The sequence below is a fragment of the Corynebacterium sp. AOP40-4SA-5 genome, from assembly GCF_052377355.1.
Lineage (GTDB): Bacteria > Actinomycetota > Actinomycetes > Mycobacteriales > Mycobacteriaceae > Corynebacterium.
Window position 1 is genome coordinate 1 of the sequence record NZ_JBQSWS010000022.1, and the last position, 55,782, is coordinate 55,782.

At 68.2% G+C, this 55,782-nt stretch carries 46 protein-coding genes and 4 pseudogenes; 8 read left to right on the top strand and 42 right to left on the bottom strand.

The genetic code is table 11. From position 1 onward, the window contains the following. Window positions 1–5: 5 nt before the first annotated feature. From ACT3S3_RS12205 to dxr, 7 genes are all read right to left on the bottom strand, one after another. Complete coding sequence (locus ACT3S3_RS12205) at window positions 6–314, bottom strand: hypothetical protein (protein ID WP_444626836.1); 309 nt, start codon at window positions 312–314, stop codon at window positions 6–8. Between the two features lie 189 nt (window positions 315–503). After that, a complete protein-coding gene (locus ACT3S3_RS12210; protein WP_301443293.1) occupies window positions 504–1,103 on the bottom strand; it encodes a carboxymuconolactone decarboxylase family protein in 600 nt (199 codons plus the stop codon). Window positions 1,104–1,187: 84 nt separating this feature from the next. Next, window positions 1,188–2,072 carry a type I methionyl aminopeptidase gene (map, locus tag ACT3S3_RS12215; protein ID WP_301443292.1) on the bottom strand — a complete coding sequence of 295 codons (885 nt, stop codon included), beginning with the start codon at window positions 2,070–2,072 and terminating at the stop codon, window positions 1,188–1,190. A gap of 11 nt (window positions 2,073–2,083) precedes the next feature. Then, window positions 2,084–3,988, bottom strand: a complete 1,905-nt coding sequence (locus tag ACT3S3_RS12220; protein WP_301443291.1) for a penicillin-binding transpeptidase domain-containing protein — start codon at window positions 3,986–3,988, stop codon at window positions 2,084–2,086. 89 nt (window positions 3,989–4,077) lie between these two features. Further along, a complete protein-coding gene (gene ispG, locus ACT3S3_RS12225; RefSeq protein WP_301443290.1) occupies window positions 4,078–5,250 on the bottom strand; it encodes a flavodoxin-dependent (E)-4-hydroxy-3-methylbut-2-enyl-diphosphate synthase in 1,173 nt (390 codons plus the stop codon). Between the two features lie 68 nt (window positions 5,251–5,318). Then, window positions 5,319–6,536 (bottom strand): M50 family metallopeptidase, encoded by a 1,218-nt coding sequence (locus tag ACT3S3_RS12230; protein WP_301443289.1) that lies wholly within the window; start codon window positions 6,534–6,536, stop codon window positions 5,319–5,321. Further along, window positions 6,533–7,717: a 1-deoxy-D-xylulose-5-phosphate reductoisomerase gene (gene dxr, locus ACT3S3_RS12235; RefSeq protein ID WP_301443288.1), complete on the bottom strand. Its 1,185-nt coding sequence runs from the start codon at window positions 7,715–7,717 to the stop codon at window positions 6,533–6,535. Before dxr ends, ACT3S3_RS12230 begins: the two co-directional genes overlap by 4 nt. 255 nt (window positions 7,718–7,972) lie before the next feature. Here dxr and ACT3S3_RS12240 point away from each other — a divergent pair, with 255 nt between their 5' ends. Then, the gene (locus ACT3S3_RS12240) at window positions 7,973–8,437 is read left to right on the top strand and encodes a DUF2631 domain-containing protein (protein WP_441579121.1); all 465 of its coding nucleotides are present in this window, start codon (window positions 7,973–7,975) and stop codon (window positions 8,435–8,437) included. Between the two features lie 115 nt (window positions 8,438–8,552). Here ACT3S3_RS12240 and rlmN read toward each other — a convergent pair whose 3' ends face one another. Continuing rightward, window positions 8,553–9,665: a 23S rRNA (adenine(2503)-C(2))-methyltransferase RlmN gene (gene rlmN / locus ACT3S3_RS12245; RefSeq protein WP_301443540.1), complete on the bottom strand. Its 1,113-nt coding sequence runs from the start codon at window positions 9,663–9,665 to the stop codon at window positions 8,553–8,555. Window positions 9,666–9,733: 68 nt separating this feature from the next. On the opposite strand from rlmN, the gene ACT3S3_RS12250 reads away from it, so the two are divergent. Beyond that, entirely contained in the window at window positions 9,734–10,183 is a 450-nt protein-coding gene (locus tag ACT3S3_RS12250; RefSeq protein ID WP_301443539.1) for a LapA family protein, read from the top strand. 27 nt (window positions 10,184–10,210) lie between these two features. On the opposite strand, the gene ACT3S3_RS12255 is transcribed toward ACT3S3_RS12250, so the two are convergent. The 5 genes from ACT3S3_RS12255 to rpsB form a co-directional block, all read right to left on the bottom strand. After that, window positions 10,211–11,065, bottom strand: coding sequence for a phosphatidate cytidylyltransferase (locus tag ACT3S3_RS12255; RefSeq protein ID WP_301443543.1), 855 nt, complete (start codon window positions 11,063–11,065; stop codon window positions 10,211–10,213). 119 nt (window positions 11,066–11,184) lie between these two features. Beyond that, window positions 11,185–11,742, bottom strand: a complete 558-nt coding sequence (gene frr / locus ACT3S3_RS12260) for a ribosome recycling factor (RefSeq protein ID WP_301443538.1) — start codon at window positions 11,740–11,742, stop codon at window positions 11,185–11,187. 181 nt (window positions 11,743–11,923) lie between these two features. Continuing rightward, a complete protein-coding gene (gene pyrH, locus ACT3S3_RS12265; protein WP_301443542.1) occupies window positions 11,924–12,619 on the bottom strand; it encodes a UMP kinase in 696 nt (231 codons plus the stop codon). 256 nt (window positions 12,620–12,875) lie between these two features. Next, a complete protein-coding gene (tsf, locus tag ACT3S3_RS12270; protein WP_444626838.1) occupies window positions 12,876–13,694 on the bottom strand; it encodes a translation elongation factor Ts in 819 nt (272 codons plus the stop codon). 69 nt (window positions 13,695–13,763) lie between these two features. Then, complete coding sequence (rpsB, locus tag ACT3S3_RS12275) at window positions 13,764–14,618, bottom strand: 30S ribosomal protein S2 (RefSeq protein ID WP_444614763.1); 855 nt, start codon at window positions 14,616–14,618, stop codon at window positions 13,764–13,766. Window positions 14,619–15,166: 548 nt separating this feature from the next. On the opposite strand from rpsB, the gene ACT3S3_RS12280 reads away from it, so the two are divergent. Beyond that, the gene (locus tag ACT3S3_RS12280) at window positions 15,167–15,784 is read left to right on the top strand and encodes a M23 family metallopeptidase (RefSeq protein ID WP_301443769.1); all 618 of its coding nucleotides are present in this window, start codon (window positions 15,167–15,169) and stop codon (window positions 15,782–15,784) included. A gap of 16 nt (window positions 15,785–15,800) precedes the next feature. Here ACT3S3_RS12280 and ACT3S3_RS12285 read toward each other — a convergent pair whose 3' ends face one another. The 7 genes from ACT3S3_RS12285 to lepB form a co-directional block, all read right to left on the bottom strand. Then, complete coding sequence (locus tag ACT3S3_RS12285) at window positions 15,801–16,787, bottom strand: tyrosine recombinase XerC (protein WP_301443768.1); 987 nt, start codon at window positions 16,785–16,787, stop codon at window positions 15,801–15,803. Window positions 16,788–16,798: 11 nt separating this feature from the next. Then, window positions 16,799–18,124 (bottom strand): DNA-processing protein DprA, encoded by a 1,326-nt coding sequence (dprA, locus tag ACT3S3_RS12290; RefSeq protein ID WP_301443767.1) that lies wholly within the window; start codon window positions 18,122–18,124, stop codon window positions 16,799–16,801. A gap of 65 nt (window positions 18,125–18,189) precedes the next feature. Then, window positions 18,190–19,842, bottom strand: a complete 1,653-nt coding sequence (locus ACT3S3_RS12295) for a YifB family Mg chelatase-like AAA ATPase (RefSeq protein ID WP_444626840.1) — start codon at window positions 19,840–19,842, stop codon at window positions 18,190–18,192. Continuing rightward, complete coding sequence (locus ACT3S3_RS12300; RefSeq protein WP_301444091.1) at window positions 19,836–20,270, bottom strand: YraN family protein; 435 nt, start codon at window positions 20,268–20,270, stop codon at window positions 19,836–19,838. Before ACT3S3_RS12300 ends, ACT3S3_RS12295 begins: the two co-directional genes overlap by 7 nt. Before the next feature lie 124 nt (window positions 20,271–20,394). Continuing rightward, entirely contained in the window at window positions 20,395–20,700 is a 306-nt protein-coding gene (locus ACT3S3_RS12305; protein ID WP_038548047.1) for a DUF2469 domain-containing protein, read from the bottom strand. After that, window positions 20,697–21,359: a ribonuclease HII gene (locus ACT3S3_RS12310; RefSeq protein WP_301444093.1), complete on the bottom strand. Its 663-nt coding sequence runs from the start codon at window positions 21,357–21,359 to the stop codon at window positions 20,697–20,699. The genes ACT3S3_RS12305 and ACT3S3_RS12310 overlap by 4 nt, the downstream gene beginning before the upstream one ends. Window positions 21,360–21,379: 20 nt before the next feature. After that, window positions 21,380–22,270 (bottom strand): signal peptidase I, encoded by an 891-nt coding sequence (lepB, locus tag ACT3S3_RS12315; protein ID WP_301444092.1) that lies wholly within the window; start codon window positions 22,268–22,270, stop codon window positions 21,380–21,382. Between the two features lie 392 nt (window positions 22,271–22,662). On the opposite strand from lepB, the gene ACT3S3_RS12320 reads away from it, so the two are divergent. After that, window positions 22,663–23,301, top strand: a complete 639-nt coding sequence (locus tag ACT3S3_RS12320) for a DUF4352 domain-containing protein (protein WP_301443647.1) — start codon at window positions 22,663–22,665, stop codon at window positions 23,299–23,301. A 21-nt stretch (window positions 23,302–23,322) separates the two neighbouring features. Here the strand turns inward: ACT3S3_RS12320 and ACT3S3_RS12325 are convergent, their stop codons facing one another. Both ACT3S3_RS12325 and ACT3S3_RS12330 read right to left on the bottom strand, forming a co-directional pair. Then, on the bottom strand, window positions 23,323–24,312 hold the full coding sequence (locus tag ACT3S3_RS12325; protein WP_444626841.1) for a LacI family DNA-binding transcriptional regulator: 990 nt from the start codon (window positions 24,310–24,312) through the stop codon (window positions 23,323–23,325). A 6-nt stretch (window positions 24,313–24,318) separates the two neighbouring features. Beyond that, window positions 24,319–25,815, bottom strand: coding sequence for an anion permease (locus ACT3S3_RS12330; RefSeq protein WP_301443649.1), 1,497 nt, complete (start codon window positions 25,813–25,815; stop codon window positions 24,319–24,321). Window positions 25,816–26,132: 317 nt separating this feature from the next. On the opposite strand from ACT3S3_RS12330, the pseudogene ACT3S3_RS12335 reads away from it, so the two are divergent. Further along, window positions 26,133–27,222, top strand: a pseudogene (locus tag ACT3S3_RS12335) (type I restriction enzyme HsdR N-terminal domain-containing protein). Window positions 27,223–27,240: 18 nt separating this feature from the next. Beyond that, entirely contained in the window at window positions 27,241–27,549 is a 309-nt protein-coding gene (locus ACT3S3_RS12340; protein ID WP_301443651.1) for a hypothetical protein, read from the top strand. A gap of 79 nt (window positions 27,550–27,628) precedes the next feature. Here the strand turns inward: ACT3S3_RS12340 and ACT3S3_RS12345 are convergent, their stop codons facing one another. Further along, entirely contained in the window at window positions 27,629–27,817 is a 189-nt protein-coding gene (locus tag ACT3S3_RS12345; protein WP_444626843.1) for a hypothetical protein, read from the bottom strand. A 130-nt stretch (window positions 27,818–27,947) separates the two neighbouring features. Here ACT3S3_RS12345 and ACT3S3_RS12350 point away from each other — a divergent pair, with 130 nt between their 5' ends. Continuing rightward, the gene (locus ACT3S3_RS12350) at window positions 27,948–28,127 is read left to right on the top strand and encodes a hypothetical protein (RefSeq protein WP_444626844.1); all 180 of its coding nucleotides are present in this window, start codon (window positions 27,948–27,950) and stop codon (window positions 28,125–28,127) included. Window positions 28,128–28,457: 330 nt separating this feature from the next. Here the strand turns inward: ACT3S3_RS12350 and rplS are convergent, their stop codons facing one another. From rplS to ACT3S3_RS12440, 18 genes and pseudogenes are all read right to left on the bottom strand, one after another. Then, complete coding sequence (gene rplS, locus ACT3S3_RS12355) at window positions 28,458–28,799, bottom strand: 50S ribosomal protein L19 (RefSeq protein WP_301443798.1); 342 nt, start codon at window positions 28,797–28,799, stop codon at window positions 28,458–28,460. Between the two features lie 156 nt (window positions 28,800–28,955). After that, complete coding sequence (locus ACT3S3_RS12360; protein WP_444626846.1) at window positions 28,956–31,409, bottom strand: Tex family protein; 2,454 nt, start codon at window positions 31,407–31,409, stop codon at window positions 28,956–28,958. Then, window positions 31,406–31,771, bottom strand: a complete 366-nt coding sequence (locus tag ACT3S3_RS12365) for a hypothetical protein (RefSeq protein ID WP_301443800.1) — start codon at window positions 31,769–31,771, stop codon at window positions 31,406–31,408. The genes ACT3S3_RS12360 and ACT3S3_RS12365 overlap by 4 nt, the downstream gene beginning before the upstream one ends. Before the next feature lie 24 nt (window positions 31,772–31,795). Continuing rightward, window positions 31,796–32,515 carry a hypothetical protein gene (locus ACT3S3_RS12370; protein ID WP_301443801.1) on the bottom strand — a complete coding sequence of 240 codons (720 nt, stop codon included), beginning with the start codon at window positions 32,513–32,515 and terminating at the stop codon, window positions 31,796–31,798. 135 nt (window positions 32,516–32,650) lie between these two features. Beyond that, window positions 32,651–33,517: a tRNA (guanosine(37)-N1)-methyltransferase TrmD gene (gene trmD, locus ACT3S3_RS12375; RefSeq protein ID WP_441579530.1), complete on the bottom strand. Its 867-nt coding sequence runs from the start codon at window positions 33,515–33,517 to the stop codon at window positions 32,651–32,653. Window positions 33,518–33,528: 11 nt separating this feature from the next. Continuing rightward, window positions 33,529–34,122 carry a ribosome maturation factor RimM gene (locus ACT3S3_RS12380; protein ID WP_301444166.1) on the bottom strand — a complete coding sequence of 198 codons (594 nt, stop codon included), beginning with the start codon at window positions 34,120–34,122 and terminating at the stop codon, window positions 33,529–33,531. Window positions 34,123–34,186: 64 nt separating this feature from the next. Next, window positions 34,187–35,530: an NADP-specific glutamate dehydrogenase gene (gene gdhA / locus ACT3S3_RS12385; protein ID WP_444626848.1), complete on the bottom strand. Its 1,344-nt coding sequence runs from the start codon at window positions 35,528–35,530 to the stop codon at window positions 34,187–34,189. A 376-nt stretch (window positions 35,531–35,906) separates the two neighbouring features. Continuing rightward, window positions 35,907–36,401 carry a 30S ribosomal protein S16 gene (gene rpsP, locus ACT3S3_RS12390; RefSeq protein ID WP_441579528.1) on the bottom strand — a complete coding sequence of 165 codons (495 nt, stop codon included), beginning with the start codon at window positions 36,399–36,401 and terminating at the stop codon, window positions 35,907–35,909. A 264-nt stretch (window positions 36,402–36,665) separates the two neighbouring features. Further along, complete coding sequence (ffh, locus tag ACT3S3_RS12395; RefSeq protein WP_301441837.1) at window positions 36,666–38,276, bottom strand: signal recognition particle protein; 1,611 nt, start codon at window positions 38,274–38,276, stop codon at window positions 36,666–36,668. Between the two features lie 159 nt (window positions 38,277–38,435). Then, window positions 38,436–39,845, bottom strand: coding sequence for an ammonium transporter (locus ACT3S3_RS12400; RefSeq protein WP_301441838.1), 1,410 nt, complete (start codon window positions 39,843–39,845; stop codon window positions 38,436–38,438). 178 nt (window positions 39,846–40,023) lie between these two features. Further along, complete coding sequence (gene ftsY, locus ACT3S3_RS12405) at window positions 40,024–41,568, bottom strand: signal recognition particle-docking protein FtsY (protein WP_444626849.1); 1,545 nt, start codon at window positions 41,566–41,568, stop codon at window positions 40,024–40,026. 197 nt (window positions 41,569–41,765) lie between these two features. Continuing rightward, window positions 41,766–45,404 carry a hypothetical protein gene (locus ACT3S3_RS12410; RefSeq protein ID WP_444626851.1) on the bottom strand — a complete coding sequence of 1,213 codons (3,639 nt, stop codon included), beginning with the start codon at window positions 45,402–45,404 and terminating at the stop codon, window positions 41,766–41,768. Window positions 45,405–45,415: 11 nt separating this feature from the next. Next, a complete protein-coding gene (smc, locus tag ACT3S3_RS12415; protein WP_301441841.1) occupies window positions 45,416–48,958 on the bottom strand; it encodes a chromosome segregation protein SMC in 3,543 nt (1,180 codons plus the stop codon). Between the two features lie 16 nt (window positions 48,959–48,974). After that, on the bottom strand, window positions 48,975–49,268 hold the full coding sequence (locus ACT3S3_RS12420) for an acylphosphatase (RefSeq protein WP_301441842.1): 294 nt from the start codon (window positions 49,266–49,268) through the stop codon (window positions 48,975–48,977). 36 nt (window positions 49,269–49,304) lie between these two features. Further along, entirely contained in the window at window positions 49,305–50,783 is a 1,479-nt protein-coding gene (locus tag ACT3S3_RS12425) for an alanine/glycine:cation symporter family protein (RefSeq protein ID WP_301441843.1), read from the bottom strand. A gap of 110 nt (window positions 50,784–50,893) precedes the next feature. Beyond that, the gene (locus tag ACT3S3_RS12430) at window positions 50,894–51,997 is read right to left on the bottom strand and encodes an SGNH/GDSL hydrolase family protein (protein WP_301441844.1); all 1,104 of its coding nucleotides are present in this window, start codon (window positions 51,995–51,997) and stop codon (window positions 50,894–50,896) included. A 166-nt stretch (window positions 51,998–52,163) separates the two neighbouring features. Then, window positions 52,164–52,874, bottom strand: coding sequence for an SGNH/GDSL hydrolase family protein (locus tag ACT3S3_RS12435; RefSeq protein WP_301441845.1), 711 nt, complete (start codon window positions 52,872–52,874; stop codon window positions 52,164–52,166). 505 nt (window positions 52,875–53,379) lie between these two features. Next, window positions 53,380–53,469: pseudogene (locus ACT3S3_RS12440) on the bottom strand (GyrI-like domain-containing protein); the annotation flags it as partial. A 242-nt stretch (window positions 53,470–53,711) separates the two neighbouring features. Here ACT3S3_RS12440 and ACT3S3_RS12445 point away from each other — a divergent pair. Next, window positions 53,712–54,893: pseudogene (locus tag ACT3S3_RS12445) on the top strand (winged helix DNA-binding domain-containing protein). Between the two features lie 96 nt (window positions 54,894–54,989). Here ACT3S3_RS12445 and ACT3S3_RS12450 read toward each other — a convergent pair. Next, window positions 54,990–55,782 (bottom strand): annotated as a pseudogene (locus ACT3S3_RS12450) (IS3 family transposase); the annotation flags it as partial.

The following is a 55,782-nucleotide window of genomic DNA, read 5'->3' on the forward strand; positions in this document are numbered from 1 at the left end:
CTCAGCTATGCACTCCGTATCGCGAAGAGCCGGTTATCCATTGGATCCAACGGCCTGGTCTCGAACCAGAGGCCGGTGTGTCCCGCAGGCTGAATCATCCGGCCGTCGTCCGTCACCTCGGGTTCCGCGATCATGCCATCAAGCGCAGCTTCCCCCTCCCCCGCGCCGTCCCCGGAATGCTCGGCCGCGGCGACGTCCACCCCATCCCCGGCCTCACCGTCAGCAGGCGAGCACGCCGTCACCATCATCACCATCACCAGGACGACGACCACGCACGGCAGCCACAACAGCCGATGCGAACCGTCGTCTCCCACGCTCTCCCGATGGACCATAGGCCCCACCCCGCCTCTTCGACTCAATTATCGCCGTCCCACCAGGGACGACATCCAGACAGCCGCTGTTCCCCACGACCCCCACCCGAACCCCCGACGGGCCGGACCACCACAGGGTAACCCACATTCACGAGCGTGTCCAGGGGTAAAACTATCCTTCTGTAGACCGGCTCAGGACGTCCGTTTCCGGTCCACCGGCGTCCCCAGCACGGACAGTGCCGTCGCCAGGCCGGCGTAGTTCGTCACCAGCATCACCAACGCCACCAGCTCCCGGTCGGAGAGGTACGTCGCCAACGCCGACCACGTCGGCTCGTCCACCTCCCCGTGCGCCACGATCTGGTCCACGGCGTCCAGGATCACGCCCCAACGCCTCGTCTGACCATGCGACTCCCCTTCCATCGCCTGAATCTGCTCATTCTTCAGCCCCGCCGACGCCGCCAGCTTCCTGTGGTGCGCCGCCTCATACTCGGATCTCTGCAGATGTGCGACGCGCAGGATCACCAGCTCGGTCTCCCTGCGCGACAGATAACCGAACGGCATCATCATCGCCGAGTACACCAGCCACGGCTTGAACAGCCGACGGGCCCTACCGATCGTGGAGAACACCCCCATGGTCTCCGTCCCCTGCACCTTCGCGCCGATTCGCGCGATCAGGTGGTTGAGCACCCCCAGCTCGCGGACGCCGGGGACCTTCTCACCGGGGCGGGTGATCCGCGCCGAACCCTCGGGTGATGCCTGTGTGGACAGTGACTCCGGGCCAGATACGTTCATACCCCAACACGCTACCCGGCCCGAAGCCGCCACGGGGCCGGCCCGGCAAAAATCCGCCCACAAGACCGCGACGGCACCACCGGTCTACTTGACCGTCTGGTCCTTCTCGTCCTCACGCAGGGTCAGCACGTCCACACCGGTCTCGGTGACGACCATCGTGTGCTCGAACTGCGCGGACCACTTGCCGTCCCGGTTCTGCACCGTCCAGCCGTCGTCCCAGATGTCGTAGGGCAGCTCGCCCAGGTTCAGCATCGGCTCGATCGTCAGCGTCATGCCCGGCTCCAGCACCGTGTTGTACGCCGGCTCGTCGTGGTGCAGCACCACCAGACCGTTGTGGAACGTGGGCCCCACCCCGTGGCCGGTGAAGTCACGGACCACCGAGTAGCCGAAACGCTTGGCGTAGGCCTCGATGACCCGGCCGATCACGTTGATCTCCCGGCCCGGCTTCACGGCCTTGATGCCGCGCCACATGGCGGCGTACGTGCGCTCCACCAGCAGGCGGTGCTCCTCGGAGACATCGCCGGCCAGGTAGGTGGCGTTCGTGTCACCGTGCACACCGTTCTTGTAGGCGGTGACGTCGATGTTCACGATGTCCCCGTCCTGCACCACCGTGGAGTCCGGGATGCCGTGGCACACGATCTCGTTCAGGCTCACGCAGGCGGCCTTGGTGAAACCACGGTAGCCCAGGCAGGACGGGTAGGCGCCGTGGTCGCACATGTACTCGTGGGCGACCCGGTCGATCTCGTCGGTGGTCACGCCCGGAGCCACCACGGCACCGGCCGCGGCCAGGGCGCCGGCGGCGATCCAGGAGGACTCGCGCATCGCCTCGACGACCTCGGGTGTCTGCACCCAGGGCTCACCGACGTTCTCCTGCACCTCGTCCCGCCACGCGTACTCCGGACGTTCGATGGAGTCCGGAACCTTCCGGATCGGGGTGGGGTTACCGGGTGTCAGAAGCGCTCTACTCATGACGCCCCAGCCTACTCCCCGTCCAGGTTGTCGAAGAACTGCTGGGTCACCGCCACGGAGTGCTCCGACCCGCCGCCCAGCACGATCATCGTGGCGAACGCCAGGTCGCCGCGGTATCCCATGAACCAGGCGTGCGAGCCCTCGTTGATCTCCGCCTCACCGGTCTTGCCGTACACCTCGCCGGCACCGGAGATCGCCGAACCCGAACCGCTGGTCACCACCGCGCGCATCATGTCGCGCAGGTTGCCCAGCATGCCGGGGTCCAGGGGCTCGCCCTCCACCGCGTCATTGCCGTCGGTGTCCAGGGTGTGCACCCCGTCGGTGTTGATGAGGTTCGGCACCGGGGTACGTCCGTTCGCCGCGGTGGCTGCCACCAGCGCCATGCCGAAGGGGCTGGCCAGGTCCAGGCCCTGCCCGTAGCCGGCCTCCGTGCGGTCCAGCATCACCTCGCCCTCGGGCACCTGGCCGGTCATCGTGGTCAGCCCCGGGATGTCGTAGTCACGGCCCAGGCCGAACTTCGCTGCCTCCTCCTTCAACTCCCCCGGCTCCAGGTCCGTGGAGATCCGGGCGAACGTGGTGTTGCAGGACTGGGCGAAGGCGTTGCGCATCGAGGTGTTGCCCAACGAGAAGGAGTTGTAGTTCGTCACGATACGACCGCCGATGTCCTGCGTCGCCGGGCACGCCACCGAGGAGTCGGCGTTCAGCCCCTCCTTCTCCACCCCGGCCGAGGCGGTGATCACCTTGAACGTCGATCCCGGCGGGTACTGGCCGGACAGCGCCACGTCGCCCTGCTTGTCCGCCTCCTCGGTCTGCGCCACCGCCAGCACCTCACCGGTGGACGGGCGCATCACCACCATCATCGCCTCGTCGTTGGGACGGGTGTCCACCGCCTGCTGCGCGGCCTCCTGCACCGCGCGCGACAGGCTGACCTTCACCGCCGGCGCGGGGGCGGGTTCGGCGCGTTCCAGGGTGCGCACCACCGAGGCGTTCTGGTTGACCGCCACGACCTCCCAGCCGGCCTCGCCCTCGAGCTCGGGTTCCACCAGGTCGGTGACCCGGGACATGATGTCGGGGGCGAAACCCGGGTCAGGACGCACCATCGCCGGTTCCTCGTTGAGCCGGACCCCGTCGATCGCCTCCAGCTCCTCGCGTAGCTGGTCGCCGAACTGGCCGGGGATCATCGTCACCGAGTAGGTGCCCGAGGCGTCCGATGCGGCGGACGACACGGCCGCCTCGTCGATCGTCGGGATGGCTTCCTCACCGGCGTGCGCAGCGGTGAGCACACGTCCGATGCGTCCCACCGCGCCCTGCACCCCACCGGACGTACGTGCCTCGTCGAGGTCCAGCACCACCCGCCAGGTGGTGCCCGGGGTGGCGAGCACCGCACCGTCGGAGCCGACGATGTCGGCGACCTGCGCGTCCATCCGACGCAGCTCCAGGTGCTGGTCGGCGCCCAGGTCCGGGTGCAGCACCGAGGAACGCCACCGCACCGTCCACTCCCCGCCGGTACGCGTGGCGGTGAGGGTGGCGTCGTAGCTGAACTCGCGTTCGCCGGGCAGGTCCCAGGTCATGGTGTAGTCCGCGGTGGCGACGTTGTCGTCGGTGCGCACGCCCTCCACGTCGACCTGCAGGCCGTCGGCCTGCAGGGAGTCCCAGGACTGCTCCAGGGCGTCGGACGCCACGGCGTCGTCGTCGGTGAGCCGGGCGGCGGCCTCGACGTCGCGTGACGAGACCGCGTCGAGGAAGTCACCGACCACGTCGTCGGCGACGTCCGGACGCGGGGTGCAGGCGGAGACCGTGACCAGTACGACGCTGAGCACCAGGCTCAGTACGCCGGCTACGGACGACACACCGGCGCGTGTGGTGGTGGTGCGTCTCGGGGGCCGAGCGCCGGGCGCCCCCAGAATCTGGGTCATGCCGGTCACGCTAGCAGCGCAGCGCGCTGGTTCCCCGGACAAACACGAACCGCTTTCACCCGGCCCCCTGCCAGGTGTGGCCCCGCGGTCTAGGTGGTGACCTTGACCTGGGGGGAGCCGGTGACGCCGGCGGCGGCGAGCTCCTCGGGGTCCATCTCGTCGGCGATCTTCATCGCCTCCTCGATGAGCACCTCGACGATCTCGTCCTCCGGCACGGTGCGGATGACCTCACCCTTGACGAAGATCTGGCCCTTGCCGTTGCCCGAGGCCACGCCCAGGTCGGCGTCGCGTGCCTCACCCGGACCGTTGACCACGCAGCCCATCACGGCCACGCGCAGCGGAATCTCCATGCCGTCCAGCCCGGCGGTGACCCGCTCGGCGAGGCTGTACACGTCCACCTGCGCACGCCCGCAGGACGGGCAGGACACGATCTCCAGCTTGCGCGGACGCAGGTTCAGCGACTGCAGGATCTGGTCGCCGACCTTGATCTCCTCCACCGGGTCCGCCGACAGGGAGGTACGGATCGTGTCGCCGATCCCCTCCGCCAGCAGGGCGCCGAAGGCCACCGCGGACTTGATGGTGCCCTGGAAGGCCGGACCGGCCTCGGTGACACCGAGGTGCAGCGGGTAGTCGCTCTGCGCGGCGAGCTGACGGTAGGCCTCGACCATGATCACCGGGTCGTTGTGCTTCACCGAGATCTTCAGGTCGCCGAAACCGTGCTCCTCGAACAGGCTCGCCTCCCACAGCGCGGACTCCACGAGGGCCTCCGGGGTGGCCTTGCCGTACTTCTCCATGATCCGCTTGTCCAGCGAACCGGCGTTCACGCCGATACGGATCGGGATACCCGCCTCACCGGCGGCCTTGGCGACCTCCTTGACCCGGCCGTCGAACTCCTTGATGTTGCCCGGGTTCACGCGCACCGCGGCACAGCCGGCGTCGATGGCGGCGAAGATGTACTTGGGCTGGAAGTGGATGTCGGCGATCACCGGGATCGGCGACTTCTTCGCGATCGCCGGCAGCGCCTCGGCGTCGACGGTCTTCGGGCACGCGACCCGGACCATGTCGCAGCCGGTGGCGGTGAGCTGGGCGATCTGCTGGAGGGTGGCGTTGACGTCGTGCGTCTTCGTCGTCGTCATCGACTGGACGCTGACAGGGTAGTCACTTCCGACGCCGACGTTGCCGACCATGAGCTGGCGGGTCTTGCGACGGGGAGCCAGCACCGGCGGCGGAGCGTCGGGCAAACCGAGGGAAATTCCGGTCATCGTGTTGTCTAGTCCTTACTTTCCGTGTGGATCTACGGGCACAGTCTACGCCCGGGCGTCCTGACGGGCTAAAACAGTTGGAGTGGGTTGACGACGTCGGCGACGATCACGGTCAGACCGAACACCAGCAGGATCGCCGTGGCCACGTAGGTCACCGGCATCACCTTGACGTAGTCGACCGGGCCGCCGGGCTCGAGGCCGCGCATCCTGCGCAACCGGTCACGCAGCTTCTCGTAGATGACGATGACCGCATGGCCACCGTCCAGGGGCGGCAACGGCACGAGGTTGAACACCGCGAGGAAGAAGTTGAGGTTCGCCAGCAACAGCAGGAAGCTCATCCACTGGCTCTGCTCCACCATCTGCCCACCGATGTGGGAGGCGCCGACCACGCTGACCGGGCTGTCCATCTGACGCTCGGCGCCGAAGATGGACTGCACGACCGGCCAGTAGCGCTGCGGCAGGTCGACCAGCGCCTTCACGGTCTCCTTGCCCAGGTAGTAGGTGTAGTCGGCGGTACCGCCGACCGCGGTGACCGGGTTGTAGTCCACCATCTCCGCGCGCCCGTCGAACTGCACGCCGATCGCGCCGACGGTCTGACCCTCGCGCTCCACGAGCTGCACCTGCAGGTCCAGGTCCACGTCCCGCCCGTCGCGCTGGACCGTCGCCGGCACGGTGACGGTGTCGCCGACGGCCGAGCCGTCCTGCCCCGCGGTGCGTCCGACCTCCTGGACGCCCGAGATGACCTCGGGGATGCTCCCGACATCCTCGCCGTCGACACTCACGAAGGTGTCGCCGACGGCGACGCCGGACGCCGCGGCGGAACCCTCACCGGAACAGGTAACGTCCTGTGTGGCGTCGGTTTCCGGCGAGCACACCAGCTCGACGGCCTTCGGTGCAGGCGCCTCGGTGGACGGCAGTCCGAAGCTCACCGCCACGCTGAAGATGATCAGCGTGCCGAGCACGATGTTCACGATGATGCCCGCCATCATCACGAAGACCCGCTTCCACGCGGGCCTGTTGATCATCAGGTACGGCTCTTCCTCCTCCGTCCACGGGTCGTTGACGGTCATGCCGGCGATGTCGCAGAAACCGCCCAGCGGGACGGCCTTGAGGCCGTACTCCGTGTGGCCGCGCGTGGTCGACCACACCGTCGGCCCGAAGCCGATGAAGTAGCGGCGCACGCGCATGCCGCACACCCGGGCGGCGACCATGTGGCCGGCCTCGTGCAGGGCGATCGTCACCCCGATCCCCAGGGCGAAGAGGATCACGCCAAGAGCGAAACTCACCGGCCCATCCTCTCGTGGGCCCGCGCACGGGCCTCGCGCTCGGCGGCGAGGACGTCGTCGATGTCACGCGGACGCTGCACCAGCGACGCGCAGTCCCCCATCACCTCGGCGATGGTGTCGACGATGCGCGGGAACGCCAGGGTGCCGGCGAGGAACTCCACCGCGGCCTCCTCGTTCGCCGCGTTGTATACCGCGGGCATGCACCCGCCGGCCGTCACGGCCTCGCGTGCGAGCCGGACGGCGGGGAACACCTCGTCGTCCAGGGGCTCGAAGTCCCACGTGGACGCCGTGGCGAAGTCCAGCGACGTCTGGGCGCCGGGGACGCGCCCCGGCCAGCCCAGCGCCAGGCTGATCGGCAGCTTCATCGACGGCGGGGACGCCTGGGCGATCGTCGCGCCGTCGCGGAAGGTGACCATGGAGTGCACGATGGACTGCGGGTGCACCGTCACCGCGATCTGTTCCGCCGGGACGCCGAACAGTAGGGACGCCTCGATGAGCTCCAGCCCCTTGTTCACCATCGACGAGGAGTTCAGCGTGTTCATCTGCCCCATCGACCAGGTCGGGTGGTTCGCCGCCTGCAGCGGCGTGACGTCCTGCAGCGCCTCGCGCGTCCACCCGCGGAACGGCCCGCCGGACGCCGTGAGCACCAGCTCCGCGACGTCCTCGTGACGTCCCGACCACAGGCACTGCGCCATCGCCGAGTGCTCCGAGTCCACCGGGACCAGCTGGCCCTCGGACGCGGCGTCCAGCACCAGCCCGCCGCCGGCGACGAGCGACTCCTTGTTCGCCAACGCCAGACGCGCCTCGCCGGTCAACGTCGCCAGGGTGGCGTCCAGTCCCAACGACCCGACCAGGGCGTTGAGGACGACGTCCTCACTGCCCAGGCCCAGGTCCCCGGTGGTGCGCTCCACGAGCTGACGGGCCGAGTCCGCCCCGCGGACCACGTGGCCGTCCAGCTCCCGCTCGATCTCGTCGGCACTGCGGTCGCTGGCGACCGCCACCTGCCCGGCGCCCAGGCCGAAGGAGCGCACCTGCTGAAGCAGCAGCTCCGGTTTCGTCCCGTGCGCGGAGATGCCCACCAGCTCGAAACGCTCCGGGTTGTCCGCGATGATCTCGAGCGCCTGCGTACCGATTGAACCGGTACTACCCAGCACCACTACTCGTCTCTTCACCCGGCCCATTGTTCCACGGGCCCGCGGCGCCACGGTAGCCGGGACGCCACCTCCCCGCGCTCCCCCAGCAGACCTCCAGGCTGCCCCCAGCCGCCGGTCAGGTGAGGGGCCTGCCTGCAGGGTCTGTGTGCGGGGTGAGCGGCGGGGTCACTGGCGGGGGAACCCGCGGCGGGGCGGAAGTTCACCGCGCGCGGCGGATGTGCAAGAATGGAGGCGACAATTCGGCAGGTGACCACTGCCGTCCTAGTTCAGGAGGATATCGACGTGGCCGATCACGCAAATCATGGCACGAAGGTGGCAGTGTACAACGGCGTCTCCACCGAGGATGAGCCGTCCGCAGCCTGGGGCTGGCACCAGTTCCCCCGGAAGACGACGATCGTCGTCGGCTACCTCGGTGGCCTGTCCATGTTCGGCATGCTGTTCGGTAACCACCCCGGCCACGTCGAGAACATCTGGCTCGTCTGCATCGGCGTGCTGCTGATCGTGGGCACCACGCTCTACGCACGCCACTCCTCGCCGAACTGGAAGCCGAAGCCCGCGCGCGCCACGGTGACCTCGCACAACAAGCCGGCCGGCCACCAGGAGCCCGACTGGGCCGCCGACCAGCGCAACCTCACCGGCGTCTACGCCAACATGACGACCGCCGAGCTGCGTTCCTGGAACCTGCCGGGTGTCGGCTCCGACGGTGTCGAGAGCATCGAGACCCCGAAGCACGCGCTGCACCACTAGGGTCCGCACAGGGTCCGCACGGAGAAAGCCCCCTCCCCTCCCAGTCACCTGGGTCGGGGCGGGGGCTTTTCTTTGTCCCCACCTGCCCTGGGGCAGGCGGACAACAGCAAGGAGCCTAGCGCTCCTCGGCGGCGAGCTGGCCGCAGGCTGCGGCGATCTCCTGGCCGCGGGTGTCGCGCACCGTGCAGGCCACGCCCTGGGCCGCGACCCGGCGGACGAACTCGTCCTGCACGGGCTTCGGCGAGGCGTCCCACTTCGAACCCGGGGTGGGGTTCAGCGGGATCAGGTTGACGTGCACCTGGTTGCCCAGCGCGCCGCGCAGCTTCTTGCCGAGCAGGTCGGCACGCCACGGGTGGTCGTTGATGTCGCGGATCAGCGCGTACTCGATGGACACGCGACGGCCGGACTTGTCGGCGTAGTAACGCGCGGCATCGAGGACCTCGTCCACCGACCACCGGTTGTTGACGGGCACGAGGGTGTCGCGCAGTTCATCGTCCGGGCAGTGCAGGCTCACGGCCAGGCGCATGTGCATGCCCTCGTCGGCGAGCTTGCGGATCGCCGGGGCCAGGCCCACGGTCGACACCGTCACGTTGCGCGCGGAGATGCCGAAGCCCTCCGGTGCCGGCGCGGTGATCCGACGGATCGCCTTGACCACGCGCTTGTAGTTGGCGAGCGGCTCGCCCATGCCCATGAAGACGATGTTGGACAGACGACCCTCGCCGCCCTCGACCTCACCGTCGCGCATGGACTTCGCCGCGGCGCGGACCTGCTCGACGATCTCGGCGGTCGACAGGTTGCGGTCCAGCCCGCCCTGGCCGGTGGCGCAGAACGGGCAGGCCATGCCGCAACCGGCCTGCGAGGAGATGCACAGCGTCGCGCGGTCGGGGTAGCGCATCAGGACGGACTCGAGCATGGTCGCGTCGTGCAACTTCCAGAGCGTCTTGCGCGTCTGGCCCTCGTCACAGGAGATGTTGCGGACCGACTCCATCAACGTGGGGAACAGGGCGTCCTTCACGGTGGTGCGCAGACCTTCGGGCAGGTCGGTCATCTGGGAGGGCTCGCCCTCGAGACGTCCGTAGTACTGCTTGGCGATCTGGTTGGCACGGAAGCCGGGAAGTCCGGCGTCGGTGACCGCGGCCTTGACCTCGTCGTCGGTGAGGTCGGCCAGGTGGGTGGGTGGCATGCCCCTGGTGGGGGCACGGAACTGCAGTTGAACCGGTGTAGTCATGGTGTCGGCAATTATTGCACGTCGTGGGAGGTGGGGGCACATCGTGCAATACCACTACACTTGGCGGCATGGCTAAGAGACCAGAGAATGAACGCTCAGACGACCTGACCGTCCCGACCACCGACACCGCCGAGCTGCCCGACGCCGGCGGCTTCGCCGACACGTCCGACGCCGCATCCACCGAGGTGGAGACGTCGGAGGCCCCCGCCCCGGAGGGCACCGCCGCCGACTCGTCGGCGAAGCCCTCCGTCGCCGGCTCGATCGCCGGGTCCACGTGGGTGGGCCTGAGCGTCGGCGCGGTGATCCTGATCCTGCTGCTGATCTTCATCCTGCAGAACCAGGACTCCGTGCAGCTGAAGATGTTCGTCTGGGAGTGGAACTTCCCCATCGGTGTGGGGATGCTCATCGCCGCCATCGCCGGCGCCCTGGTGATGTCGTGCGTGGGCGCGGTGCGCATCCTGCAGCTGCGCCGTCAGATCAACCACCCCGACAACGGCGGCAAGAAGAAGCGCAAATAGCGTGACCTGCGGGCTGGCCGACCGGGGTCAGCCCGCGACGGCGGTCATCACGATCCACGTGAGCATCGCCGCCGGCAGCATGCCGTCCAATCGGTCCATGATGCCGCCGTGGCCGGGGATCATCGCCGACATGTCCTTGATCTTCAGGTCGCGCTTGAACTGCGACTCGACCAGGTCGCCGACGGTGGCGCACACCGCCAGCCCGGCGCCCAGCGATATGCCGAGCACGTAGTGCATCGGCTCACGCAGGTCGAGCAGGAACAGCACCGACAGCATGCCGATGACGGCGGCGAACACCACCGAGCCGATGAAACCCTCCCAGGACTTCTTCGGGCTGATCGCCGGCACCATGGGGTGGCTGCCGAAGAACACGCCGGAGGCGTAACCGCCGACGTCCGAGGCGATGACGCACAGCATGAAGGTGAGCACCAGGCTCCACCACGGCACGTCACGGTAGGTCAGCTGCGAGAGCATGCCGGCGAAGGCACCGCACATCGGGATCCACACCAGCACGAACAGTGAGATGCCGATGTCGCGCAACCAGTTCGTCGGAGGCGACGTCCTGCCGTTGTGGAACAGGCGGGCGACCACGGCCGCGACGGCCGTCAACGCGAACGCGGAGACCAGCCCCGTGGTCCCGTAGGGCCACGACAACCAGATCATCGCCTGCCCGCCGATGAGCAGCACCGGCAGGTTCAGCGAGTACCCGTTCTCCTTGAGGCGCGAGTGCACTTCGTAGGTCGCCAGCCCCATCGCCGCGGCGACCAGGGGGTACCACACGTAAGGGATCGCGAGGCCGGCGACGACCAGCAGGCCGAGGACCAGCGCGCTGGTGATGGCGACCGGGAGGTTGCGTCCGGCGGAGTTCTTCGGCTGCGGCAGGCGGTAGCCGTCGCGTCCAGTGCTCTTACCTGCGCTATCTGCGCTATCTGCGCTGCCTGCGTTCGCAGGGTTCCCGGTGTTCACGGCGTCGCCTGTCCCTGATGGTTGTCCAGCAGTCACTAGACCTCCATCAACTCCTTCTCCTTGGACTCAACGACCGCATCGACCTGGCCGGTGTACTGGTGCGTGACCTTGTCCAGCTCCTTCTCCGCGGCCTTGACCTCGTCCTCGCCGGCGTCGCCGTCCTTCTGGATCTTCGCCAACGCGTCCATGCCCTTACGGCGGATGTTACGGATCGCGATCTTGGCGTCCTCCCCCTTGGACTTGGCGACCTTCACCAGCTGCTGACGACGCTCCTCGGTCAGCTGCGGGACGGTGACACGCAGGACGTGCCCGTCGTTGGTGGGGTTGACGCCCAGGTCCGAGTTGCGGATCGCGTTCTCGATCTCCTGCATGGCCGACTGCTCGTACGGCTTGATGATCAGCATGCGCGGTTCCGGCACGCTGATGGTGGCCATCTGGGTGATCGGGGTGCGAACACCGTAGTACTCGCCGAACACGCCGTTGAACATCGCGGGGTTCGCGCGGCCGGTCCGGATGGTCATCAGGTCCTCGCGGACGTGCTCCACCGAGCGGCTCATGTAGTCCTCGGACTCGAGCAGGGTGTCGTCAATCATTGCTGTCCTCTTGTCGCAGATAAATCAGTTGCGGGCAGGTCTTGCCGTTCCAGTGACGAATCTACCAGTCACCGGCACGGAGTTTCCCGGAAGTTCACCGACGGGGGCGTCCTGCGCCTCCCCGCCGGTGGCGGGTTTTCGGGTACGGCCGTGAAGGTACGACCGTTCAGGTACGGCCCGTTCAGGACGCCGGGGTGGCGACCAGGGTGCCGATCTGCTCCCCCGCCACGGCGCGTGCGATGTTGCCGTCCGTCAGGAGGTTGAACACGAGCATCGGCATGTTGTTGTCCATGCAGAGGCTGAAGGCGGTGGCGTCGGCGACCTTGAGGCCACGCTCGATGACCTCACGGTGGGTGATCTCGTCGAAGAGCTCGGCCTCCGGGTTGGTGCGCGGGTCGTCGCTGTAGACGCCGTCGACGCCCTTGGCCATCAGCAGCACCTCGCAGCCGATCTCCAGGGCACGCTGTGCGGCGGTGGTGTCGGTGGAGAAGTAGGGCATGCCCATGCCCGCACCGAAGATGACCACGCGGCCCTTCTCCAGGTGCCGGTCGGCGCGCAGCGGGAGGTAGGGCTCGGAGACCTGCGCCATGTTGATGGCGGTCTGCACACGCGAGTCGATGCCCTGCTGCTCCAGGAAGTCCTGCAGCGCCAGGCAGTTCATCACGGTGCCGAGCATGCCCATGTAGTCCGAGCGGGCGCGGTCCAGGCCGCGCTGCTGCAGCTCGGCGCCTCGGAAGAAGTTCCCGCCGCCGATGACCACGGCGACCTCGGCGCCCGTGGCGGCGACCTCGGCGATCTGGCGTGCCACGTTCTCCACGACGTCGGGGTCGATGCCGACCTTGCCGCCGCCGAACATCTCACCGCCGAGCTTCAGCATGACCCTCTTGTAACCGGACGGGGTGTTCGTGTCGCTTGCGGGGTTCGCTGTGCTTGCAGTGCTCTCGGCCACCGTGGGATCTCCTTGGGGGTGTTGGTGCGTGTGTGTCCGATTGATCATCCTAGCGTGCCGGCCGGTCCCCCACAGCACCGACAGCACCGAACCCGCCGTCCCCGGGCAGAGCCGGGGGCGGCGGGTTCAGGTGGTGCTGCAGTCCTGCGGCAGCTCGCGCTGCGCAAGCGGGTGACCGGGGGTACTAGCCCTGGCCGACCTCGAAGCGCACGAAACCGGTCAGCGTGACGCCGGCCTCGTCCATGACCTGCTTGACGGTCTTCTTGGACTCGGTGACGGACGGCTGGTCCAGCAGGCAGGCATCCTTGAAGTAGCCCTTGAGGCGACCCTCGATGATGTTCGGCAGGGCCTTCTCCGGCTTGCCTTCCTCGCGTGCGGTCGCCTCGGCGATCTCGCGCTCCTTGGCGACGGTCTCCTCCGGGACGTCGTCGCTGGAGAGGTAGGTGGCCTTCAGCGCGGCGACCTGCATGGCGGCGGCCTTGGCCGCACCCTCGTCGTCACCGGTGTAGGCGACGAGCACGCCGACTGCCGGGGGCAGGTCGGACGAACGGTGGTGCAGGTAGACTGCGACCTTGTCGCCCTCGATGGTGACGGCGCGACGCAGCTCGAGCTTCTCGCCGATCTTGGCGGAGAGCTCCTTGATCACGGTGTCGGCGGACTTGCCGTCGACGTCGACCTCGGCCAGGGTCTCCGGGCTGTTCGCCTTGGCTGCGGCAGCGGCCTCGGCGATGCGGTTGGAGATCTCGATGAACTCGCAGTTCTTCGCGACGAAGTCGGTCTCGGAGTTGATCTCGACCATGGTGTTGCCGGACACTGCGATCAGGCCCTCGGCCGCGGTGCGCTCGGCGCGCTTGCCCACGTCCTTGGCGCCCTTGATGCGCAGGATCTCGACTGCCTTGTCGAAGTTGCCTTCGGACTCCTCGAGGGCCTTCTTGCAGGCCATCATGCCGGAGCCGGTGAGCTCGCGGAGCTTCTTGACTTCAGCAGCGGTGTAGTTCGCCATGTGAGGCGATCCTCCTTCAGATGGTGGAAGTGAAAAGTACAGACGTAGAGAGAATTTCTCCGGTGAGAACTACTCTGCAGACTCGGCTGCGGGGGTCTCCGCGGCAGCGGCCTCGGGAGCCTCTGCGGCCTCCGGAGCCTCGGACTGTTCGGTCTTCTCGGTCTTCTCAGCCTTCTCGGCGGGGGCCTTCTCGGCGTCGCCTGCGGACTCCTTGGCGGCGGCGGCCTGGCGCTCGGCGCGGGCCGTGCGTCCTGCCTCGACGGCGGAGGAGATCACGGAGGTCAGCACCGTGGTGGCGCGGATGGCGTCGTCGTTGCCCGGGATCGGGAAGTTGACGTCGTCCGGGTCACAGTTGGTGTCGAGGATGGCGACGACCGGGATGTTGAGCTTCTTCGCCTCGGAGACGGCGATGTGCTCCTTGTTGGTGTCCACGATCCACAGTGCGGAGGGGATCTTGGACATGTCGGAGATGCCGCCCAGGACGCGCTCGAGCTTGTTCCGCTCGCGGGTCAGCATCAGCACCTCCTTCTTGGTGCGGCCCTTGTAGCCGTCCTCGGCAGCCTCCATTGCCTGGAGCTCCTTGAGACGGTGCAGACGCTTGGCGACGGTCTGGAAGTTCGTGAGCATGCCGCCGAGCCAACGGTGGTTGACGTAGGGCATGCCGACGCGCTCGGCCTCGGAGGCGATGGCCTCCTGGGCCTGCTTCTTGGTGCCGACGTAGAGGACGTTGCCGCCGTGGGCAACGGTCTCCTTGACGAACTCGTAGGCCTCGTCGATGAAGGTCAGAGTCTGCTGCAGGTCGATGATGTAGATGCCGTTACGGTCGGTGAAGATGAAACGCTTCATCTTCGGGTTCCAACGACGGGTCTGGTGACCGAAGTGGACGCCGGCGTCCAGCAGTTCGCGCATGGTGACAACAGCCATGATATTTCAGGGGAGTTCGCTGGTCAGGGACTTTTCCCTGACTGCCGCTCCCCTTCCTCGCTTTCAAAAGTTCAGGTTGACGGTTCTTGTACGGCCGACTTGCCGACGGGGTTTCTCCGTCGATTCACCGGTCGTCCTGGCAGGCATCCCCGGGTTGTCCCCGCCCAGATAACCCCGCTTGAGTCAGCGGGGACCGTTGGCGGACGGGCCACAATGTTCGGATCACGCGATACCTACGCGATGTCAGCACACCCACCCGACCAGGTGCTGATCGGACCGCTCCCGCCGCTCCCACCACAGATCGCGTGTGACTGTGGCCGTCGCGGGGACCGCATTCGGCAACCGGTGGAAGACCACCAGCTGAGCGCCGCACCAGACTGGCGGGCATACTGCAGTTGATGAATCTACCCTGAACCTGAGCTTCCCACAACTCCACGTGCCCGCCCTGTGCACCGGCTCCGCCGCCGGTCACCCGCGGTACCGGAGTTGTCCACATTTCCGGTTCGACCCGGCTTTTCACACCTCTCCCACCGGTAACATCAGCGCCCATGACGGGGACATCACGGCGGGGGCCGTACCGGACGATCGCAGCCACTCTCATCGCGGCGGTGCTGGCCACGGGCGTGAGTGCCGCCCAGCCACCGGGGCAGGGACAGGCACAGGTGCAGGGGCTGCAGTACGTGCAGGACGCTGCGGGCGCTGCGGGCGTTGCAGGCACGGGCGATGCCGACCGCGTGGGGACGCACCGGCGTCCGGTGCCCGGGGCCGTGCTGCGTGGCGCCGACATCCCGGAGCAGAACTGGTTGCCGGGTCACCGCGGGGTGGACCTGGCGGCCGCCCCGGGGGACGTGGTGTCGGCGAGTAGCGCGGGGACCGTGCACTTCGCCGGCGTCGTCGCCGGGACCCCGCTGGTCTCCGTGGACCACGGGGACGGACTGCGCACCACCTACGAGCCGGTCATCGCCTCGGTCTCCACCGGCGACACCGTGCACGCCGGCCAACGCATCGGGGTGCTGGCGGACGCCGCGTCCCTGCCCTCCACCGCCCGACGCGGGGAGGGACTGTCCTGGGGCGCGCGGGTGGAGGCGCCTGACGGAGGTTCCGCCGTGCGCTACATCGACCCGATGAGCCTGCTGGGTGTGGTCCACGTCCGGCTGTGGTCCTGACCCCGGCCCGGCCGACTCAGTCGTTGTAGCCGGAGCGTGGATGTGCCTGCCGGTACACCTGACGCAGCCGCTCGGTGCCGACGTGGGTGTAGATCTGCGTGGTCTGCATCGAGGCGTGTCCGAGAAACTCCTGGACGACCCTCAGGTCCGCGCCTCCCTCGAGCACTGCGGTGGCGCTGGAGTGGCGCAGTCCGTGCGGGGTGACCCCGGGCGTGCCGGCGGCCTCGGCCGCGGCGTGGACGACCTCGCGCACACGACGCTGGTCGATGCGTCCACCACGGCTGCCGAGGAACAGCGCCGAGGTCGCCGGACGCTTCGGCCCACGTCGGGCGGCGAGGTCCCCGCGCACCTCCAGCCAGGCGTCCAACGCCGTGCGTGCCGCGGTGCCGAAGGGCACCACACGGGTCTTAGCTCCCTTGCCGGTGACACGCAGATCACGGTCGCCGAGGTCGGCGAGGTCGGCCCCGCAGAGCTCGGCGACGCGGATGCCGCTGGCGTAGAGAAGTTCGAGCATCGCCCAGTCACGCACCCTCAGGGCGTGGGCGTGCGCGTCGGGGGCGTCCTGCGTGCCGTCTTGAATCTGTCCCTGTGCCAGTCGCTGGGCCCGTTCGAGCAGTGTGCCGGCCTGGTCGTTGGACAGCACCCGCGGCAGATGGCGTTGCGGCGGCGGGGCCTGCAGGGCCGAGACCGGGTTCCCGGGCAGCCGGCCGGTGTGGCTGAGCCACCCGCCGAAACCACGCATGGCGGAGACCAGCCGGGCCACCGTCGCCCGCGAAGCCCCGGCCTCCAAAGCCCAGTCCAGGACGTCGCGGCCACGTTCCAGGGTGAACTCCTCGACGCTCCCGAGCCCCTCGCACGCCGAGTAGAGGTCCCGGCCGTAGGCACGCACCGTGTTCGGCGAACGCCCCTTCACCAGCTCCAGGTACTCCAGGTACCCCCCGATGGCCTCCTCCACGGGGCCCGGGGTCCCGCCGACACCGTGGATGTGACCGTCACTGCTCATGGTTCACGATCCTAGCCCGGCGCGCTCCCATGGTGAGTCTCGTCCACCTTGTTCTCCTGCACCGCGTTCTTCTTCACAGGGCTCTCGTCGACCGTCTTGATCCACCGGTTGCCTGAACGCACCACGAGGCTCATCCTCTCCAGCTCGGTGATGGTGCGCACCACCGCCGCCATCGGCATCGACGTCTCGGCGCTGATGTGCTCGGTGTCGCCGAGGCCGTCGGAGGCGACCCCGCAGGAGTCGTACACCCGCAGCTGCTCCGCACTGAGCCGCTGGACCGGGCTGGCCCCGAACTCGAGGGCGAGCTGCAGTTCGGTGTCCACGCTGCCCACCGGTTCCACCACCTCGCGCACGTCCGCCGCCCGGGTGATCAGGATGCCCGCGCCGTCGCGGATGCGCTTGTGGCAGCCGATGTAGTCGGCGGAGTCCACCGGGCCGGGCAGCACCATCACCGGCCGGTACATGCTGTCCGCCCAGTTCGCCGTGTTCACCGCCCCGGAACGGTAGCCGGCGGCCAACAGGACGGTGCCCTGCGACATCGCGGCGACCAGCCGGTTGCGGGTGAGGAAGCGGTGGCGGGCGGCACGCTGGTGCGGCGGGTACTCAGAGACCACGAGGCCTCGTCGGGTCGCCGCGTGGAACAGTCCCTCGTTCGTGCGTGGGTACACCTCGCCGGGGCCGGTCGCGGTGACGACCACGGTCCGTCCTGCGGCACTGAGCGCCCCGGAGTGCGCGGCGGTGTCGATCCCCAACGCCCCACCGGAGACCACCGTGTACCCGGCGTTGGCCAGTTCACTGGCCATGGCGTGGGTGGTGCGGTTGCCGTAGGCCGTCGACGACCGCGTCCCCACCATCGCCACGCTGCGCTCCACCGCCTCGTCCAGCCGGGCGGTGCCGGTGGCCCACAGCGCGAAGGGCTGGGTCGCCTGCCCACGGATACCGTCGACGACGGTGTCTGGGCCGATGTTCATGAATGAGCTGGCGAAACGTTCCGCGGGCCACTCTGGTGAGTCCGGGGTGATCAGCCGCCAGCCCTGCTCACGGGCGAAGGACAGGTCGAGCGACTCGTCCACGTCCGCCCTGCGCCGGGTGCTCTGCAGCAGCGCCTCCGGCAACGCCGAGTCACGACGCCGGATCATGCCGGCCGCCCGCTCCACGTCCGCCGGCGCACCGGTGTCGACGCTGGCCGCCGCGCCGTCGTCGACGCCGTCCGGCCACAACAGTTCCAGCAGTTCCATCTGGGAGGCCTCCACCACCCGCCGCAGGTACATCCACGCCCGCATCCGTACGCTGCCGTGGTCCTCGGCCGTACTCCCCGTACGTCCTGCTCCGCTCATGCCAGTCCCCCTCGTTCCCGTCATGTCCCTCATGCCCGTCGTTTCCGTCATCTCAGTCCCACCGCTCATCCCTTGCTCCAGTTCCCGCCCCCGCTGCCGCCGTCCCCGGCGATGTCCACGCAACCGGTGAACAGCTCGAGCGCGTCCATGACCTCGCCCATCCCGGGCCGGCCACCACCGGCCAGGTCCGTCATCGTCCAGGCCACCCGCAACGTACGGTCCACCCCACGCTGGGAGACCACGCCGGTACGCAGCTTCTCCTGCAGCATCACCATGCCCGCGTCGTCCGCGGAGTGGTGACGCCGCAACGCCGGACCCGGTGCGGCGGCATTCGACCGCCACGTCCGCCAACGGTGCACCGCCCGGTCGCGCGCCTCGACCACCCGCTCGCGCACCTGCGCGCTGGACTCCGGGAGCTGAGTGCCCGCTGTTCCCGCGCCTGAGCCGATCAGCGACTCCCCCTGCCCGGCGCGGGTCCGCACCGCCAGGTCCACCCGGTCCAGCAACGGCCCCGACAGACGTTGCAGGTAGCGGTCACGCACACCACCGCGGCACCGGCAGTCCACCGGCTCGGCCGCCCCGCACGGGCACGGGTTCGACGCCAGCACCAGCTGGAAACGCGACGGGAAACGCACCGTACCGTGGTGACGCACGATGTCGATGTGCCCGGTCTCCATCGGGGTGCGCAGCAACTCCAGCGTCCCGGCGGACACCTCCGGCGCCTCGTCGATGAACAGCACCCCGTTGTGTGCGATGCTCACCGCCCCGGGACGGATCCGCCCGGCACCACCACCGGCCAACGCCGCACGCGTCACCGAATGGTGCGGGGCCACGAAAGGACGCTGCCCGAGCCACACCTGCTCGAGGCGCTGACGGGCCCCGGCGACCGAATGCACCGCGGCGGTCTCCAGCTGCTCGGACTGAGCCAGCGGAGGCAGGATGCCGGGCAGCCGCTCGGCCAGCATCGACTTTCCCGTCCCCGGCGGCCCGGCGAGCCACAGGTGGTGGCCGCCCGCCGCGGCGATCTCCAATCCCCGTCGGGCCTCGTCCTGCCCGCACACGTCGGCCAGGTCGGCCCCGCCCGCCGCCTCCGAACCCTGACCGGCACCGGGAACCACCGGTCCGCCGGCGTTGTCCGAGAGGCAGGACGCCAGGTCGTGGGCGGGCCCGCCGCGTATCCACGGCAGCAGCTCACCCAGGTGGGCCAGACCGACCACGTCCAGGCCGGTGGCCTGGGCAGCGCGGGCGGCCTCGGCGGCGTTGCCGACCGGTACCGCCGCGCGGCGGAAACCCGCCCCCTCGGCGGCGACGAGCATCGGCAGCACCCCGTCCACCGGACGGACCGAACCGTCCAGCCCCAGCTCACCCACCACCACCGTGGAGCGCAGCTCCTGTGACGGCACCGCGCCCTGGGCATCCAGGATCGCCAACACCATCAGCAGGTCGAAACCCGCCCCACGTTTAGGCACCGAGGCCGGGGACAGGCTCATCACCACCCGGCTCTTCGGCCAGTCCAGGCCACTGTTGATCATCGCCGAACGCACCCGGTCACGCGCCTGGACCACCGCAGTGTCGCCCAGGCCCACGATGCTCATCCCCGGCAGCCCGGGGCTGATGTCACACTCCACGGTCACCGGGGTTCCGGTGACACCGTTGAGGGCGATGCCCTGCGCCTGGCCCACGCGCACCGGTGAGCGGTCGCTGAACGTGATCACCATCCCACGCCCTCGTAGTGGGTGATCTCGCCGGCGGTGATGTCCAGCACGTCGAAGCGCACATGCCGGGCACGGTGCTCGGGATGACGACGCAGCCACTCCGCCCCGGCGTGGCGCATCGCGGTGAGCTTGGCCGGGGTCACCGCCTCGGCACCGGTGCCGTAGCGTCCGTCCAGACGCCACTTGACCTCGACGAAGACGATCTCCGAGCCGTCACCCGAATCCGGGCCCGCGAGGATGATGTCCACCTCCCCACGGGCGGTGAAGAAGTTGCGTCCCAGCAGCCGGTAGCCGCGCTCCAGGAAGTAGGCGGCGGCAACGTCCTCCCCCGCCGCACCGACCTCGCGCAGGTTGCGTCCCGCCCGGCCGCTGCGACCTGCGGGCCCGCCCTGCTGCTTGCCTTGTCTCTGTGGCTTCGTCTCGTCCGACATACCCCAGCACTCTGGCAGGCCGCACAGACCGCGCCGGGCCCGCACGGGGCATCGTCGCAGGAACCTGTGGACAACCCGACCCCTGTGGAGGACACGTCCTCCCCGCCCCAGACTGCCAGCAGAACTAGTCGGGCATGCGCAGGTCAGGCTTGTCGAGCTCCTCGATGTTCACGTCCTTGTACGTGATCACCCGCACGTAGCGCACGAAACGGGCGGGGCGGTACATGTCCCACACCCAGGCGTCCGACATCCGTACCTCGTAGTAGACCTCACCGTTGGCGTTGCGCGGCAACAACTCCACGGCGTTGGCCAGGTAGAAACGTCGTTCGGTCTCCACCACGTAGCTGAACTGGCTGACCACGTCCCGGTACTCGCGGTACATGGACAGCTCCACGTTGGCCTCGTAGTCCTCAAGCTCCTCGGCGCTCACGGTTGCTGGTCATCTCCCTTGTCGATCGGCGGTCCTGCCTGCCACCGCCGATGTGCGGCGGCCACATTCGAATAAGTGTAACGGTGCTCGGGGGTCCCGCCGAGCAGACTCACCGAGGCCATGTGAGACGCGGTGCCGTAACCCTTGTGGCCGGCCAGCCCGTAGCCGGGGAACTCGGCGTCCATCTCGACCATCAGCCGGTCGCGCGAGACCTTCGCCAGCACACTCGCCGCCGAGATGCACCGGGCGATCAGGTCCCCCTTGACCACCGGCAGGTGCGGCCGCGGGAAGCCGTTGACCTTCATCGCGTCGGTGAGGATGTAGCCGGGGCGCACCTCCAGACACGCCACCGCCCGACGCATCCCACCCAGGTTCGCGTGCTGGATGCCCCAGGTGTCCACGTAGGACGCCGGGACATGCACAACCGCCCAGTCCTCGGCGACCTCGCGCACGATGTCGAAGTAGAGGTCGCGTTTCTTCGCCGTCAGCTTCTTGGAGTCGGTCAGCCCCTCCAGTTCCGGGAGGGGCCCCGGCGGCAGGACGCAGGCGGCGACGGTGACCGGCCCGCAGCACGCGCCGCGTCCTGCCTCGTCCACGCCGGCGACCGGCCCCAGGCCGGCCTTGTGCACGGCCCACTCCAACGTCCGGCCGTCCGGCATGGTTCGTACCGCGGACACGGTTACTGCTGGATGTCCGGCGCGTCGACGCCGCCGATGCGGTCCAGGGGCCAGATCTTCGCCGTGACCTTGCCGACGACGTCGTCGACCGGCACGGTGCCCTGGAGTTCGTCGCCGATGTGGAATCGGGAGTCACCGGAGTTCGTCCGGTTGTCGCCCATCACCCACAGGTTGCCCTCGGGCACGGTCACCGGGCCGAAGTAGGCACCCTGGCAGGCGTCCGACCCGGTCATCGGGTCAACCTTGTAGGTCATCGGCGAGCGGGTGTAGGAGTCGTCGACCTTCTTGCCGTCGACCATCACGCCGGGGTCGCCGGCCTGGCACTGCACCGTCTGGCCACCGGTGGCGATGACACGCTTGACCAGGGCGTTCTCGTCCGGGGCGAGGATGCCGATGTACGACAGCGCGGTCTGCACGCCACTGACCACGCTGTTGTCGGAGCGCTGGGAGACGTACTGGTCGTTCCAGGACTCCGGCCCGTTGAACACCACCACGTCGCCCGGCGTCGGCTCACCGCCGAAACTGTAGGACAACTTGTTGACGAATATGCGGTCGCCCACGCAGTCCTCACAACCGTGCAGCGTGGGCTCCATCGACTCCGAGGGGATCAGGTACGGACGCCCCACGAAGGAGTTGAACAGCGCCAGCAGCACCAGGGCGACGACGAGGATGATCGGGAACTCCACCCACCAGGGATAGGTCCGCTTCTTCTTCCGCTCGGACTCCTCACGGCGTGCCGCGACCTTCTCGCGCTCCGTGAGGGGACGCTCCTGCTCGTCCTGCTCGTCCCGTTCGTCCGGACGGTTCCCCCAGGTGTCGTCGGACTCCGGGGGCCGTGCGGCGTCCGGGGTCTCGAGTCCGTCGGCGTCGTCAGGGGTGTTCGGATCAGTCACGGCAACAGACGTTACCAGTTACAGTGCCCAACCCCTCCCCACCGATCGGGCCGGCCTCCGGGTCGAGCGCTACGCGCCGCCTCCCCCTCCCCAACTACCCCCGGGCGTATCGGGTTCGGCGGAGCCGCACCGCGCCGAGAATCGCCCCACGAACGTCGGCGACGAGGTCAGCCCCACCACATCCCCCGCACGGGATGCTGAAGTATCCCGAACTGTAGGCACTTTACTTAACTGTGTTTACCCATCGTTCCAAGATAAGTAGAGACATCACATATTCTTAATATCGGACCGGGGTCATCCCCGACCGTGACCGACGGCCGGATCGCGAGACCGGCGCATTGACGACCTCGCCCACACACGGGTGAGTCACCTTCTCGAGAGGACCAAGCATTATGACCGACCAGAACCAGTACGCCCAGCACCCCCAACAGCAGCCCTTCCAGCAGCCGACCCCCGAGAAGAAACCCTTCTACAAGCGGGCGTGGTTCATCATCCTGGTGATCATCGTGGTGGTCATCGTGCTGGCCAATGCGCTCAGCGGAGGCGACGACGACGCCTCCAGCGACTCCAACGACTCGTCCACGAGCCAGGACGCCCAGGGCAACGGCGAGGGTAACGACGAGGGCACCGACGACAGCGGGGACGCTGACGGGGAGGCCGGCCCCGCCCAGGTCGGCGACACCGTCAGCACCGACAAGGCGGACATCACCGCCAGCAACCTGCGCGCGACCACCGATGCACTGGGCAGCCAGTACCTGTGCGTCGACGTCAACTTCCAGGTCACCGGCGATGACTCGGTGAGCCTGAACGGGGCGATGGACTGGAAGCTGACCGACCCCAACGGTGTGACCCAGAGCCAGACCTTCTCCACCGAGGCGGACTACGACTCGGTCGAGGTCGGCCCCGGCGGCAGCTACGCCGGCGTCGTCTGCTTCGACGGGACCGGCGAGCCCGGCGACTACCGCCTGAACTTCGAGGAGGCCATGTCCTTCATGAACTCCGCCGAGGCGGAGTGGACCACCACCCTCTAGACGAGATACCGGGGCCCTGAGCTACAGCGAGCCCCGCTCGACCACCGTGCCGGTGACCACCTGCACCGGGTCGGCCGGCATCTCGCCCGACTCGATCATCTCCAGGAGCATCGACACCGCGATGCGTCCCATCTCACGCTGCGGCGCATCGAAGGTGGTGATCCCGGCACCGAGCAGCCGGTACCACTCCGGGTCGTCGAAGGCAGCGACGGCGACGTCGCCGGGGATGCTGAGCCCGCGCTCCCCCAGCACCTGGGCGACGCCGGCCATCAGCCGGGGGGACGCCACGATCATCGCGTCCGGCGGCGGGTTGCCGTCCGCCCGGTCGAGGAGGTCCTGCATCATGAGACGTCCCGACTCGGCGGTGTAGGCACCGGAGAAGTAGCGCACGCGCGCGTCCGTGCCGTCCACCGCCTGCAGTACCCCGGCGGCGCGTGCCCGTGTCGTCGACATCGCCGGGTCGCCGAACAGCACCGCGATGTCGCGGTAGCCGCGGGCCACGACGAGCTCGGCGAGGCGCCGGAAACCGTCCTCGTCGTCACAGAGCACGCACGGCACCCCCTCGCCCAGCCCGGACCGGTTGAACTGCACCAACGGCAGGTCCGTCGTGGCGGACGCACCGACCACGGGAACCTGGATGATGCCCGCGACCTGCTGCTGTTCCAGGGACGTCACCAGGGCGTCCTGCCCGGCGGCGGTGGCGTCGGCGACGGTGATCATCTGGTAGCCGGCGTCCGCAAGGGCGTCGTGGATGGTGTCCAGTGCCTCGGTGTAGTACTCGTTGCCCAGGTCAGGAAGAACGAGGCCGACGAAGGTGGTGCGCTGGCGGCGCAACGCGCGCCCCAGCATGTTGGGCACGTAGCCCAGCTCTTCTGCGGCGGCCTGCACCCGCTGGCGGGTCTCCGGGGCGACCGACCCCTCATCCGACAGGCTGCGCGAGGCGGTGCCGTAACCCACGCCGGCGCGCTCGGCGACGGCCTTCAGGGACGGACGTGGTGTCTGCGACGTCATGACAGATCACCAGATCCCGACGAGGTTCATCCAGGCGCCACCGACCACGATCCAGATGGCCAGGGAGACCACACCGGCGATCAGGCCGACACGCCACCACTGGGCGACCGTGTTGTACTTCGTGCCGAAGAACGTCGGGGAGGCTCCGCCCGCGTAGTGCGTCAGCGACTGGAACAGGTTCGAGCAGTAGCCCAGGATCAGCGCGGCCAGCAGCGGCGGGGCGCCGAGGGACAGCGCCGCCCCCAGGAAGGCGATGTACATCGCGGAGATGTGCGCCGTCGCCGAGGCGAAGAAGTAGTGGGCGAAGAAGTAGATCACGATGAGCAGGACCAGGGCCGGCAGCCAGCCCATCGAGCCGAGGGAACCGGCGATGAGGTCGGAGATCCAGTCGATGAAGCCGTAGGCCGACAGGGTCGTCGCCATCATGTAGAGCACGGCGAACCAGGTCATCGTGTCCCACGCGGCCTTCTCGCGGATGATGTCCTCCCAGGTCAGAACCTGGAAGATCATGAGGATGATCACGCCGAGGAAGGCAGTGGTCGTAGCGGAGATGCCGAGCACCAGGTCGCCGACCGTCCACAGCAGCAGCAGGACGAGGAACGTACCGGCCAGCACCTTCTCGCCGTAGGACATCGGGCCGAGGGCGTCGAGCTCGTTGCGCGCCATCTCCTTGACCTTCGGGGTCTTCTTCAGCTCCGGCGGGTAGACCACGTAGATCACCAGCGGGATCACGATCAGGGCCGTGATGCCCGGGACGATCGCGCCAAGCGCCCAGGTCGCCCAGGAGATCTCCACGCCCTGCTGTGCCGCGAGCGAGGCGATCAGGGGGTTACCGGCCATGGCCGTGAGGAACATGGCGCAGGTGATCGAGTTCGCGTTCGAGGAGACCAGGGACAGGAAGGAACCTGCACGCCGGGCCGTGGGGCCGGGCTCGGAGTCGTAGGTCTTGGCCACCGAGGTCATGATCGGGGCCATGATTCCGCCGCCACGGGCCGTGGCAGACGGGATGGCCGGGGACATCACCAGGTCGGCGAGGCTGAGGCCGTAGCCGACACCGAGCATGCGCCCGCCGAACTTCGAGACGAAGAACAGGGCGATACGACGTCCGAACCCGGTCTTGATGAACCCGCGCGACAGCAGGAACGCCATGACGATCAGCCAGATCGTGGCGTTGCTGAAGCCCACCAGGGCGAAGGGCGCGGACGGGTCGTCGCTGTTCGGCGCCAGGGGCACCAATCCGAGCAGGACGGCGGCGACCATGCCGATGAGGGTGACGGCACCCATCGGCATCGGCGCCATGATGATGCAGACGATCGTGGCGACGAAGAGGCCGAACATGCGCCAGGCCTCGTCGGTGAGCTCAGCCGGGTGGGGGCTGAACCAGAAGATGGCCGTGATCAGGATCGGGATCCCGAAGCCGATGAGGATCGACTTCCAGTGGGACGCCGGCGGGGCGTCGACCCGTGGGTGTTCCTGTGTTGCTGCTGCTGTCGTGGTTGACATGTCGCAGAAATCCTTTGTGCGATGCGGTTCGGATGGTCCCGCTGTCCTCGTTGTCCACCGGTGTGTGGATTCGATTCCAACGCGTTAATGGAATCGTATCCATCCGGTCCGTGCGCGGGCAAGACATGGGCGTGTGATTTTTAGACGTTGCTCTTCGTATAGTGACCTGCATTACCCCGGGGGTGAGCGCGGAGGGGAACTCAGTCCAATACTCGCTCAATCTTCTTTTTATCTGTGTACTATCTTCTCAAGTCTCCACGCTCAGGGAGGGACTCTCCACCACCCCACGCATCCACTCACGAAGAAGAGAGTCAACCATGGCCATCGACCAGGCGATCAGCGCACTCGCGACAAAGGTCCGCGAGCTCAAGCCCATCATCGAGACCGAAGAGGCGACGAAGACCGCGTTCATCATCCCCTTCATCAGCAATGTCCTCGGATACGACGTCACCGACCCCCGCGAGGTCATCCCGGAGTACACCGCCGACATCGGCAAGAAGAAGGGCGAGAAGGTCGACTTCGCGATCAAGTCAGGCGACGACTTCCGGTTCCTCATCGAATGCAAGAAGATCGGTGAGCCACTCGACCTCAGCCATGCCACACAGCTCGTCCGGTACTTCAACGTCACCGACACCGAGTTCGCCATCCTCACCAACGGTGAGGTCTACCAGTTCTACGCCCAGCTCGACGCGGTGAACCGCATGGACGAGAAACCGTTCATGACCCTCGACCTCTCGTCGGTCGACGCGAGAATCTTCCCCCACCTCGAGATGTGCACCAAGACCCAGTTCGACTCTGAGACGATCGCCGCAAGCGCCGAGGAACTCAAGTACGTCTCCGAACTGCGCAAGACCATCGCCGCAGAACTCAGGGAACCGTCGACGGACTGGGTGAAGATTCTCGCCGCCCGAGTCACCTCGCGCCGCATGACCGCAGCGAACCTGGATCTCTTCACCCGTCTCGCGGCGACGGCCGCGGGCCAGTACCTTCGCGATGAAACCAACCGACGGCTACGATCCGCCCAGGACTTCGAGGATCCCCGTTCAGCGGTCGCCGTGCCCGTGGAAGGACCGGAAGACCAGCCGGAACCTGAACCCGTCTCGGAGGACGGCATCGTCACCACCGAAGAAGAACGCCACGCCCACAGCATCATCCGCGCCATCTGCTGCTCCGATGTCTCGGCCACCGACATCACCATGCGCGACGCCAAGTCCTACTGCGCGATCCTCTTCCAGGACAACAACCTGTAAGCCCATCGCCCGCCTCCTCTTTGACAGGAAGGTCCCCCGGATCGTCCTGTTCGACGAGAACAAGGCAGAGACCCCGCACGACCTGAACTCCATCGACGGAATCTACGAGCATGCAGATCACCTCCGTGCCCGGGTCCGATCGCTGATCGCCAGCTGACCGGAAGGAGACGACAGAGTGCCTGACCAACCCTGGAACCCCACGAATCGCCCGTCTCTGCCGCAGAAGGCCGTTCTGCAGAACAAGTCGGCGGCCACCGCCCCTCCCAGCTACAGGGCGCCCTTCGACGCCTTCCAGTTGTGGGGCGTTGTCTCCGCCATCATATTCGTGGTCGCTGGCCTCATCGCGGTGATTGCGGTCGCCGATGCGCGAACGTCCCAAGACCTGGCCATCGGAATCGTCGCAGCCATCTTCGCTACCGGCGGTTTTACCGGAATCATCCTGTCCCGCATCGGCACCCAGCTACGACGATGCGGAGCACGCTGATGCGGACGCGGACCAGGCAGAGCCTTCTCGGGGTACTGATGCTCGGGCCCCTCGCCCTTGCTGGCTGTGGGGACGGGAATCAGGCGTCTCCCGCCGACTCAACGTCAGCCACCGCCTCGGCCGCCTTCACCTCTGCCACGTCCACCTCGTCCTCATCGACGAGTGCCACCAGCACCTCGCAGGACACCAGCACGCCGGCGACCCCAGAAGTCCCCGCCCTCGTAGAACCACAGGCGGAGACACCCGTCGCCGAGGCAGAGGAGTTCACGCAACCTCAGGGGATCTGGGCTCCTCCCGGGCAAGGCACCCGCTGCCCCGGGACCGACGCCTACGTATGGGACTTCGCCGACTGCAATCCCTCCAACGGCGTCATCGACCCTGAGGAGTTCTACCGGCTCATGGAGGAGAGTGAGGATCCGGACCCGTCCACCATCCCGGCATGGCAGGGTGGCACCTGTTCATACGCGGAGTGCGGTTACCCGCCGGGCGAACCGGCACCCGGCACCATGCAGGCGGAGGTGGCGGAAGGTTGCCGCTCCGGTCAACTCGTCGGCACGGGATGCGAGCAGTACCTCTGAGCCCGAGGCTCTTGAGTACCAACGAGGGGCGAAGATCGAGCGTGGGATGTTTGAATCGGCCGGTTCAAACATCCCACGCTCGATTTTCGCCCCTCTCCCCGCGGGCTTCACCCACGGCGGGGTACCAAGTTGGACCTGGGGGTGTTGAGTGGGCCAACTCAACGCTTCCAGGTCCAACTTGGTACCCGCCTCCCCTCGTCCCGCCCGGGCCGGCCCCCGACCCACCGCCGAGCACCGGGCCATGACATGGGAAAAGCCCCGCCCCGCACTCCCCCGCAGACGGGGAGGTGCAGGCCGGGGCCAGTCACAGGCCGGTCAGGGCCTAGAAGCTCAGCGCTTCTCCTTGATCTTGGCGGCCTTGCCGCGCAGGTCACGGAGGTAGTACAGCTTCGCACGACGAACCTTACCGCGGGTCAGGATGTCGAGGTGATCGATGTTCGGGGAGTGGACCGGGAAGGTACGCTCCACGCCGACGCCGAAGGAAACCTTGCGGACCGTGAAGGTCTCGCGGATGCCGGAGTTCTGGCGACGGATGACCACGCCACGGAACACCTGGACACGGCTCTTGGCGCCCTCGATGACCTTGACGTGGACGTCGACGGTGTCGCCGGGACGGAAGTCGGGGATGTCGCTACGCAGCTGTGCGGCGTCGACCTTGTCGAGATAGTGCATGTTGTTTCCTTGCTTTGTCTTCGATCGGACAGAGGACCCACGACCTGCCCCGGGAGGCGGTACGCGTTCGTGCCCACACCATTGAATTTTGACGCGCGAGCACCCCGCATCACGGGGCGGATTCACGCAACCCGGCCATTATGCCAGCGTCAGGCCCTAGCGGCCAAACCCGGCCCGCTTGAGTGCGTCGGCCATGGAGCCCGAGGCGTTGGACGACTTCTGGTTGCCGCCTCCCTTGCCGCCACGGCCACCGTTGCCGCCGTTGTCCCGGCCGCCCTTGTGCGCCTGTCCGGGCTTCTTCCCGCCGCCGTTGCCGCGGCCACCGCCGTTGCCGCGCCCGCCACGGTCACCACGACCACCGTCACCGCGTCCACCGCCGTTGCCGCCGTTGCCTCCACCGCGTCGGGCCGGCTCACCCGGCTCGTCCTGCAGGCGCAGGCTCAGGCCGATGCGCTGGCGGTCGACGTCGACCTCCATGACCTTGACCTTCACGACCTGCCCGGAGCTGACCACGTCGTGCGGGTCGGAGACGAACTTGTCCGACATCGCCGACACGTGCACCAGCCCGTCCTGGTGCACGCCCAGGTCGACGAAGGCACCGAAGGCGGCGACGTTGGTCACCGTGCCCTCCAGCACCATGCCGGGGCTCAGGTCGGAGAGCTTCTCGATGCCCTCGGCCAGCGAGGCGGTGCGGAACTCCGGGCGCGGGTCGCGTCCCGGCTTGTCGAGCTCGGCGATCACGTCGGTGACCGTGGGCACGCCGAAGGTGTCGTCGGCGAAGTCGCGCGGGTTGAATTTGCCGAGCACCGCGGTGTTGCCGACCAGGTCGGTGACGGCCACGCCGGTGGCCTCGGTGATGCATCGCACCAGCGGGTAGGCCTCGGGGTGCACCGCCGAGGCGTCCAGCGGGTCGGTGGCGCCGTGAATCCGCAGGAATCCGGCGCACTGCTCGAAGGCCTTCGGCCCGAGCCGTGAGACGTCCTTGAGCTGTCGGCGGGTGGCGAAGGCACCGTTGTCCTCGCGGTGGCGCACGATGTTGTCGGCGATGGTGGCGTTGACCCCGGCCACGCGGCGCAGCAGCGGCACGGAGGCGGTGTTGACGTCCACGCCCACCGAGTTCACCGCGTCCTCCACCACGGAGTCCAGGCCGGACGCCAGCAGCGCCTGGTTCACGTCGTGCTGGTACTGCCCCACCCCGATCGACTTCGGGTCGATCTTCACGAGCTCCGCCAGCGGGTCCTGCAGGCGACGCGCGATCGAGACCGCGCCGCGCAGCGCGACGTCCATGTCGGGGAACTCCTCGGCGGCGAGCTCGGAGGCGGAGTAGACCGAAGCACCGGACTCGCTGACCATCACCGGCGTCGGACGCGCCCCGGTGGCGTCCGCCACGGTGGCCGAGATCTCGCGGGCGAGCTTCTCGGTCTCGCGCGAGGCGGTGCCGTTGCCCACCGCCATGAGCTCCACGTTGTGCTTGGCGCACAGCGTGGCCAGGGAGGACGCCGCGGCGTCCCACCGGTTCTGCGGCTTGTGCGGGTAGACCACCGCGGTGTCGAGCACCTTGCCGGTCTGGTCGATGACCGCGCACTTCACGCCGTGGGCGTAGCCGGGGTCCAGGCCGATGGTGGCGCGCTGACCGGCGGGGGCGGCCAGAAGCAGGTCGCGCAGGTTGCGGGAGAACACGTCCACGGCAGCCTCGTCGGCGCGCTCCTTGAGGCGCATGCGCACGTCCACGCCGGACGAGACCTGCAGCTTGGTGCGCCACCCGAAGCGGGCGCACTCGGCGCGGAAGCCGTCCGCGGCGTCGCCACGGGGCTCCAGGCCACGGGCCAGGGCGATCATGCCCTGGTAGACCTCGTCGTCGCCGGCGTCGAGGTTGAGCTGCAGCACGCCCTCGGACTCCCCGCGCAGCAGTGCCAGGATGCGGTGGCTGGGCAGACTGGTGAAGGACTCGGAGAACTCGAAGTAGTCGCGGTACTTCTGCGCCTCGGTGGAGTTCTCCTTGCCCGCGGCGACCCCGGCGGTCATCGTCCCGGTGCTGAAGTAGCGTTCACGGACCTCACCGACCAGGTCGGCGTCGGTGGAGATCTCCTCGAGCACGATGGCACGCGCACCGGCGAGCACGGCCTTGGCGTCGGTGAAGCCCTCGGTGACGAAACCGGCGGCCAGCTCGGAGGGGTCGGTGGTGCAGTCGCCGAGCAGGGAGTCGACGAGCGGCTCGAGGCCGGCCTCGCGTGCGATCGTGGCCTTGGTACGGCGGGTGGACTTGAACGGGAGGTACAGGTCCTCCAGGCGGGCCTTGGTCTCGCAGCCGACGATCAGGTCGCGCAACTCGTCGGTCAGCTTGCCCTGTTCGTCGATGGCGGCGAGCACGGTCTGCTTGCGCTCCTCGAGTTCACGCAGGTAGCGCAGCCGGGACTCCAGGTCGCGCAGCTGGGTGTCGTCCAGCCCGCCGGTCACCTCCTTGCGGTAGCGGGCGATGAACGGGATGGTGTTGCCCTCGTCCAGCAGACCGACGGTGGCGACCACCTGGGACTCGTCGACCCCGAGTTCCCGGGCGAGGGTCGCGGTGATCGTGGAGGTGTGTGTTCCTGCGTTGTTTCGGACGCTCATTCGGACGATCGTAGCGTGGACGTCTGCCCGAACCAGAGTCCGGGCGTCCCGTCCGGTGCCGGCGGCAGACAACCGGCCACCGAGGCGGTGACGTCAGCGGTCCCCGGAGCCTCCCCCTGCCAGTTCGCCGACACGGTGAGGCGGTGAACCTGCTCGCTGATCGCGGGACTGTCGAAGCGTTGCTGGTACTCGGCGAGCAGCATGTTGTCCGGCTCGCAGGCGGACTCGATACCGGTCAACTCCACCTCCACCTGGCCCGCGCCACGCCGGGCGAGGACGCTGCGCACCGCCTCGCCGACCTCAGACCCCAGTTCAGGGCGCAGCAGGACGTTCATGTCGGTCCACGTGCCGTGTGCTGTCATGTCCGCCATCCTAACCACCCCCAATCAGAACGCGGGGAACTCCTGGGTCGCCACCCGCGGCGGCTGGCCGCGGTGCTGCTCATAGAGTTCGCGCTCCTTGAGGTCGTCGTCCACGGCACCGTCGACGACCTCCCGCAGCCGGTGGATGGTCACCGTGGAGCGCGGGATCAACGACCCCGAACCCGAGGAGGTGATCAGCCGGTGCGGGCTGGCGATGAGCCAGTCGGCGACCGAGACCTCCACCGCCCGGTCCGCCGACGGGCAGTAGGCCGACTCGACCTCCGGATAACGCCGACGCCACGGGTTGTCCTCCGTTACCGGCGGAACCGGGTCCCCGTACCCCTCCTCACCTGGATTCCCACCGTCGGCATCTTCCCCGTCATCCTCGCATCCGCGCAGGTCACGTTCGCGTTGCAGCTCGGCCTCCTGCTCCTCGATGTGGGCACGCAGCCCGGCGTGCCGGTCGAGTCGACGCCACACGGCGTCCATGTGGTCCAGCGTCATCCGCCCGTCCTCCATCGCCGCCCAGTACATCTCCGGCATCCGCCACGACAGTTCGGTGGCGTGCCGGAACCGCGCGGCGTAGGCGGCGCCGCGGGTGCGCACCATCTCCGAGATCGCCGCGCGCTCGGCCGCCGAGCGTCCCCGCATCCCGCTCTGTGCCATCCGGAGTTCCATCCGGTTGAACGGGTAGACGGTGAGTTCCTCGACCGACGGACTGTTCACCGGTTCGGTGACTGGCATGGTGTTCCTCCCCCTCGCACATGGCCGGCAGTTGTCCGGCCCTCGCCGCGAACACTAACCCCCGCCGCCGTCCCCGCCCGGCGCCCACCGCGCATCCGCCCAGGACGCTGTGGACAACCCCACCCCTGGGGAGAACTACTCCCCCAACACGCTGCGGTCGCGGGCGTCCAGGCCGCCGTCCTGCCCCAGCGCGTCGATCAGTTCGGGACGCACCGCCGCGGTCCTGCTCAACGCCTGGTCGCGGCGCCACCGGTCCACCTTCGCGTGGTCGCCGGACAGCAGCACGTCCGGCACCTCCAGGTCCCGCCACACCCGCGGTTTGGTGTAGCTCGGCCCCTCCAGCAGGCCGTCCTGGAAGGAGTCCTCCTCATGACTGCGCCGGTTGCCCAGCACCCCGGGGATCAGGCGCACCACGGCCTCGGCCATCACCAGCACGGCGACCTCGCCGCCGATGAGCACGTAGTCGCCGAGGGACACCTCCTCGACGCGGTAGCGGTTGGCCGCGTCGTCGAAGACGCGCTGGTCGATGCCCTCGTAGCGTCCGCAGGCGAAGACCAGCCGGTCCTCGGACGCCCAGCGCTCGGCGGTCTGCTGGGTGAACGGCGCACCCGCCGGGGTGGGCACCACCAGCACGGGACGGTCATCGGACGCCCCAGCGTCCGTCGCAGCGTCCGTCTCGCTTTCGGGGTCGTCGGACGCCGCGGCGTCCGGCGCCGTTCCGGGTACGTGGGCCTGCGCGCTGCGCAGGCTCTCACCGACGGCGGCGGGGCCGGTGAGGGCGGCGACGTCGTCCAACGCCGGGCCCCACACCGTGGGTTTCATGACCATGCCGGGGCCGCCGCCGTAGGGGGTGTCGTCGACGGCCTTGTGCACGTCGTGGGTCCAGGCGCGCAGGTCGTGGACGCCGACCTCGAGGATCCCACGCTCGATCGCCCGCCCCAGCAAGGCATGCCGCAGCGGGTCGAGGTACTCCGGGAAGATGGTGACGACGTCCAGGCGCATGGGGGTTGATCCTACCCGAGCTCCAGCAGGCCCTCCGGCGGGGTCAGCACCAGCGCCCCGTTGTCCAGGTCCACGATCGGCACGATGGCGTGCCGGAAGGGCACCAGGATCGTCGACCCCGCGGTCGACAGGGACGACTCGGCGTCGACGTCGACCTCCAGCAGTGTGCCGGCGGGCCCGTGGACGACACCGCTGACCTCGCCGATGTCGACGGGCTCGGGCTCCACGCCGTCGTAGGCGCGGGCGTTGGCGGTGTCCTCGTCGACCTGGCCGCAGTCGAGCACGCGCAGGCCCACGAGCTGGTGGTCGTAGTAGCCGTCGTCCCCCTCGTCGAGCACCGGATCGCCGAAGAAGCGCAGACCGCGCAGGGTCTCGGCCTCGGTGCGGTCGGCGACCTCGGCGACGGTGACCAGGAGCCGCCCCTGGTGCGGACGCGCCGCGGTGACGGTGAGCGTGCGCTCCACCCCGCGGTTGCGTCCGGTGAGGACGGCGCCGACGGCGAAGCGTCCCCCCGGGTCGTCCGTGGTCGCGTCGACCACGAGTTCCCCGCGCACGCCGTGCGGCTTGATGACCCGTCCGATCTGGAGCTGTTCAGTGCCTGACATGGAGGTCAGGATACCGTACCTGCCCCGCCTAACGGGTGCCGGCGGGTGCCGGCCAGATCATCGACTAGATGATCCCCTGTGCGGCCATCGCGTCGGCGACCTTGCGGAAGCCGGCGATGTTCGCGCCCACCACGTAGTCACCCTCCGTGCCGTACTCCTCGGCGGTCTTCGCCGTGGTGCGGAAGATGTTGCCCATGATGTCGCGCAGACGCTTGTCCGTGTAGTCGAAGGACCAGGAGTCACGCGAGGCGTTCTGCTGCATCTCCAGGGCGGACGTCGCCACACCGCCGGCGTTGGCGGCCTTGCCCGGGGCGAAGTCGATCTTGCGCTTGGAGAAGACCTGCACCGCATCGTGGGTGCAGGGCATGTTCGCACCCTCGGCGACGTACTTCACGCCGTTGTCGGCGAGCAGCTCGGCGGAGGCGCCGTCCAGCTCGTTCTGCGTGGCGCACGGCAGCGCCACGTCCGCCTCGACCTCCCAGACGTTGCCGCCCTTGTGGAAGGACGCGCCCTTGGCCTCCTTGGCGTAGTCGGCCACGCGCAGGCGACGGACCTCCTTGATGTCCTTGAGCAGCTCGACGTCCACGCCGTCCGGGGTGGAGACGTAGCCCGAGGAGTCGGAGAAGGCGACCACGTTGGCGCCGAGCTCCTGTGCCTTCTCGATGGCGTAGATCGCCACGTTGCCCGAGCCGGACACGATGACCTGGGCGTTGTGGAGACGCTCGCCGCGGGCGGCCATCATCTCCTGGGTGAAGTACACCGCGCCGTAGCCGGTGGCCTCGGTACGCACCAGCGAACCACCCCACTGCAGGCCCTTGCCGGTCAGGGTGCCGGACTCGTGGCGGCCGGCCATACGACGGTACTGGCCGAAGAGGTAGCCGATCTCGCGGCCACCGACTCCGATGTCGCCGGCGGGCACGTCGATCTTGTCGCCGATGTGGCGGCCGAGCTCGGTCATGAACGACTGGCAGAACCGCATGATCTCCAGGTCGCTGCGACCCTTGGGATCGAAGTCGGAGCCGCCCTTGCCGCCGCCGATGGGCAGGCCGGTCAGCGAGTTCTTGAAGATCTGCTCGAAGCCGAGGAACTTGATGATGCCCAGGTTCACCGACGGGTGGAAACGCAGCCCACCCTTGTACGGCCCGAGCACGGAGTTGAACTGCACGCGGAAGCCACGGTTGACGTGGACGTTGCCCTGGTCGTCGACCCACGGGACCCGGAAGATGATCTGGCGCTCCGGCTCGGTCAGCCGCTGGATCAGGCCCATGTCCGCGTAGTGGGGGTCCTTACGCAGAACGTGGGTCAGGCTGTCGAGAACCTCGGAGACCGCCTGGTGGAACTCCGGCTCACCTGCGTTGCGCTGGAGGATCTGCTCGTAATAGGTCTTGACTGTGGCATCGACGTCCATCGTGCTCCCTTCGGTGAAATCTTCTTTACCTGGGATATTTTACCTGCCGGACACAGTCGATTTAACAACCTCGCCACACAAGTGACCCATGACACACATTCTGACCTGGTTTGTTTCGTCCACGGCCAGCGCAGGAAATGGTGGCGAAACATTGGAGAAACCTGCTGCGGACGCTCCCCGGGCGCCCTGACCACCCCCGTGACCCACCCCTGTCGCTGATGCCGGCAGCACCATCGCACAGACCGGAGGTCGCACCAACGGTGCCCGGACCGCGCCCGGACACGAAAAAACGCCGCCTCCACCGTGTGCACGGTGGAGGCGGCGTCCGACTGGCCCGCCGAGGGCCTCTACGAGGCCCGGCGGGGAGACGGGAGTCCTACTCGGACTCGGCGGCCTCGGCGTCGTCAGCCTTCTCGGCTTCCTTCTCAGCGGCCTTGTCTGCAGCCTCAGCCTCGGCGGCAGCCTTGGCCTCGGCCTCTTCCTTGGCCTTGCGCTTCTTCTCGGTGATGGCCTCGGCGGTGGGTGCGTCGGCAGCCTCGGCGAGAGCGGCGTTGAAGAGGTCCAGCTTGGAGGTCTTCTCCGGCTGGGGCTTCAGGGTGCCCTCGGAGCCCGGGAGACCCTTGTGGGCCTGCCAGTCACCGGTGACCTTCAGCAGTGCGAGGACCGGCTCGGTCGGCTGGGCGCCGACGGACAGCCAGTGGCGGGCACGCTCGGAGTCGATCTTGATGACGGACGGCTCGGCCTTCGGCTCGTAGATGCCGATGTTCTCGATGACCTTGCCGGAGCGGGGGGTGCGGGCGTCGGCGATGACCACGCGGTAGTGCGGGGTACGGATCTTGCCGAGGCGCTGGAGCTTGATCTTGACGGACATGGTGGTCCTCTTTCCTGTTGACGGTCACCGGGCAGTACGGTCACCCGCTCCCCCACGCCTCCCACGACGGTGGGGACCTCTGGGGTCACGGGCCGGTTCAACCCTTGGATTTATCCTGCGCGTGACCACCGGACGACCGGGGTCGTGATCGGTGTTACGCAGACTGCTCGACACTACAGTGCGGTAGATCAGCCGGACAAATCCGCAGGACGCCCCTGCCGGCCCGGCCCGGCCAGCCGGCGCGCGCCTTACGGAAGGAGGCGCCTAGCGCCCCTTGCCGAAGTCGAGGTTGTCCATGTCGATGTTCTCGAAGCCCTCCGGCATCTGCTGCTGCATCTTCTTCAGGTCGGCCATCGACGGCATGCCGCCGCCACCGGGCATCCCCGGCATGCCACCCATGCCCGGCATCCCGGGCATCCCCTGCGGCATCTGCGGCTGCGACGGGCCCTTCTTCGCGGGCTTGCGCTTGCCGTTCTTGCCCTTTCGTCCCTTGGGCTTCTTCTTCGTCGCCGAGCGGCCCATGCCGCCACCGCCCATGCCGAACTGGCCGGCCATCTTGCCCATCATCTTCTTCGCCTCGTGGAAGCGGCTGACGAGCTGGTTGATGTCGGCGACGGTGACACCGGAACCGGCGGCGATGCGCTTACGGCGCGAGGCGTTGAGGATGTTCGGGTTCTCGCGCTCGGCCGGGGTCATGCCGCGGATGATGGCCTGGATCCGGTCGAGCTGCTTCTCGTCGACCATGTCGGCCATGTCGTTCATCTGCTTGCCGCCGGGCAGCATCTTGAGCACGTTGCCCAGCGGACCCATCCTGCGGATCATCAGCATCTGGTCGAGGAAGTCCTCGAGCGTGAGCTCCCCGGAAGCCATGCGGGCGGCGGAGTCCTCCGCCTTGCGCTGGTCCATGACCTGCTCGGCCTGCTCGATGAGGCTGAGCACGTCGCCCATGCCCAGAATGCGGTTGGCCATGCGGTCCGGGTGGAAGACGTCGAAGTCCTCGAGCTTCTCACCGGTGGAGGCGTACATGATCGGCTTGCCGGTGACCTCACGGATCGACAGTGCGGCACCACCACGGGCGTCGCCGTCGAGCTTGGTGAGTACCACGCCGGTAAAATCCACGCCGTCGCGGAAGGCCTCGGCGGTGGTGACGGCGTCCTGGCCGATCATCGAGTCGATGACGAACAGGACCTCGTCGGGGTTGACCGCGTCGCGGATGTTGCGCGCCTGGGTCATCAGGGTCTCGTCGATGCCGAGACGGCCGGCGGTATCGATGATGACCACGTCGTGCTTGGTGCGCCCGGCCTCCTCGATACCGGCCTGGGCCACGGCGACGGGGTCACCGTGGCTGGTGCCCATCTCGTGGTCCAGGGAGTCCAGGGAGGTGCCGGGGTCCGGTGCGAAGGTGGGGACCTCGGCGCGCTCGCCGACGATCTGCAGCTGTTGCACCGCACCGGGACGCTGCAGGTCACAGGCCACGAGCATGGGCGTGTGGCCCTGCTTGGCCAGGTGCTTGGCGAGTTTTCCGGCCAGGGTGGTCTTACCGGCACCCTGCAGGCCGGCGAGCATGATCACCGTGGGCGGGTTCTTGGCCAGGTTCAGGCGCCGGGTCTCCCCGCCGAGGATGTTCTGCAGTTCCTCGTTGACGATCTTGATGACCTGCTGCGCAGGGTTGAGCGCCTCGGAGACGACCACGCCGTTGGCGCGCTCCTTGACCCGCTTGATGAAGGCGCGCACGACGGGGAGGGAGACGTCGGCCTCCAGCAACGCCAGGCGGATCTCACGCGCGGTGGCGTTGATGTCCGCCTCGGTCAGCCTGCCTTTTCCGCGCAGGCCCTTGAGGGCGCCGGACAGGCGATCGGACAAGGACTCAAACACTGTGGAACTACTCCCTTACGCAATGGCTTCTGACCCCACCACCGTACCCGGTGTGTGCGGACCTTCCTACTCACCCCCGAAAACGACGCAGGACGCACCGGGTGCGCAGGACGCCCCGCGGCCGGCGGGCCGTGGGGCGTCCGGTGCGTCCGGTGCGTCCTAACTCTTCTGGTGCGCCTCGTCGGCGAGGTCGTTGGCCCGGTGGGCGTCGCCCTGGGCGGAGTCGAAGTCGTCGACCTCCTCGAAGTCCTCCTCGTCGGAGTAGGAGTAGGCGGACTCGGCGTGCTGGGTGGTGTCGATGCCGGCGGACTCGTCGTCGCCGGAGATCCTCCAGCCCATGGTGTACTTCAGCGCCAGGCCGATGACGGCGGTGACGACGGTGCAGAAGACCACGGCGACCAGGGCGATGACGATCTGGACGATGAACAGCTTGAAGCCGTCCGCGCCACCACCGGTGAGCAGGCCACGGTCGGTGGCCAGCAGGCCGATGCCCATCGTGCCCCAGATACCGGCGACCAGGTGGACGCCGACGACGTCCAGGGAGTCGTCGAACTTGAAGCGGAACTTCAGGCCCACGCCGACGGCGGCCAGGGCGCCGCCGATCGCGCCGAGGATGATGGCGGTGACCGGGGTCAGGTCACCGGCGGCCGGGGTGACCGACACCAGGCCGGCGACGACACCGGACGCGGCACCCAGCGAGGTGGTGTGGCCGTCGCGCAGACGCTCCACGAGCAGCCAGCCGAGCATCGCCGCACAGGTGGCGGCGGTGGTGTTGAGCCACGCCAGGCCGGCCTCGCCGTTGGCACCGAAGGCGGAGCCGCCGTTGAACCCGAACCAGCCGAACCACAACAGGGCCGCGCCGAGCATGACCAGCGGCAGGTTGTGGGGGCGCGAGCCCTCCTTCATGAAGGTGCGCGAGCGCCCGATGATCAGGGCAAGCACCAGGGCCGCCACACCGGCGTTGATGTGCACCACGGTGCCGCCGGCGAAGTCGATCGGGGCGATCGCGGCCACGTTTTCGCCGTCCTCGGTGACGGTGCCGAACATCATCGCGGCCAGGCCGTCCTCGCCGTCGGAGAGCAGTCCGCCGCCCCAGACCATGTGGGCCATCGGGAAGTAGGCCAGCGTGGCCCAGATCCCGGCGAAGACCATCCAGGTCGAGAACTTCACGCGGTTGGCCAGCGAGCCGGAGATGATCGCCACGGTGATCACCGCGAAGGTCAGCTGGAAGCCGATGTCGATCACGTTGGCGTACCCCTCGGCGCCGGCGATGTAGTTGCCGTTCGCGTCGGTGACCGAGTCCTTCAGACCGAAGAACTCGAAGGGGTTGGAGAACAGTCCCCCCACGGTCTCGGTGCCGTAGGACATCGACCAGCCCCACAGCACGTAGATCACGCCGATCAGCCCCAGCGTGCCGAAGGACATCATCATCATGTTCAGGGCGGACTTCTGACGCGACATTCCGCCGTAGAACAGTGCCAGTGCCGGCGTCATCAGCAGCACCAGTGCGGCGGACATCAGCATCCAGGCCGAGTCGCCTGTGGCTGCCGCCATTTCCTCGGGTGTCATTTCGGGGGACTCCTCAGGGTTGCGTGGGGGTTGTCTCCGGCCAGTAGCGCCGGTGTCTCACCCTGAGTAGTTAAGTGCCCCGATGTTTCGTCTGTTCATGCCGGATGATTTCGTGTGCATGAAAAACACCGCCGCAAGATTACGGCGGTGTTTCAGTGGTGCGGTTCCAGGCCTGGGTTTAGCCCAGCAGAGCGTCCACGAAGCCCTCGACCTCGAACGGGGCGAGGTCGTCGGCGCCCTCGCCCAGGCCGACGAGCTTGACCGGCACGCCAAGCTCCTCCTGCACCTGGAAGACGATGCCTCCCTTGGCGGTGCCGTCCAGCTTGGTCAGGGCGACACCGGAGATGTCGACGACGTCACGGAACATGCGTGCCTGGACCAGTCCGTTCTGGCCCACGGTGGCGTCGAGCACGAGGATGACCTCGTCGACCTTGGCCTTCTTCTCGACGACCCGCTTGACCTTGCCGAGCTGGTCCATCAGGCCCACGGAGGTGTGCAGACGTCCGGCGGTGTCGACCAGGACGACGTCGATGCCGTCGTCCACACCCTTGGCCACGGCGTCGAAGGCGACGGACGCCGGGTCCGCACCCTCCTTGCCGCGCACGGTCTTCGCCCCGACGCGGCGTCCCCAGGTCTCCAGCTGGTCGGCGGCGGCGGCACGGAAGGTGTCCGCCGCGCCCAGCAGGACGGAGTGGCCCATGCCAACGAGCACGCGGGAGAGCTTGCCGGTGGTGGTGGTCTTGCCGGTGCCGTTGACACCGACGACCATGATCACCGCGGGCTTGCCCTCGTAGGGCATGGCGTGGATCGAGCGGTCGAGACCGGGCTTGCAGGCGTCAATGAGGCAGGAGCGCAGCAGGGCGCGGGCCTCCTCCTCGCTGGAGACACCCTGGTTGGAGATCCGGCCCCGCAGATCCTCGACCACGGCGAGGGTGGTCTTGGTGCCGAGGTCCGCCATGATCAGCGTGTCCTCGATCTCCTCCCAGGCGTCCTCGTCGAGGTCACCGGCGGACAGGATGCCGAGGACACCACGTCCGATGACGTTCTGCGACTTGGAGAGGTTGCCGCGCAGACGACCGATACGTCCCTCGACCGGGGCGATCTCCTCCACGGGCTCCGGAGTCGGCTCAGGCTCGGGTTCCAGTTCGGGCTCGGGCTCCGGCTCCGGCTCGGGTTCCGGTTCAGGCTCCGGCGTGGGCTCCACGACGGGTGCGGGAGTCGGCTCCGGTTCGGGGACGGGCTCCTGCTCGACCTCCGGCTCCTCAGCAGGCTCAGCGTCGACCTCCGGCTCCGCTTCGGGCTCAGGCGTCGGCTCAGGTTCCGGGGTCGGCTCCGGCTCAGGGGTTGCCTCAGGCTCAGGCGCGGGTGCAGGCTCGGGTGTCGGCTCCGGCTCGGGTGCAGGCTCGGGCTCGGGTGCGGGCTCGGGTGCGGGCTGCGCGACCGGCGGCGTCGGGGCGGTCGGCGGCTCCTTGTCCCCGCCGAGTTCCTGACCCGGGAGAACCTCAGGCTCCTTCTCCGCCACCCCGGCGGCGCTACCGGCGCTGAAGTTGAATCCACCCTGCGCCTGGTAGTTGCCGGAGGTCGGCTTCTTCTCCTCGATCTCCGACTTCTTCTCGAAGGAGATCTCCTTCTGCTTGCCCCGACGGATGCCGAGGACGATCAGCAGGGCGACGATGACAATGACCGCGACGGCGGCTATGACTATCCAGATAATCGGGTCCATGTCACCAGTGAACCAAACGACCGCCGCCCCGTGTGCCGCAGGGCGTGGATTTCTTCCCCAGTGCCCTCTTCTCCCCCGCCGCCGTCCACCAATTCAGGACGACACCTTGACCCCTCAGGTCGCCGAGGCCCCTCCTCAACGACCTGAGGGCTCAAGGTGCGGCACCTTGAGCCCTCAGGACGCCTCGGGCCCCGGTGCTACTCGCTGATGATGGAGTCGATCGCGGCGTCAGCGGCGTCAGCGGCGTCAGCAGCACCATCCTCAGCCGAAGCCTCAACCTCATCCTCCACCTCGTCAGGCCCGAACACGCCGAGCACCATCGCGTCGGCCGCGACGAGGTCACCGGTCACGAGGTCAGGCACGATGCGCGCGATCTCCGCCCAGCCCGGGTACGCCGAGGACAGCTGCCCGGTCGAACCCAACCGTCCGTGGGCGTGCATGCGCGCGGCGATCGCCAGGATCATGCTGATCACCGGGGTCAGCGCCCACCGGTTGTCCGGGTTGTCGGTGTCCACGTTGTCGAGCTTGTCGAAGCGCACGCGCGCGGAGGTGTACAGCTGCCGGTTCGTCTGGCGGATCCGGCGCAGCAGCGCCAGCGCCACGCGCAGCAGACCCGGGTCGGCGAGCACCTGGCCGAGTTCCTCACGGTGGCGGAAGGTCTCGAACACGGCGATCAGCCGCGAGTTCTCCTCCGACAGCGCACCGGGCACGACCTGCGAGCCGGCGAAGAAGGTCGACAGCACGGCCTCCTGCTGCTCCGGGGACAGCTGCGCGATCTGCACGGTGGTGGCGTCGATGCAGGACGTCTCCAGCGTGGCGTCGCGTCCGGTCTCCACGGTCTGCGACAGCGGTGTGCCGCCGATGCCGGAGAGCCGGCGTCCGATCTCGCGGCGGGCCATGGTGTCGTCGTCGTCGGTGGCGGCGAGTTCGCCGAGGATCTCCAGCGCGGCGATCCAGGCCACGCCGGGCCGCGGGTCCGGGGAGGTGGAACGCAGTGAGGCGTGCACCAGCCCGGACAGGATGAACTGCGCCGGACGGTCGGAGGACGGCACCAGCGAGCGCGACATCGCGCGCAGGGCCTCGCGCGGGTGGCGCGCCAGGGCGGCGTGCATCGCGGCACTGGCGTCCGCGGTGGCCTCCCCGGTCAGCCAGCCGGCCAGCACGTCCCACAGCACGGTGAGCACGTCGGTGTCCTCGGGCAGTTCGTCGGACGCCCCGGCGAGGTAGGCGGCGAGCTGCGTCCAGGGGCCGCCGTCGTCCGGACGGGCGTGGCCGGGGACGTCGACGCGCAGGGCGCCGGGGCCGGGGGACGCCGCGGGGTGCAGCGGGCTGAAGCGGTCCCGGTTGTGGAACTGCACGCTCAGCGCACCGGCGTCGGTCAGCTCGGCGGGCAGTTCGGCGACACCGTCGGTGAAGCTCAGCACGCGGGCGGACATCCAGGGTGCGGTCAGCGACCACACCCACGCCGGGGAGTCGACCTTCGGCGACACGCTCAGGCTGCCGCGGGTGCCGTCGCCTTGCGGGGCGGTGTAGGTCAGGGTGCGGTCCTCGGCGGGACGCATCGTCACCAGGCGCACACTGTGGCTGCGTCCGTCGGCGACGAACTCCAGCTCGCAGGAGCCCTCGGTGAGCAGCGGCAGCGAGGCACGCACCGACGACAGCGACACCGACCAGGTCACCTGGTCCACCGTGCCCAGGCGCAGGGTGCGCACCGGGGCACCGTGACGGTCACGGATGACCAGTCGAGGGGACTCCACCGGCATGCCCGGACGGATCCGGAAGCGCGCGGCGGAGTTGATCTCCACGGCCGGGGCCACGAGCGACTCGGTGCGCCACATCGGGTCCTCACCGATCAGCGGCAGCTGGAAGAGCAGCCGCGGCGGCTCCACGACCAGCGGCAGGGCGTCGCCGGCATCGGTCTCGGCGATGACCTGGACGGACTTCTCCTCGGTCTTCACGTCCACGGTGCGCGGGATGAACAGCTGCTTGTCACCCTGGAACAGCGAGACGGTCACCGGGGTCAGCCCGGCGACCAGGCCCAGCCGCGGGCTGGCGGGGGCCTCGATGTCCAGGCCCTCGACGATGGCGAACTCGTGACGGAAGGACTCGTTGCGCGGGCCGCGCAGGCGCACCAGGTACTCCCCGACCCACGGGGTCTCGTAGGCCTCGGGGTCGAAGACGTCGAACATGCCGCCCTCGGCGGGCACCTCCAGCGGCTCCTCCTCGGTGACCTCCTCGCCGGTCTCGTCCGGGCCGGCCCAGGAGCTCACCGACAGGAACCAGATCTCCGGCGCACCGGAGACGGTGGCCGGGAACACGGCCTGCAGGCTCGACGAGTGCACGGGCAGTCCGCCGACGGTGCGGATCGCCGGCAGCACGTTCTCCGGCTCGCGGAACCACACGCGCTGGCGGGCGTCCACGCACCGTACCGTGCCCATCGCCGGACGTGCCACGCCCGGACGGTCGATGAGCAGTGCGGTGGCCTCGGACAGGTCAAGGTCGCGGATGACCCAGCCGTCCCACGCCTTGACCTGCCACTCGCCCAGCACCGGGATGGTGCGGTCGGCCACCGGGTCCACCGCGGTGGAGTCCTGGGGGCAGACCACGAGCACACGCGAGTGGTGCAGGGAGACACGGTCGGTGAGGTCCTTGCCGCGGCGGGTGAAGACCATGACCGGGTCGGCGTCGTCGACGACGGGCAGCACCCAGGACTCGCCGTGGGTCAGGTCGCGCACGCCGATCTCACGCACCGGACGGCGCACCGGCAGGTCCAGCGTCTCGGTGACCGGACGCCCCGGGGCGTCGGAGCGACGCGTGCGGAAACCGGCCGGCCGGCCGTCGACGTCCACGTGCCAGCGCACCTCGTCGACAGGGTCGACAGGGTCGACGGAGTCGACGGAATCGTCGGAGTCGCCGGGATCCTCCAGCGGCTGCTCGGGAAGACGCAGCACCACGCGCTGCCGGGCCAGGTCGATGGCCAGGCGCGGGCGGTCCTCACGGGTACCCACGCCCACGCGGTGGCGTCGGGCCGTGGTGCCGGAGGGACGCTCACGCAGTTCCTCGACGACGTCCTCGAGCACCAGCGGCGCGACCGCGGCGTCCTGCCCGGCCTCAGACCGGGCCTCCGTCACGGAGTTGACCCAGTGGTCGGGGTGCTCGGCGGCGAGCTGCACCACACGCACCACCGGGGCGATCAGCCGCTCGGCGAGCGCGGGCAGCGCGGCACACAACGGGCCGGCCTGCAATGACTCCTCGGCGAGCACGGCGACCACGGCGGCGGCCTCCTCGGCCGGGGTCGCCAGGGCCTCGCCGGCCAGCCGGCGGGTGTCGATGAGCTCGATGAGCTCGGGCACCCAGTCGGTGGCGATGCCCACGTGGGCGAACAGGCGCCCCAGGTCCCCGTCGGAGCCGGCGGCCGCGGCGTCCACCGGGTCCAGGCCCGCGCGGGTGAGGATCTCGGCGTAGTCGATCAGCGAGACCCGCTCCGGAGTCGGCTCGATCCCCAGGCCGGTCCAGAACTCCGACTCCAGCTCGCCGACCACGTTGAGCCTGGCGGCGCGGAAGATCAGGGTGGAGGCGGTCAGCGCGGGGCAGGTGCGCAGCAGCGCGTCCTCCCCCGCGCCGGCACGGATCTGGCGGGAGAGGAACTCCCCGTAGAAGATGGTGAGGCGTTCAAGCTCGTCACCGGTGATGTCCAGGTCGACGAACACGGCGGGGTCCCCGCTGAGTTCGCCGAGACGTCGGGCGAGTTCTATCTCCGTGCTGGACGCCCAGGCGAGGAGATTGTCGGAGAGATCGGCGATGGGGCTGTCTGCAGGAGTCGGGGTGTTGCTCACGTCGACCTATTCTAGGAGGAGCCGGAGGGTTCGGCAGGTTTGGGGTCCATGCGTTGGGAAATGACCCGCGTGACGCCGTCGCCGCGCATGGTCACCCCGTAGAGCACGTTGGCCACGTCCATGGTGGGCTTCTGGTGGGTGATCACGATGAGCTGCGAGTCTTCGCGCAGTTCCTCGAACAGGGCGATGAGCCGACGCAGGTTCACGTCGTCCAGCGCGGCCTCGACCTCGTCCATGACGTAGAAGGGGCTGGGGCGGGCGCGGAAGATGGCGACGAGCAGCGCCAGGGCGGTCAGCGACTTCTCCCCGCCGGAGAGCAGCGAGAGGCGTTTGACCTTCTTGCCGGGCGGGCGGGCCTCGACCTCGATGCCGGTGGTGAGCATGTCGTCGGGGTCGGTGAGCACCAGGCGTCCGGCGCCGCCGGGGAACAGCGTGTCGAAGACGCGGGGGAACTCGTCCTCCACGTCGTTCCACGCCTCGGTGAACAGGGTGAGGATGGTGTCGTCGACGTCCTTGATCACCCCGTCGAGGTCGTCGCGGGCCTTCTCCACGTCATCGAGCTGGGTGGCCAGGAAGCGGTGGCGCTCCTCGAGGGCGGCGTACTCCTCCAGCGCCAGGGGGTTGACCTTGCCCAGCGAACGCAGGGACTTCTCGGCCTGCTTGAGTTCACGGGCGGCGAGATCACGGTCGAAGTCCTCGCCCGGGGCCTCGGCGAGCAGCTGGGCTGAGCTCATGCCGAGCTGGTCCATGGCCTGTTCCAGGGCCTGCTCGATGCGCAGCTGCGCCTGGCTGCGGGCGATCTCGGCGGTGTGGGAGGTGTTGGTCAGGTGGTTCAACCGCAGGGTCAAGGTGTTGACCTTGTCCTTGCGTTCATTCAGTGCGCCCTGCCACTGCCGGTGCGCCTCGTCGGTGCGCGCCCGGGTGCCTTCGGCACGGTCCAGGGCGTCGCGGATGCGCAGGTCCACGCGCCTGGCCTGCTCGGCGACGACGGCGGCGCGCTCACGTGCTGCCCGACGACTCGCGGCCGCACGTTCGAACTGCTCGCGTGCCGCGGTCTCCTGGCGGGCCTGGCGGCGCAGCCCCTCGGCCCGTCCACGGTGGTTGCCGGCGCGTTCCTCGGCGGTGCGCAGCGACAGCCGGGCCTCCATCTCCATGGCGCGCGCCTGGGTCAGCGCCTGGGACGCCGCATCGCGTTCTGCGGTGGACGGTTCGGCGTCACCGCCGGGGCTCTCTCCTTCCTCATCCAATCGCGCCAGACGCTCGGCGACCTCGTCGGCCTCGGTGGCCAGCGCGTCGCGGCGGGCTTCGGCCTCGTCGCGTTGGGCGACGACCTTGTCCAGCAGTCGGCGAGCCTGGCCCGCACTGCGCTCGGCGGCCTCGGCCCGCTGGCGGGCGGCGGTGAGCCGGGTACGGTGGTCGCGCACCGCGGCGGTCGCCCCGGCTGCGGCGGTGCGCAGCTCCTCGGCGGCCTGTTCGGCGCCGGTGAGTGTGGCCTGCAGGTCGGCGAGTTCCGCCTGACGTTCGGCGATCTCCCCGGACGCCCGGTCGATGCGGGTGGACAGCTCCACCGGGGTCGTCCCGCCGGAGCCGGCGGCGACCCAGCCGGCGCCGAGGAGCACACCGTCGGCGGTGACGGCGCGCAGGCGCGGGTCGGCGGCGACCACGCGGCGTCCTTCCTCGACACCGGGGACGGCGACGACGTCGACGAGCAGGGCGGTGACGGCCGGTACCACGGCGTCGTCGACCTCCAGGTGGTCGAGCAGCCAGCCGGCCCGGGAGTCTGAGGTGGCGATCGCCGTGGAGTCCAGGCGCCAGGAGCCGCCCGCCCCCTCACCGGCAGCTGCACCGTCACCGGCGAGCAGGACGGCGCGTCCTTCCGCCGCCTCCACCAGGGCGTCCACCAGCGAGTCCACGGAGCCGGCGTCGCCGCCGGCGAGCCCGGCGGGCAGCACCGCGGCGACCGCGCGCTCCCAACCGTCGTGCACGCTCAGCAGGTCGGCGAGTGGACGCAACGCGTCCAGCCCACGCTCGGCGGCCGCACGCACCGCCACCGCCGCACCGTCGGTGGGACGCAATTGATCGCGCCAGGCGTCCACCGACGCCTCCAGCGAGGCGACGGCGCGTTCCAGGTCGCGTTCGGAGCCGCGCAACTCCCCCACCCGCCGGTCGGCGCCGGTGGACTCCTCGGCCGCGCGTGCCGCGGCGTCCTCCAGTCCGGCACCCTGGTTCTCCAGCTCGGCCAGCGCGTCGGCGGCGTCGGCCGCCTCGGAACCCGAGGTTGCCTCCAGGGCCTCGCGCTGCTCGTCGACGGACTGCTGGAGCCTCTCGATCTCCTCGGCCGCGGCGGTGCGCCGCTGGTCCACGGCGTCCTGCTGGGCGAGCAGCCGGACGATCCCCTCCCGCCGGTCGGCGATCGCGCGGACCTGTGCGAGGTGCTCGCGCTCGGCCTCACGGGCGGCCTCGTCACGGGCGGCGACGTCCTCCCGGATGTTCTCCAGCCGCTCCGCGGCGAGCTCGACCTCCTCGTCGAGCACCGACTGCTCCTCCTCCGCCTGCTCGGCGCGGGCGATGAGCTCGTCGGGGTCCTGGCCGGTCCAGGTGGTGTCGGCACCGGAGTCGTCGGCCCGGTCGGCGGCGATGCGCAGGGTGGCCGAGTTCTTCTCGGCGACCGTGGACAGCCGAAACCACAGGGACTTCGCCGCCTCGGCCTCCTCCAGGGCGGTGCGCAGCTCCTCCTCGGTGACCGCCAGCGCGGTGGTGTGCTCCTCGAGCTCGGCGTTGAGCTCGGCGATGTCGGCGTCGAGGACCTTGGTCTGTGCGTCGGCGTCGTTGAGTTCCTCGGAGAGCCGACGGACCTTGTCGGCGGTGAGCAGCAGCCGGTTAGAACGGATCGTGGCCTGCACCTGCTCGGCGCGTTGGGCGGCCTCGGCCTGGCGTGCCAACGGCTTGAGCTGCTTGGCCAGCTCGTCGGTCAGGTCGTGCAGACGATCCAGGTTGCCTTGCATCGACACCAGCTTGCGCTGGGCCTTCTCCTTGCGACGGCGGTGCTTGAGGACGCCCGCGGCCTCCTCGATGTAGGCGCGGCGTTCCTCCGGACGCGACTCCAGGATCTGGGCGAGACGCCCCTGCCCGACGATGACGTGCATCTCGCGGCCGATGCCGGAGTCCGACAGCAGCTCCTGGATGTCCATCAGACGGGCCTTGGAACCGTTGATCTCGTACTCGCTGGCCCCGTCGCGGAACATGCGCCGGGTCACGGAGACCTCGGAGTAGTCGATGGGCAGCGCGCCGTCGGCGTTGTCGATGGTCAGGGTGACCTCCGCGCGGCCCAGGGCCTTACGGTCGCCGGCGCCGGCGAAGATGACGTCCTCCATCTTGCCGCCGCGCAGGGTCTTCGCGCCCTGTTCGCCCATCACCCAGGCGAGTGCGTCGACGACATTGGACTTACCGGATCCGTTCGGCCCGACGACCGCGCAGATTCCGGGTTCCAGTTTCAGGGTCGTCGCCGACGCGAAGGACTTGAAACCCTTCAGGGTCAACGACTTGAGGTGCATGGCGGAGAATTTTACCTCAGCGGGTCTCGAACCCGGTGTACTCGCCACGCGGGCCAGTCACCGAGTCCACCACGTGGTCCACCCGCCCCGGGGTGTCACCGGAGCGTAGCCAGTTCAGCAAGTCACCCGTGGCGGTCTCGGAGCCTTCGGCGATGACGAGGACGCGGCCGTCCGGGTAGTTGGACGCGAATCCGGTGAGCCCGAACTCCAGGGCCTTCGTCCTGGTCTTCCATCGGAAGCCCACCCCCTGGACGTGGCCGTGCACCCATGCGGTGAGACGGGTGGTGGGTGCTTCCGGGTGCTCGCTCATGCGTCCAATCCTGCCATGGTGGCTGTGGTGGCCGCTCTAGCCGCGCAGCGTGCGTGCCGGCTGGGCGTCGAAGGTGTCGTCCTTGTCGTCCCAGCACTCCACGTTCTTCAGCTCGGGAAGCATGCTGCGCTTGAAGACGGGGTCGAGCCCCTGCTTGCGCTGTTCGTTGTAGTTGCGCAGCAGCTTGAGCACCACCGGGCACAGCGGGACGATCGCGCAGAGGTTGACGAGCACCATGATCGCGGTGAAGGTGTCGGCCAGGGCCCAGATGAGCGGGAGCTGGACGATGGCGCCGAGGAAGACGCAGATGACCACGAAGGTACGGAAGGCCAGCATGACCATCGGGTTCTTCGTGAAGTACTCCACGTTGGACTGTGCGAGGTAGTAGTTGCCGATCACCGAGGAGAAGGCCAGGAAGAACAGGATGAAGGTCACCGCGTGGATGCCCCAGTCGCCGACCTGGGCGGCCACGGAGTCCTGGGTCAGCGGCGAGCCCTGGATCTCCTCACCGAAGGGCGGGTTGGACAGCAGGATGATGAAGGCGGTGACGGAGCAGACCACCAGGGTGTCGAAGTACACGCCGAGGGTCTGAACCAGGCCCTGCTTGACGGGGTGGGACACCGCGGCGGTGCCGGCGGCGTTGGGCACGGAGCCCTGGCCTGCCTCGTTGGAGAACAGGCCGCGGCGCATGCCGTTGACGAACGCCGCACCGACGGTGGCGCCGGCGATCTCCTTGAACCCGAAGGCGTGCTCGATGATCTGGGCGAAGACACCGGGGATCTCGGAGAGGTTCATCAGGACGACGATGAGGCCGAGCCCGATGTAGGCCACGGCCATGAACGGCACGACCACCTGGGTGAAGGAGGCGATGCGCTGCACGCCACCGAAGACGATGAGGGCGGTGAGTGCGGCGACGACCAGCCCGACGATGATCTTCAGGCCGGTGCCGTCGTTGTCGGCGGAGCGTCCGACGGATTCCACGATGGCGTTGGTCTGCAGGGCGTTGTTGACGAAACCGAAGGTGACGGTGATGATGACGCCGAAGATCACGGCGAGGACGGGCTTGTTCAGGCCTCGGGTGATGTAGTAGGCCGGACCGCCGCGGTAGGCGTTGTTGGCGTAGTCGCGGGTCTTGTAGAGCTGGGCCAGGGTGGACTCCACGAAGGAGGTCGCACCACCTACGATGGCGATGACCCACATCCAGAACACCGCCCCGGGTCCACCGAGGGTGATCGCCACGGCGACGCCGGCGACGTTGCCGGTGCCCACGCGCGAGGCCGCGGAGATCGTGAAGGCCTTGAACGGCGAGATCCCCTTCTTGCCCGCCCCCTCCGGGTCCTTGCCGACCATCTCATCGTCCTCGTACGGCGCCTCGGCGACCGCCCCGAACATCTGGGGGAAGAGCCGCAGCTGGACGACCGCAGTCCTGACTCCGAAGTACAGGCCGACCGTGACGAGAATGAAGGCGAGAACCAGCCAGATGTTGTCGTTCATGGATGAGATGAAGTCCGTCATGTTCGGGACGTTACTGCGCATCCAGTGAAAGCGACGTACCAACACCCGCTTAGGTGTCGCAGATCACTTTTGTTTACCTCATTAGGCCACCCCCTGGTCATTGCCGGGCGTTATCGCTGCTCCGAGTCGGTAGGAGCCTCACCGCCTATTGCCCCGTCGGACGCCCCGTCGGCCGCTCCCGCGTCGCCGAGCAGTTCGGCGACCTCGTCGGCGACGTCCGACAGGCCGGGCTCGCCGTCCAGGCCGGCCTCGCCGATGACGTCCAGCAGGACGGCGGCGCCGTCCTCACCGAAGGCCGCGATGATCTGCTCCGCGAGGAAGCGGCTGCCCGGGGTCGACGGGTGCGCGGTCATGTTGAATCCGCGGGTGGTCCAGTCACGCAGCCCGGAGACGAACCGGTCGGCGTCGCGCGCGCAGGTGGAGTTGACGTCCACGGTCATGTCCCGGATGTCGACGAAGCTGACACCCGCCGTCTTCGCCGCGGCCTTCTGGTTGGCCTGCGTGGCCCGCTCGTACTCCGCGGTGCGCGGGGCGGGAGCGCCGGACGGCAGGTTCGGGATGATGTTGCGGTCGCAGTAGACCTCGTCGGTGCCCGTGGTCGACAGGCGGCCGAGCATGAGGATCTCCGCCGCCGGCGCCGCCTCCCTGACCTTCTCCACCGCCTCGACGAGATTGGCCTGGATCTGTTCGTCCGAGGTTCCCCGGCGCTTGTCGTTCATGCCGGCGGCGAGGACCACCGTGGAGGTGTCGTTGACATGCCCGGCCTGGATCGCGAGGTCGACACGGTGGAGCATCTCGGTGGTGGTGTGGGCGTTGCACGCCCAGTTCTGGACGGGGCGTCCGGTCTCCTTGGCGACCATCGCGGGCCAGGCGTCCGGGGCGACGAAGCACCCCGCCTGCCTCGGGTAGGCGAAGCCGAGCTGGGGGTACTTGTTGATCAACCAGTGCGAGTTGGCCGTGAAGGAGTCCCCGAAAGCGACGAGGTTGTTCTCTGTCTCCTCGGAGTACGGGTTCACCCGGGGGAACAGTGTGCCCAGCGTGGGGATGCCCGCGGATCCGGCAACGGTCGCGGACGACCCGAGCGATCCTGAAGACCCTGAGGCCGGCAGGTCGTCGGCCGCGGCAGTCGGGGCGGCGGCGAAAACAATGGTCAGCGCCAGAATCGGGGCCGTGATCGCGGCAAAGGACGTCGGGCGGCGGCGAGGAGGTCGCACGGCAGAGTTCTCCTGAAGGTATGAAATGTCAGTGGCGGAGAGTGGTGGATCATTGCAGCGCAAACAGCACGGCAAGCGCCCAATGAATCCCGGGTAACCGTAGTCGGCTAAGCACTCTATTACATGCAAGCAAGAATATTCATCCCTACGTCTCCCCTACCCCTTCTCACCGAGCGCTGGCGGCTGCCACCTGAGAGGCGAGGAAGCGGGATCCCGGAGTCGAGGGATGGGAGGTCATGTTGAATCCGCGGGTGGTGATGTCCCAATTCCCGGAGATGTAGCGGGCGGCGTCCTTCGCGCAGCTGGAATGGCTGTCGATCGTCTTGGAACGGATGTCGATGAACGGCACGCCGGCAGACGCCGCCGCTGCCTTCTGGTTGGCCTGCGTGGCTCGTTCGTTGGACGCGGTACGCGGTGCAGGCTGGCCGGTGGGCATGTTCGGGATGATGTTGACGTCGCAGTAGACCTGGCTGGAGCCCGTGGTGGCAAGGCGCCCGAGGATGAGCACCTCAACCTTCGGGGCGACGGCGCGGACCTTGTCCACCGCCGCGACGAGATTCGCCCGGACGACCGCGTCGTCGACGCCCTGATTCTTGTCGTTCATGCCGGCGGCGAAGACGACCGTGGAGGTGTCGTTCACGTGGCCGGCCCTGATCGCCTGGTCGACCCGGCCGAGCATGTTCGCGGTGGTGTGCGTGTTGCACGCCCAGTTCTGGACGGGACGGCCCGTCTGGTTCGCGACGAACCCGGGCCATGCGTCAGCAGCTACGAAGCAACCTGACTGCTTCGGGTAGGAACTGCCGAGCCCAGGGTGCTTGTTGACCAACCGGTGCGAGTTGGCGGTGAAGGAGTCGCCGAAGGCCACGACGTTGCCCACCGTCCTCGAGGAGTACGGGGCCGAGGTCGACGATGACCCGCTTGAGCCACTCGATCCACTGGAGCCCGACGAGCCCGAAGAACTCGAGGATCCAGAGGATCCAGAGGAATCCGCTGAGCCACCTCCGGACGACGGCAGATCAGCCGCAACTGCCACGGGGGAGGCGGCGAGGGCCGAGAAGGCCAGGGCAAGGGCCACGAGCGGCGCCAGGGCGGTAGGACGGCGGCGAGACAGTCGCACGGCAGAGTTCTCCTGAAGGAATGAAGTGTCAGAGGTGGAGAGATGAAGAGAGGTGGAGGTCCGAGGAGGAAGCGAACACCCTCCCCAGATTCCCGGCGCCGCGCGAAGTGACTCGTGGCCCACAGAGAACACTATTCTAAGAACACACATTTGGTTCAGAAATCAACTATTCTCAGGGGTCTTTTCCGCCGGCCCCCCCGCCAACGTCCAGCCACGACCAACCGCGGATAGCCCCCTGCCAGCGCGCCGGTCACCCGTGTGCCCACTACGCAGAGCTAACGGGCTGCCTCAGAATGGTGCGGAGCTTCTCCGGGGCCACGCGGCGGACGTCACTGAGGTAGATCTCGTGGTGCATTCGCTCAGGAACTGGCCCTCGTCGTCGAAGGATCCGACGTCGAGAGCCGCCCGCTGACCCCGAAGGCCGACTTCCAGCCAGACAGAGCGGCCGAGTCTGCCAGCCGAAGCAAGCCGGAAGGTACCCATTCAGCCGTCTGCGAAGAAAGTACCGCTGCGATGTAGCTTGCGCGCTCTAGTGGCCAGATGCACGCAGAAAACTGTGCGCCCTCGGATAGCTACCGGTAGGCTCAGGGAGTGGATGTGAAGGTTTCCAGATCCGAGGTCAACGCTTTCCGGTTGCATGCCCATCACCTAACGGACCGAGTCGAGCAGCACCGCCTGCTCGATGTCGTTGGCGCAAGTGGCATCCAGAACAGCCCTCCTGGCTCGGCATTGCTCTCGTTGCATGCTCGGGCGCAGGGTGTCTCACAGGAACTGGTCGACAAACGCGTAGGCGATGACAAGAACCTGTTGCAGAGCTGGTGCATGCGCGGGTCGCCGTTCTTCTTCCCTACACGCGACGCACCGGTGTTCACCACTGGAGTGCTGCCGCCGACTGAAGAGACGATGCGCCAGTTCATCCGAGGGGCAAGCCCATCGGTAGACGAGCTCGAGCTCAGCCTCACTGAAGTAGTCGAGCTGACTTGAGCCGAGATCGGCACAGTACTGACCGGTCGCCGCCTGGCGATCGACGAGCTTGGAGCCGCTATCGCGGAACGGGTCGCCGACACTCTGCCGACGAAGAAGCGCCGCTTGTGGAACCAAGAAGGCCCCCATGCCGCTGGCCAGCCCCTCGGCGAGGCCATCGTGCACTTCTGCATCCGGATCCTCACCCTACAAGGCGTAGTCTGCCTTGCTCCACGGGAGGACAACGCGGCCCCGTTCGTGTTGGTCGAGGAATGGTTGGGCACGCCAATCCCGGACGTCGACCCGGAAACGGCCCGGGCGGAGCTTCTGCGCCGCTATCTGCACTGCTACGGCCCATCGACCAAAGCGGACTTCGCCAAGTGGTTGGGGGTCCGAGCCGGTGACGCTGAACCTTGGTGGGGTCTCGTCGAAGACGAGTTGACTCCGATCAATTTTGGTCGCAAGACATGGATGCTGACCGATGATGTCGACGCTCTCCAGACATCCCCTCCAATGCAAGGGCTGCGCCTGCTCCCGCCTCGCGATCCGTACACGCAGTTGCGTGACCGCGAGACCATCGTCGACAAGAAGTTCCACAAGACAGTGTGGAAGCCTGTCGGTGATCCCGGCACGGTACTCTCGGATGGTGCGATAATCGGCACTTGGCGTCCCCGTAAGAATGGGAATAAATTCAGGCTTGTAGTTGCGCCGTTTGACCGCCTCACAGCACGCGTCAAAGAAGATATTGAGCACGAAGCTAAGAAAATTACCGCTCTGCGTGGTGCTACCGACCTGACCCTCGATTTCGAACCTTGATACACCTATGGGCAGTGGCCGGCGGGAGAACGTGCAGATAGGCAGCCTTGGATTTTCAGTTTCATTGAGTCAAGGTGTCTTGGGACTGCTGCACGTTTAGGTAACAGGTTGTACCCACGCCGCCAGTGCGACGGTCGTGTTCATGATGTTCTCGAATTCGATGGGCGTCAAACGGCCCAGGCGGGCCTGTCGGCGACGTCGGTGGTAAGTTCGATTGATCCAGGTCACCATCGCGATCCGCAATTGCTCACGCGTGGTCCAGGCGCGGCGGTCAAGGACGTTCTTCTGCAGCAGGGCGAAGAAGCTCTCCATGGCGGCATTATCTCCGCTCGATCCGACTCTGCCCATCGATCCGACCATCCGGTGACGGGCCAGTGTGCGAAGCATCTTCCGACTACGAAATTGTCTGCCCCTATCGCTGTGCACGATGCAGCCGGCGACGTCGCCACGCATCGCCACCACGTTATCCAGGGCTCGGACGGCCAGACGCGACTCCATCCGCGAGCCGATCGAGTACCCCACGATCCAACCAGAGAACATGTCCTTGATCGCGCAGAGGTAGAGCTTGCCCTCGGCGGTGTTGTGCTCCGTGATGTCCGTCAGCCACAACTCATTCGGCACGTCCGCGGCGAATACATGACGAGATCGGCCGTGAAGTCCCGCTTCACCAGATCGTCGAGCACGGGCGGGCCGGGGAAGTTTCCCGTTCTCCCCCGCTTCTTACCAAGCACTGACCACCCCTGGTTGTTCCGGCAGATCCGCCACGCGGTCCGCTCACAGATCCCTTCGCCGGTGGCGCGGGCTTCTTCGGCGAGGAATCTCGACCCGAACTCCGGGTCATCCCGGTGAGCGTCGACCAAGGCGTTGGCTCGATAAGCCGAGGCCAACT

Bases quoted from the DNA above. Each gene is read 5' to 3' on its own strand.
- ACT3S3_RS12350 (WP_444626844.1), top strand. From the start codon at position 27,948: ATGGAGGAGAGTGAGGATCCGGACCCGTCCACCATCCCGGCATGGCAG.
- ACT3S3_RS12360 (WP_444626846.1), bottom strand. From the start codon at position 31,409: ATGAGCGTCCGAAACAACGCAGGAACACACACCTCCACGATCACCGCG.
- ACT3S3_RS12365 (WP_301443800.1), bottom strand. From the start codon at position 31,771: ATGACAGCACACGGCACGTGGACCGACATGAACGTCCTGCTGCGCCCT.
- rplS (WP_301443798.1), bottom strand. From the start codon at position 28,799: ATGCACTATCTCGACAAGGTCGACGCCGCACAGCTGCGTAGCGACATC.
- rpsP (WP_441579528.1), bottom strand. From the start codon at position 36,401: ATGTCCGTCAAGATCAAGCTCCAGCGCCTCGGCAAGATCCGTACCCCG.
- rlmN (WP_301443540.1), bottom strand. From the start codon at position 9,665: ATGACTACACCGGTTCAACTGCAGTTCCGTGCCCCCACCAGGGGCATG.
- ftsY (WP_444626849.1), bottom strand. From the start codon at position 41,568: ATGGACCCGATTATCTGGATAGTCATAGCCGCCGTCGCGGTCATTGTC.
- ACT3S3_RS12330 (WP_301443649.1), bottom strand. From the start codon at position 25,815: ATGTCAACCACGACAGCAGCAGCAACACAGGAACACCCACGGGTCGAC.
- rpsB (WP_444614763.1), bottom strand. From the start codon at position 14,618: ATGGCTGTTGTCACCATGCGCGAACTGCTGGACGCCGGCGTCCACTTC.
- dxr (WP_301443288.1), bottom strand. From the start codon at position 7,717: ATGGGCCGGGTGAAGAGACGAGTAGTGGTGCTGGGTAGTACCGGTTCA.
- ACT3S3_RS12280 (WP_301443769.1), top strand. From the start codon at position 15,167: ATGACGGGGACATCACGGCGGGGGCCGTACCGGACGATCGCAGCCACT.
- ACT3S3_RS12370 (WP_301443801.1), bottom strand. From the start codon at position 32,515: ATGCCAGTCACCGAACCGGTGAACAGTCCGTCGGTCGAGGAACTCACC.
- gdhA (WP_444626848.1), bottom strand. From the start codon at position 35,530: ATGGACGTCGATGCCACAGTCAAGACCTATTACGAGCAGATCCTCCAG.
- ACT3S3_RS12400 (WP_301441838.1), bottom strand. From the start codon at position 39,845: ATGACACCCGAGGAAATGGCGGCAGCCACAGGCGACTCGGCCTGGATG.
- ACT3S3_RS12210 (WP_301443293.1), bottom strand. From the start codon at position 1,103: ATGAACGTATCTGGCCCGGAGTCACTGTCCACACAGGCATCACCCGAG.
- ACT3S3_RS12325 (WP_444626841.1), bottom strand. From the start codon at position 24,312: ATGACGTCGCAGACACCACGTCCGTCCCTGAAGGCCGTCGCCGAGCGC.
- ACT3S3_RS12250 (WP_301443539.1), top strand. From the start codon at position 9,734: ATGGCTAAGAGACCAGAGAATGAACGCTCAGACGACCTGACCGTCCCG.
- ACT3S3_RS12285 (WP_301443768.1), bottom strand. From the start codon at position 16,787: ATGAGCAGTGACGGTCACATCCACGGTGTCGGCGGGACCCCGGGCCCC.
- smc (WP_301441841.1), bottom strand. From the start codon at position 48,958: ATGCACCTCAAGTCGTTGACCCTGAAGGGTTTCAAGTCCTTCGCGTCG.
- ACT3S3_RS12295 (WP_444626840.1), bottom strand. From the start codon at position 19,842: ATGGTGATCACGTTCAGCGACCGCTCACCGGTGCGCGTGGGCCAGGCG.
- ACT3S3_RS12220 (WP_301443291.1), bottom strand. From the start codon at position 3,988: ATGACCCAGATTCTGGGGGCGCCCGGCGCTCGGCCCCCGAGACGCACC.
- ACT3S3_RS12425 (WP_301441843.1), bottom strand. From the start codon at position 50,783: ATGACGGACTTCATCTCATCCATGAACGACAACATCTGGCTGGTTCTC.
- trmD (WP_441579530.1), bottom strand. From the start codon at position 33,517: ATGCGCCTGGACGTCGTCACCATCTTCCCGGAGTACCTCGACCCGCTG.
- frr (WP_301443538.1), bottom strand. From the start codon at position 11,742: ATGATTGACGACACCCTGCTCGAGTCCGAGGACTACATGAGCCGCTCG.
- map (WP_301443292.1), bottom strand. From the start codon at position 2,072: ATGAGTAGAGCGCTTCTGACACCCGGTAACCCCACCCCGATCCGGAAG.
- ACT3S3_RS12310 (WP_301444093.1), bottom strand. From the start codon at position 21,359: ATGCCGGACGGCCGGACGTTGGAGTGGGCCGTGCACAAGGCCGGCCTG.
- ispG (WP_301443290.1), bottom strand. From the start codon at position 5,250: ATGACCGGAATTTCCCTCGGTTTGCCCGACGCTCCGCCGCCGGTGCTG.
- ACT3S3_RS12420 (WP_301441842.1), bottom strand. From the start codon at position 49,268: ATGAGCGAGCACCCGGAAGCACCCACCACCCGTCTCACCGCATGGGTG.
- ACT3S3_RS12380 (WP_301444166.1), bottom strand. From the start codon at position 34,122: ATGTCAGGCACTGAACAGCTCCAGATCGGACGGGTCATCAAGCCGCAC.
- ACT3S3_RS12320 (WP_301443647.1), top strand. From the start codon at position 22,663: ATGACCGACCAGAACCAGTACGCCCAGCACCCCCAACAGCAGCCCTTC.
- pyrH (WP_301443542.1), bottom strand. From the start codon at position 12,619: ATGCTGAAGCTCGGCGGTGAGATGTTCGGCGGCGGCAAGGTCGGCATC.
- dprA (WP_301443767.1), bottom strand. From the start codon at position 18,124: ATGAGCGGAGCAGGACGTACGGGGAGTACGGCCGAGGACCACGGCAGC.
- tsf (WP_444626838.1), bottom strand. From the start codon at position 13,694: ATGGCGAACTACACCGCTGCTGAAGTCAAGAAGCTCCGCGAGCTCACC.
- ACT3S3_RS12300 (WP_301444091.1), bottom strand. From the start codon at position 20,270: ATGTCGGACGAGACGAAGCCACAGAGACAAGGCAAGCAGCAGGGCGGG.